A 43,954-nucleotide genomic window follows, 5' to 3' on the forward strand; every position below is an offset into this window, starting at 1 on the left:
CTGCGGATTCCGCGGCGGCCGGATCTTCCCCGCCCTTCCAGAAGGCCACCATCCATTGGCACCCGAACAAGGGCACCTGGATCACCGACAACTGACGCAAACCATCAGCACGGTCCTTCCCGACCAGGAGGTCATTTGCGAGACTGCCGAGCGTGCGAGGCGGGCGGGGCACCAAGCTGCGCCGCGCCGACGGCCTCGGCGGTCTCGTGATCGTGACCACCGCCCGGTACACCTTCGTCCCCGGTGGCGGCCCCGAAGTAGCCCACGTTCATGATGATTCAACCGGCCCCCGGCACTGCCGGGTTGTGCAGGTGCGGCCCTCGGCCTTAGTCCCTTCCCACCGTAGACATGACTCCGCCCGCCGGGGCCACAAGGCGCCGGCGGGCGGGCGAGGAAGGGTTTGCCCTGTTGCTTACCGGCGGCATCGCATCGGTAGGTAGGGGGTCTGGTGACACCAGATGGACGCAGTCGGGGCACGCGTACAGCGTTGTCCCCGGTCCGCTGGTGGCTGGGATGTACCGCACGGGGATAGGGGCGCCTGTCTGCTGGCCCGCCCCACGCTGAACGGAACGACCCGCCGGTGGGCACGTCACTCAACCCCTCGGACAGTCCCTGGTGCCCGGACTGACGGCTCGGCCTCCAGCGGGTGGCGGGGACGCCGACTGCTCGCTCGACCATGCACCAGGTGTAGTGCTGCTCCGTGCCGAGGTCCATGCCATCAACGAGGCTGGCGGCGAAGCGGTCGCCTTCTCGCCGGCGGCGTGGCGATGGGGCCACTGGGATTGGGGTCCACAGCGCGTACGAGCACGCCGGGCAAAAGGCCGGCCTGTCCGAACCCGGAGCTGCGGGCTTTGTGTCACGGCTGCGCGCTCTGGCGGTGCATGGTGGCCGATCGAGTACTTCGATGTACATGATCCAGCCATCTACGACGTCCAGGCACAGCATGCCTCTTGAAGGCAGAAGGGGTACGCACCGATGGCCCGCGCCACATGGCTGTCCCGGCGGATGATCTGCTGTCCGGATGCTCTGGCAAAAGTCATCGCTGCACCCACACGCTCAGCTCACATTCTCCCTCATCGTCCAGGAGGGTGATCAGCTCGGCGATGGTGGTGCCGATGAGGCTGGCGGCGACGATGCGGGGGAGGTTCGAAGGGGCTGGTGGAGCGCTTGCTGGCGACGGCATCGGCACCACTTCCTGGCGTGTGACGGGGACGTTCGTGTGTCGCCATATCGTAGGAACATGCAGGTCAGAGGCGTATGTGGTAGGACGCCATAGTTCTGGGCCTCGGATTGCGGGCGCCAACCGTAGAGGCGGTGCCGGGGGCACTGCGATCGCCTCAGCGAGGCCGCGAAGGAAACGGCATCGGCTGCCGAGTTGCACGGTGGGCAGGGGGCTGGTGAGTCACCGGGTTGGATCCTGTCGTCGAGCGGCACGCACCCCGATGACACCTGTGCGTCACCACGGCGCACCGGATGTTCGCAGGCCACGGGCGAACAGCGATAAAATTACCCAAATCGGTGGCCTGGCTCTCATATCTAGGCTGCTGCTCGACTTGTGCGATCTTGGGGAGCGGCACGGTGGTGAGGTCTCCTGAGGAACGCGGAGTCCCGCACAGCGCTGGTGCGCGGGGCAGGTTGCTTCCCCTGCTGCCTGCTCTGCTGCTGCTCATCGGTCTGTTCGTCGGCCTCTACACGCCCCGCGATGTCAGGCCGGATGCCATCCTTGCCGCGGCCATGGTTTCTGCCGCCGCACTACTGCCCCTGTGGGGGACCGTGCTCACCGGAGTGGGCGCGTGCGCGGTCTTCTTCGGCCTGATGGTGGACTTCGATGCTCTGCGGGATGCGACCGCCTATTCTGAGCTGGCCACCCTCGCGGCGATTGCGGCATTCGCCGTCTTCATCAATCGCCTGCTGAGCCGGCACGCCCAGCAGCTGGGTCAGGTCCGTTCGGTGGCTGAGACCGCCCAGTTGGCGGTGCTGCATCCGATACCGCGACACCTCGGACACGTCACGCTCGAAAGCCTGTACGTGGCCGCCGCGGCGGAAGCCCGGATGGGCGGCGACCTGTACGGGGCCATACGCACCCCGCACGCCGTACGGCTACTCATCGGCGACGTACGCGGCAAGGGGCTGATCGCGATGCAGACGGCTGCCACGCTGCTCAGTGCATTCCGCGAGGCCGCCCACGACGCGCCCGACCTGCCCCACCTCGCGCGCCGCCTGGAGACGAGCATGAGCCGCTACGCCTCCCAGTACCCGGGGGTCCCGGGCTCGGAGACCGCAGAACGTTTCATCACCGCACTCCTCGCCGAGATCCCGGACGACGAACCGGTCGTCCGGACTGTCACCTGCGGCCACCCACCCCCGCTGCTGCTTCACCGAGGCGAGGTCCGGGAGCTACAGCTCGCCGCTCCCTCGCCGCCGCTCAACCTGGGGAACCTGGTGAGCGACGGGTATCGGATCGACCTCGCCCCCTTCCATCCCGGAGACCAGCTCCTGCTGTACACCGACGGGGTCACGGAGACCCGTGACCGCTCCGGCGCCTTCTACCCCCTCGCCGAACGGGTCCGCTCATGGAGCGGCGAGGGGCCCCACCAGCTCCTCGATCATCTCCACCGCGACCTGATCGCCTACAGCGGAGGCGAGCTCGACGACGACGTCGCTGCCCTCGTCGCCCGGAGGCGCCCGAGCCTCTGATCCTGGGATGAGGCTTGACCTGCGCGGGTTTCAGGCGTCGGAACTCGTTCGAGGTGTCTGAGCCGGTGTCCTGGGCGACGGCCTTGCCCTCGGCCGCGATGTCGGTCGTACGGTGTCCTGGACGGGCAGGGACGCGTCTCCGGGCTGAGACTGGTCGCGGTCGCGGGCACGGCCGCGGGCACGGACGACGGCACCGGGCCGCGGTTGTGACGTGGGTGCGGAGGTTCGCTGATGCCCTTGGCCAAGGGGGCGGCGGTGCTCTGCTTGTCAGCCTGCCGCTCGCGACACCGGCGCCGACTGCGGCGGACACGGGCGCCGTCCGAGGCGGTCCGGGCCACCGGGAAGGCCGGTCGCCCGGAGACGCCCGACATGCTGGCCGCGTTGACGCTGGACCAGGTGTTCGACTCGCTGGCCATCCGGGTGGACGGTCGGCGCAGCTGGGACGCGGACATCACCGTGCGCTGGAATCTGAAGGACGGTGAGCCCGTCACGATGCGGTTGCGCAACGGGGTTCTCACCCACGTCACCGGGACGGGGCCCGCCGCGGGTGACCCCGACGTGTGGATCACCCTCGCCGAGACCGACCTACGGGCCGTGCTGCTCGCCACCCTCGGCCTGACCGACCTGACGGAGCGCACGGATGTCCCGGCGCTCTGGTGGCGAGTCGACGAGCCTGTCAGCTCGCCGCTTGCTGGAGGCCGTCGAGGATCAGGTCCAGCCCGAACTCGAACTCGTCGCCGTAGGCGTACCCGGGACGCATGACATGAGCGGTCGCGATCTCGGTCAGGTACGGGTACTCGCCGTCGCCGAATCCGCTCATGATGGACTTCGCCAGTTCGGCGGTCTGGTCCGGGGTGTCGAAGGGCAAGGTCTTCTCCTGCAGGGCGAACCCGTAGATGAAGCTGTCGAGGACCGAGACGGCGTGGGCGGTCAGGGTGAGGGAGAGCCCGCCCTGACGCAGGCAGCCGAGAACGGCGTCGTGGTGACGCAGGGTGGCGGGGCCCGGGTCGGAACGTGACTCCATCAGCCCGATCGCCCACCGGTGGCGGGACAGCACGTGGCGCATGGAGGTGGCCCGCTGCCGCATCGCCTGTCGCCAGTCGTCACCCGGTGTGGGCAGTTCGACCTCGCCGAAGACCAGGTCGACCATGCCGTCGAGCAGGTCCTCCTTGTTGGCCACGTGGTTGTACAGGGACATTGCCTCGACTCCGACGGCCTCGCCGAGCTTGCGCATGCTGAGCGTCTCCAGGCCGGCGTTGTCGGCGAGTTCGACGGCGGCGCGCAGCACCCGCTGCCGGGTGAGCGTCTCGCGGGGCGGCTGCGGGGCGGTACGTCGGTTCATGGTGGACGGTCGCTTCCTCTCGTAGTCTCCCAGCGTTGACGAGCTTACGCTGTAAGTGCTCTACTTACGCCGTAAGTGCATGCTTACGCCGTAAGTGCAGATGGAGACGGAACCGGGGAGCAGTGACGATGCGGAAGAGGAGCGAGCCGATCGAAACCGCCGGTGGGACCGAGACGATGACGGCCGTCGTGCAGGAGCGGTACGGCTCCGAGCCGGAAGCCGTGATGCGTACGGCGCGGCTCGTCCGGCCCGGCATCGGGACGGCCGAGATACTGGTGCGGGTGCGCGCCTCCAGCGTGGACAGGGGAACCTGGCACATGATGGCCGGTCTCCCGTATGCGGTCCGGCCCGTGAGCGGGCTGCGCAGGCCGAAGCTCCCCAACCCCGGCCGCACCATCGCAGGTGTCGTCGAGGCGGTCGGCTCCGCCGTGACCGGCTTCGCACTCGGCGACGAGGTGTACGGCACGGCAGCCGCCGCGTTCGCCGAATACGCCGCCGCCCGTCCGGACAGGATCGCTCCCAAACCGGCCGGACTCACCTTCGAGGAGGCGGCGACGGTACCCGTCAGCGCGCTCACCGCGCTGCAGGCGGTTCGCGACAAGGGCAAGATCCAAGAAGGCCAGCAGGTCCTGATCACGGGAGCCGCCGGCGGCGTGGGTACCTTCGCCGTCCAGGTCGCCCACACCTTCGGTGCCCGGGTCACGGCCGTTGCGAGCACTCGCAAGCTCGACGCCGTACGGGCGCTGGGCGCCGACCACGTGATCGACTACACCCGCGAGGACTTCCTCGCCGGCCCGCGACGCTACGACGCCATCATCGACATCGCGGGCAACCGCGGTCTGCAGGACCTGCGCCGCGTCCTCAAGCCCCGCGGCAGGCTGATCATCACCGGCGGCGAGACCAACGGCGCCTGGCTCGGCGGCACCGACCGGCAGCTCCGCGCACAGATGCTGTCGCCGTTCACCGGCCAACACCTGGGCACCTTCATTTCATCCGAGCATGCCGACGGGCTGCGCGACCTGACCGCACTCATCGATGCGGGTGCACTCAGACCTGTCGTGGACCGCGTCTACCCGCTCACCGACACCGCCGCAGCCGTCCGGCACCTCCTCGACGGCCGCGTCACCGGCAAGCTGGCGCTCACCCTGCCCGCCGAGTGACGACACAGGCCGAGGCCGACAACATGCCCAAGTCCGCCACTGCGTGCGGGAGCCGGGCCCAGGACATCGACCGAGACACGACGCCCGCCCGGGTCGAGAAGACGGAAGCCGGACCCGGCGGCGCACCGGGGGAGGGGCGGTGCGGGTTGAATCGTACGGGCAGGCAAGGCTGCAGGCACGGAAGGAGGTTGGAGGAAGGGCCCGCGCATTGACCGGTGTCGGTCGGCGCTCTCGGATTCTGTGAGACCGCAGGTGAATCGGACCGGATCACTTGAGACGGAGGCCGGATCGCTGGAGACGGGACAAGGACTCCGGTGCGGCCAGGCGCCTCGGCCGCTGTCCCGTCCCATCGACACTTGATCGATCGCCACTGAAGACTGACCGACGACGGTTTGCTGGGCAGGTGGAAGGGCCGCGGCCAGTCTGCCGCTATGACGTCCAGTGCGACGTCCTTTGGACGCCGTTTTGCCGGACCGGCAACGGGAGTGGCGTGACCGGGACGCAGTGGGCGACGGTGGGCCCGTGACCGACAACATCGCAGCAGGATCGCCCGCGTCCGACACCCCCTCTCCTGCCGACGGATACGTCGGGGACCCTGCGGTGCGGGCGGAGTGGGACAACCGGTACGCCGACCGGCAACGGCTGTGGAGCGGCCGGCCCAACGGAGCGCTCGTGGCCGAGGTCGCAGGGCTCACGCCCGGGCGGGTGCTCGACGTCGGCTGTGGCGAGGGCGCGGACGCCGTCTGGCTCGCGCGCGGCGGCTGGGACGTGACCGCGCTCGAGGTCTCGGGCGTGGCGCTGGAGCGGGCGGCCAGGCACGCGCGCGACGCCGGTCTCGCCGTTCGCTGGGTACACGCCGCACTCACAGAGGCGGTGCTCCCGCCGGCCTCCTTCGACCTGGTTTCCGTGCAGTACCCGGCCTTGCTGCGCACCCCCGACGCCGCTGCTGAGCGAGCGCTGCTCGCGGCCGTCGCGCCCGGCGGTGTGCTGCTGCTCGTGCACCACGCGGGGATGGACACCCCGCAGGCGCACGACAGCGGCTTCGACCCGGCTGACTACGTCTGGCCCTCGATGGTGGCCGATCTGCTCAACGACGACTGGGAGGTTGAGGTGGACGAGCAACGGCCACGCGTGGCACCCGACGGTGGCGCCGGCGCGCACCATACCGACGACCTGGTGCTGCGCGTGCTCCGACTGCGCTGAGATCCCTCGGCTCGCAGCAGGCCCGGCACCTGGGCAGCCTCGATGACCGATCCACTGACAACGGATACGGCCCCTCATGGACCAAGGGTGTTCTCGCTACTTCGAACCCGCACAGCCGCTCCGGCTCCGGGTGCCGAAGAGTTCACTTCGGTGTCCTGCCCTGCTCCAAAGCCGCCGACGACCGAGACGGCATCCCACAGGTCGAACGCGTCTTCCATGAAGGGGATGTCCTGGCAGGGACCGGCGCCGGCGGAGTGCTGACGGTGACAGGGCGTGGCTCGCCGTGGAAAACCTGGTGGGCCTGCCAGTCGCGGGGAGTGGCCGCAACCGGGCGTGCGCCGGGCTGGGGGCCGACGAGCGGACGGCCCGCGAGCGCTATGACGTGCTCGCGGTCGGTTTGGCTGTGGCCGACGAAGTCCGGGGCGGCCGGGCAGGTTTCCTCCAGGATCTCCGGCATGACCTTGGCGACCTGGCTGATCGCCTGCGGCCGTGCCAGGAGCGGATGGCGGCCTGAGCGCGCTGTCGGCCGAGCCGGCGCAGGCGGTGGACGAGACTCCGCTTGGCCTCGGGGACGGCGTACACCGAGTTCAGCGCACGACGTACCGGGGGTATCAGCGCCTTCGGAACTTCCCGGATGACGGCTCTCGCCCGTGGGAGAGCCGCCTGGTCAATGCCTCCTGCACCCGGCGCACACCCTTGCGGACGGGCCCCGGCGCGGCGTCGAGCGTGACGCTGGACGGCGCTGCGAGGCGCCGGCCAAGTCCCGATCGCTTTGTGCCAACCACTGCCGCGGGTCGAGATCGAACATGCGCGTGTGCGCAGCCTCGTCGGAAAAGACGGAGACCCGCGAGTCGGTCCCGTTCCTGATCTCGAACGCGCCCATGAGCAGTACTTCCTGGCCGCGGCCCAGGTAGTAGCCGACACTTGTGTAGGCCCGCACTTCGCGTGTCCCTTTCTCCTTGACGATGGCCTTTGTCCGGCCCAAGGGACAGCGCGGTGAGACGAAGTCCCATCTGATCGTTCACTCGTCCCAGTGCTGCTCCATGTCTCGATCTATGCAGCGAGGCCCCGGCGCGCCGCGGATGGCGGCGATGACTGTGTGGGCCCACTCGGCTGGGGGCGGGGTGTCGAGCAGGCCCTTCAGGCGTGTGATGTGTGCGGCGCGTTCGTGCACCGTCATGGCCAGTGCGGCGCGCAGGGTGTCGACCAGGTCCTGTGGAAGCAGTGGATCGGTGAGCAGTGCTGCGGTGCCCAGGTGCTGCGCGATTCCCGTGCGACGGGACAGGACCAGAACACCGGGGCGGTTGGTGGCGTGGTGCGCTGTGATGTATTCCTGGGCTGTGAGGTTCATCCCGTCGGCGAGTGAGGTCACCCAGAACACGTCGGCTGCCAGGTAGTGGTCGACGACCTCGGGGAAGTCCAGATTGCGGGGGATGTAGTCGACGGGCTCCCACTCCCGCGTGCCCCACCGGTGGTTAATTCGGTTGATCGCGTTCTCAAGTTCCAAGCGGGTGGAGTCGTAGGCGTGGATGCCGGCTTCCGGTGGTGGGCAGACCAGGCGGTAACGCACCTGTCCTCGTAGTCGGGGCGTGTGGGCCAGGAGGGCGTCCAGTGCGCGGATCTTTTGGACGGGCGCCTTGGCGTAGTCGAGTCGTTCCACGGACAGCACCAGCTGGGTGCTGTCGTTCCCGTGCCGCGGCTGGAGGCGTGTCCTGGCGAGGTCTGCGACGGCATGGCGGTCGATGCCCAGGGGGTGCACGCCGACGCGCGGCGTGGGCCCTGCGGTGGCGGCGAGGAGCCGGCGGAAGTGGTCGGCGCAGTCGGCGGTGTGGAAGCCGGCCCAGTCCAGGCATGCAAGCGAGTCGAGCAGCTGCCCGGCTGCCGGAATGCGGCGGAAGACGTCCGGGTGGGGGAACGGCGTGTGGTGGAACAGCCCGACGGCCAAGTCGGGTCGCTGGGCCCTGAGGATGGCCGGCGCGAGCCACAGATTGTAGTCGTGCAACCAGACCGTACCTCCCTGCGCGGCGAGGGAGCTGATATGGCGGGCGAATGCGGCGTTTACCTCCTCATAGTCGGCCCAGTGGGCGGGTCGGTCCTGGATGAGGTCGGGCTGGGACATCAGGGCCGGCCAGAGCGTCTCCTTGCAGACGCGGTGAAAGTAGCCCGCCACCGTTTGGGATGCAGCGGCAGCAGGGACAGTGGCAGGCCGTCGGCGGCCTTCACCGGCTGGGCAGGTGGCAGTGCTTCGCCGATGTGGGCGGCTGCCCACACCGCGTCCAGGTGCTCGTTGGCAAGAGCGGCCTGCAAGGTCGGCAGGATGCCGTTGGGGCTGGAGGGCGGCCGCCAGGCGCCGTCGAGCCAGCGCACGGGCGGCCGGTGATAGCCGACGACCACCGATCGGCGGTCCAGCCAGCCGAGTCGTTCCATCCCCTCCAGGACGGCGGCAGCTCCGTCGAGGGCGGAGTGGTGAACCTGCTCGCTCGCGGGGACGCCGGCAGCCAGAGCGGGCTCCGCGTTGGCGACCACGACCGCGTGCGTGCCCTGGGAGAACAACGAAACGTCGTTGAGGGAGTCCCCGGCCACGAGCATCGCCTGCCGAGGCCACCCCAGCCTGCGGCCGAGCAGCCGCAGTGCACGTCCCTTGCTCGCCCTGGCCGGCAGGACGTCGAAGTACCGGCCCGAGGCGTACGACCAGGAGCATCCCAGCGCCTTCACCGCGGCCTTGAGGTCGTCCGAGAGACCTTCGGGGTTCAGATAGAAGGAGCAGCGGCCGTGCTGGGGCACGCCTGCCTGGTACACGAGCTGCGGGAAATGCCGCAGTGCCGCTCGAACCCGGTCGGCGCCCGGCCATCCAGCGCGCAGCTGCCCCTCCAGCGCTTCGAGGCGGGCCATCCGGATGGCGTCGATGACGCTGGCCCCGACGTCGGCGATGATCCAGCGCGGGGACGGCACCAGGGGATCATCTCGCAGGAGCGCCTGTACGGAAGCAAGACCGCGTCCGGTCGCAAAGACCATCGTGATGTCCGGGTGCCGGTTCAGGGCGTCGCGCAGACGCCGCCGATCGTGTCCTTCGCCTCCCAGCAGCGTGCCGTCCAGGTCGGTCACGAGCACCCTGGCCGCAACGGCCTCTCTGCCCACAGGCGCTCCCTCCAGGTCCTGACCAGCTCCAGCAGCGCGGGCATCCGCGGTCGTGCCGGAGCGTGTGAGCGCTTCACCAAGCGGGGTCGTGGGTCACCGGGTCGATGACGTTCCCCGCATCAGCCGCGTCCGGGTGCGATTGGGCTCTCTGAACGTCCCGGATTGCCTGCCCAAGTCGCATCTCGCGAAGGTCGTCGCTTTCCACAAGTCGAGCAATCAGGCGTGTCGGCGCATGGCGCGCGGCCTCCACTAGTCGATCGATGGCTGGATCGGCTGGCGACACGGGACCTCCAGGATCACGGCATGACGACATCGGCACGGCGTGGAGGTTGCCGTCACCCGTGCGGCCGGTCCAGGCCGTTTCGGGCTGTGGCGACAACACGTGCAACGACGGTTGTCCAGAGCTCTAACCGCCTGCAGCCCCACCTCATGCGCGGGCCCGGATCTTTCACTCCTCTGCCCGACGTGGGTCAGCGATGGGCTTGCCGCAGCAGTGTGTGGGGGTGTGGCCCTGCGGCCCAGAAGCAGTCCCTGCTCGCCGAGGAGGATCGCACCGACACCGACGGCCGCGTGCGGCACAGGCGGCTTGGTGGTGCGGGGCGGCTGGAAACTCGTGCAGGCCGGTCGGGCAGGCGGCGGGCCCGGATGAGCTGCTGGATGACCGGGGCGCTCTCATCTGGGTGGTGCAGCAGCTCGATGGCCTCGACGCGAAAGCCGTATTCGGTGAGCAGGTCCTCCCACAACTGCGGTGCCAGGATCCACATCTGGGTGGGCAGGGGCGGATCGTCACGCAGCAAGAGCATCTGTTCGCGCGGTGCCACCTCCCTGGACGGGCCGCTGCCATGCAGGTCGGTGTGCAGGAGCGAGAGGATCAGCGGCGCGCCGGGGCGCAGGCCGTCACACAGCGCGGGCAGCGCGCGGTGCGGGGTCGGTGAATCCCAGGGTGCCGATGGCGTATGCGGCATCGAACGGCGCGGCCTCGGCGAGGTACTCGACCACATCTCCGTGCCCGAATTCCACCCCCGGAACCTCCGCGTGTGTGGAGGCGGCGTGTTCGTGCTGGGTCGGTGACAGCTCGATCCCGGTGACGCGAGCGCCGTGGGCCTGGGCGAGATGCACGGCGTGGTGGCCGGCCCCGGAGCCGATGTCCAGTACACGCCGGCCGGTGATGTCGCCGAGGACTTCAGCGCCCGGCCCGACCCCCTCCCAGGGCGTCCAGGCCAGGTGATCGGGGATGGGCGGCATGGAGGAGCGGGCCGGCTGGCGCCTCCCGTAGATGGTCCAGGCTTGGGTGTTGATGTCCTCGACGGGCACGTTGTCTCCTCGGTGGGCAGCGCGACGTGGATCAGGTGTGCGTGATGATGCAGGCGAGGCCCTCGCCGCGCCGGGCTCGTTCGATGGCGTCGAGACGGGCGAAGGCCCGGGGCGCCATCAACTCCTGCCGGCTGACGAGGTCGTGGACGGCCCACATGTCGTGCTCCACGGGATCGAGGCGGATCCGACGGAGCTGTTCGCCGGTGAGGCGCCCTCCGTCGAAAATGAAGCCGACTTTGTTCAGAGGCATCCGGGGACCGGTTTTCGGCCCGATTCCACCGGACCGTAGTAGCGCCCCAACTGCGAGCGCTGTGATGACCACGAGGGCGCCGCTGGGCCGCAGTCGGTGGCCAAGCGCGTCCAGGGTGCGATCGCGGGAGCTGAGGAACGGAGCGACGAATCGCAGGGTGATCAAGTTGTATCCGTCGGTGTGCAGTGGTGCCCAGTCGTCTTGCTCGACGTCGAGGCGCAGCCGGCGAACAGCGTCACCGTGCCGGGTGCCGGCTTCTGCGAGGGCTGTCCCGGACCAGTCGACGGCGTCTACGGCGTAGTCGGTCGACGACAGGTGGGCAGCGAGTGCGCCGGTCCCGCACCCGATGTCAAGGGCCTTTCCCCCGGCGGGAGGCGGCACGTACGTGGCGAGCAGCGACGGTTCGGCGTCGGTGAGTTGGCGGTAGCGGCGGCCGTCGGCGTAGCCGCGGTCCCATTCGTCCTGCGTGGTGAACATGTACGGAAGCACGCCCTTCTCGGTAGCGGGGCTGGAGACGGCAAGGCAGTGGGGACCTGCTCGTAGCCGTTGTGGCGGCGCCGGCTCTGCGCGGGCGGGTCAGGACCAGCCCATGGCGGTGTAGAGCGTGCCGCGGGAGATGGCCTCCAATGCGACGCGCGTGTACTCCACGGTGGGCTCGGGCAGTGCGTCCAGCGGCCACCAGCGCCATTCGGTGCAGCACTCCGGCTCGCGCACGGTGGGCTCTCCCTCCCAGCGGGAAGGAGAGAAGAAGAACTGGACGCGCGGGATCGTGCTGCTGGGGTCGAGCAGGTCGAGGACGTGGACGAGCGACAAGTCACCCTCGGCAATGCGGAGTCCGGTCTCTTCCTCAGCCTCGCGGACCATGCAGGAGATGGCGGCTTCCATGTCCTCTCGGTGGCCGGCGGGCAGGTGCCAGGTCGACGGCGCGAAAGCACTGCTCGGGTGGCGTTCACCCAACAGAACGGCCCCGTCCCGGACGAGGACCAGGTGGGCGCCGACGATGCTGCGGCTGCGGTGATCGCGCGGCTCGCGGACTTCCACCACAGGGAGCGTGGCGTCGCGGCTGCCACGGGGACGGGGAGCGCGGTGATGGGCGTGGAGGACCGCGGCGGTGCCGGGGTCCATGGTCATCTGCGCGGTCTCCTCGATGCGGGTCCAACGCAGCTGGATTCCCTCGCGCAGTTCGATCTCGTGCGCGGGCACGTTCAGTCTGCCGTGGTAGACACGCACGCGGTCCTTGAAGGAGCCGTTCGCATCGAGCGTGTCCAGCGTGGCAAAGGCGGCCAGGTCCGGGATGGCGAGTCCGGCCTCTTCGTCGAGTTCCCTGACGATCGCCGCGTCGCAGCTCTCGCCCTTCTCCGTGTTGCCACCGAGCAGGGCCCACTGCCCCGGGCGCCAGATCGGCTTGTTCGCCGAGCGCAGGTGGAGCAGATAGCGGCCCTCGTCGTCCGTGAGCAGGGCCGCCGTGCCAGGAACGATCGGCCAGTCGATCGCGATGCTGGTGTGCTTCTTGACGAACACGTGCGGATCGCCGGCCACGGGTACGGGACCGCAGTCGGCCACGGCGCGGATGGTGATCCGCGGGGAGAGGGCGGCGCGGTGGTTGCGCTGCCAGTGCTGAACCTGGTCGGCCATCTCTTGGGCGGTCAGGCGGCCGTGAGGACCGTATCCGTGGACGACCAGCTCGTACAACCCGCTGCCGTCGTCACCGTCGGCGATGCGCTCGGTGGCCAGCCGCGCGAGGGAGGCGCCGCGCACGATCGCGGCGCCGGGCCAGTGCCGGGGTGGCGGGTTCAGCACCCCGTTGTCGCCGTCGGGGTCGACCGACAGGCGGCAGAAGCCGGGCAGGGCGCCGGCGAGGTAGAGGGTGAGGGCGTCGAAGGGTTCCTGACCGCCTACGGTGACGTGGGTGTGGGCCACGAACGGCTCGCGGGTGAGGGCCGGTGCGAGCTGGTCGACGGGCAGCGGGGTGCCGTCCTCCCAGGAGAGGTGGACGCCGGTGCCCGGGACGGTGCGGAGGTGCGCGTCCCAGGCACCGGCGCCTTGCATGGCCACGAAGCCGCAGACGATGAGCGGCTCGTCGCTGTGGAGGGCCCCGTCGCGTTTGGTGAAGCCGATGGCCCACGTGTACTGGTGCAAGCGCAGGGGTGCGACGAGGCGTCCGCCGTCGGCGAGTGCGTGGATCCAGGGCAGGTCCCAGGTGTCGACGGTGACCATGACGGCGTCGAAGCCGCCGTCCGGGACGATGCCCGCAGGCAGGTGTTCGGCGTCGGCGGTGACCACGCGGACGCGGGCGTAGCCGGTCTCGGTCAGGTAGCGGGTGGCGCGGTCGGTGACGGCCGGATCGATGTCGAGGGTGGTGACGCTGCCCGTGGGGCCGACGAGTTCGGCGATCAGGGCGGCGTTGTAGCCGCCGGAGCCGATCTCCAGGACGCGGTGGCCGGGCTGGATGCGGGCGGCTTCGAGCATGTCGGCCTGCAGCCAGGGTGCGGAGATGGAGCTGGTGATGCGGCCGTCGTCGGTATGGCGGGTGGCAATGATGTCGTTGGCGTAAGCCTTCTGGGCCGGTACCTCGGGGGCGAAGGCGTGCCGGAGCACGGTGCGCATGGCGTTGTCGACCGCAGGGGTGCGGATGTGGCCGGCTTCGGTGAGCTCGTCGGCCAGCTGGTGGCGCAGGGCGCCCGTCTCGTCGAGTTCGGTGGTGGGAGGTGTCGTCACGGCGGGCCTTTCGGTGGATCGGGTCATGCGGGATCCGCGACGGTGGGGGCGGCGGGGTTGGGGATGTCGGCGTTGGGGGCGTACTGGGCGGCCTGCGCGTCGAACATGGCCGCGTAGCGGCCCTGGGCGGCGATGAGTTCGTCGTGGGTGCCGTGTTCGGTGAGGTGTCCGTGGTTGAGGACGTAGATGCGGTCGGCGTGGCGTACACCGGACATGCGGTGGGTGACCAGGACGACGGCCCGGTTCGGGGCGGCGAGGCGGCGGATGCGGTCGAAGGCTTCGATCTCGGCTTCGGGGTCGAGGGCGGAGGTCGGTTCGTCGACGATGAGGACGCTGTGCGCCTGCGATGTCGAGCTACGCCAGTGCGTGCGGGCGAGACCCACTTTCTGCCATTCGCCGCCGGAGAGTTCGATGGCGCCGCGGAACATGCGGGCCAGCAGGCTCCGCAGGCCGTCGGGGAGTTTGGCGATGACCGGGCCGGCGCCGGCGTAGTCGACCGACGGCTGCAGGTCCTGCGGTGTGGCGGCGTGGGCGGGGCGGCCGAGGCGGATGTTCATCGCGGCGGTCACGGGCCAGCGCTGGAAATCCTGGGTGAGCAGGGAGACGCGTTCGAAGACCTGGGAGCGGTCGAGGCCGCTGATGTCCGCCTCGCCCCAGCGCAGGGTGCCGGCCTGGGGCAGCAGCATGCCTGACAGGATCTTCATCAGCGTGCTCTTGCCGGATCCGTTCTCACCGACCACGGCGGTGACCGAGCCCATCGGCAGGGTAAGGGACACCTGGTTCAGGGCAGCCGTGTCACGGTCGGGGTAGCGGTAGGTGACGCGGTCGAGGACGATCTCCTTGATCTGCTCCGGGACCGGGGCGCCGCCCTCGGGGATGGTGCGCTGCGCCGCCTGGGCCAGGAACCGGCCGTGGTCGCGGACGTACAGGGACTCCTCGTGCAGCTGGTTGATGTTCATCACCAGCGCGCCCAGGCTCGCCGACCCCGTCCGCACCGCGATCACCGCGGTGCCGGCGATGGCGAGGCTCATGTGCCCGGCCATGATCAGCCAGAACATGGCCCCGTACGTCGCGGCCATGGCCAGGCCGGACAGCGCGGAGGCGATCCACTCCGTCAGGGCCTTGCTGGAGGCGAGGCGTTCCTGTTCGGCCTCGGCGCTCTCGGCCATGCGCTGGTAGCGGCTGAGGAGGAAGGCGCCGACGGCGTGGAGGCGGACCTCCTGGGCGGCGCTGCGCTCGGTGAGCAGGTTGCCGATGAGCCGGCTGGCCCGCACATGCTCGATCCAGCTCATCACCGACACGTACCGTTCCTGGGCCACGCGCATGGCGCCCCAGCCGCGCGGGGCGGCGATGAGAATCAGCATGGGAAGCAGGACGGGGTGGAGGACGGCGAGGACGCCGGCGGTGGTGATCAGGGAGATGAGGCCGTTCAGCGCGGCGACACAGGCACCGATCATGCGGCGGGCGGAGCCCGGACCGTACTGGGCAACGTCGACGAGCCGCCGGAAGTCGGGGTCGTCGATGGCTTCCAACTCGACACTTGTGGCAGCGGCCAGGTACTGGGTGGTGGCGATCCGCTCGACCATCGGCTCCAGGCGCCCGGCGCGAGACGTCGACCACGCGGAGAGGGCGGAGTTGACCACACTGATGGCAGCGGCTGCCAGCAGTCCGGGCAGCAGCGCATGCAGCCGCTGGGCGGCTTCGCCACTCCCGGCGAGCAGGGCATGCATGACGGCGTTGATGGCGAGCAGGCCGACGGCCGCGGCGATGCCCTGGCCGATCTCGCTGACCGCCACGGCGAGCAGCGCCCGCCGGTCGGCGCTCCATGCCATGCGCAGGGCGGCGCCGACGAGGGCCGGCATGGAGCGCAGCGCGGACATCATGGTCAGGTCCAGACCCGCGTGCTCGTGGTGGGACCAGCCCATGTCGTAGCGCAGCGGTCCGCCGAACAGCTCCTGTTCGGCGTCGGAGACCTGGGGCTCGGCCATCTTCACCGGTCCGAACAACCTCTTCACCGGGCGCCTCCCGAGGTGGGCCAGTTCAGGGCCCGGTACGACGGGCCGTGGGTGAGCATGTGGAAGATGGTGACGGTGTAGGGGTGGCAGTCCCGCGGGGGTTTCTCCATCGGTACCCAGAACAGCCCTTCGTGTTTGTCCGGCTCGGCGTTGTGTGGTTCGCCGGTCCAGGACTGGGTCACGAACACGGCGGTGATGCGGTCCATGCCCTCTGGCTCGTGGTGGTGGACGAGGCCGCCGAACTCCTGCTGGTCGGCGCTGACATGGACGCCGGCCTCTTCCTTGGCTTCGTACCGCGCCGCGTGGTCCAGCGGCTCGCCGGTCTTCAGATGGCCTCCCACGACGGTGAGCTGTCCCGGTGCGAGGTCCGCGTCAGGCTTGCGGCGCACGCACAGGGCGGCGCCGTTCGCCCGGAGCAGGATCTGGGCCACGTCGGCGATCAGCAGGTGAGGAGCTTGGCTCAACGCCGTCCCTCCTGCATCGGGCGCTCGACGGCGCGTCGGTCACGCGCGGTCACGAACGCGTCGCCGTGCCGGGGGCCGTACACGAGGGCGCCGGCGGGCTCGGCTGCGGCGAACGCCGCGAGCGCGGATTCCTCGGCATCGGCCGGAGACCGGCCGTACCTCTCGAACAGGGCGGTGCGCAGCTCAGGATGGTCCGGCCCTAGGGAGGTGGTGAGCTTGACGAAGTCGGAGACGAGCGGGCCCGGTTCGCTGCGCTGGAAGTCGATCACCGCGCAGCATCGGCCGTTCCACAGCAGGTTGCGCTCCCGGAAGTTCCCGTGGCGCCACCCGGCGGGAAGGGGGCCGAGGCCGGGCAGCGTGCTCACGAGGCGGCGCAGCGTGTCGGATTCGGCGGTGGACAGGTGGTCACCGGCCTGCGCAATGTGCTTGTCCAACCCGGACTGTGCGCTCTCGACATGGTGCGCGGCCTGGTCCTGCGCCTGGTGGCCGGGTGGAGCCTCGTGAAAGCGGCGCAGGACCGGGCCGGTTTGCCGGTGGGCGGCGCGGCGGCGCGCGGGTGGCTCCTCTCCCTTCAGCGGTTCGCCGTCCACCGCGGTGAGGAACAAGGCGAGCAGGTCGGCGGAGCTGTCCTTCAGAGCGGGGGCGTGACCGAGGTGAGGGACGGCTTCGCGGTAGGCGCGGGTCTCCCGGGTATACAGGGCAGGCTTGAGAGCCACCTTCACGTTGTAGTCGCCGGCGCGTCCGGTCACCTCCCGCATCTGGGAGTTCTCCCGGGCGCGGAAGGCGTCCTGCACGGCCTTCAGGGGGCCTGGGACCGTTTCCACCCAGGAGGCGAGGGGTGCCGGGAGGCGTGTGGAGTCCGTCATGCCAGGTACCTCGTATCCGGTCGTGCCCCGTCGGCGAGGAAGACGGCGCAGTCGGCGCCGGGGCGGGCGGTGGTGTCCGAGGAGGCAGCGGTGTTATCGAACGCAGGATGAACGAGCGCAGGGCGGCGTACGGGATGCATGGGTGCTCCTCGGGGCGAGATGCGGACAGGTGATCGGGTAACGGGGGACTTCCTGTCGCCGTCACGGGTGCGCGAGGGCGAAATCTAGAACCTGATTTCGAATACCCGGGCCCCTCCGTGCGCGGCCGAGGGCGGTGTGCTGTGACGCTGTGTTCGATCACTCATGTGGGTTTCGGTACCTCCTGTGGGGGATTGTCAGGCGTGGGCGTGGCCATCGCAGGGGTCAGTCCCGGTCGGAGATCGACGGCGTGGCCCAGGAAGCTGCCCTTCGCTTCGACGCTGCCACCGGCGAGCGCCGGTGGCAGCAGTCGGTCTCCAACAGCGCCATGGGGCTGGATGTGCACCGGCCCAGCGGCCTGCTGATCACCGGAGAGGACGGTCTGGTGATCGGAATCGATCCGCGCACCGGCCACCAGCGATGGGCGATCGACGTGTTCTCCCTCTACGACGCCACATGGATCCTGGCCGGCGACCTGATCCTCTGCAGCCGCGGAACTGCGGTACTCGGCAAGACGGGCAAGAAGCTGTGGACACGCTCCGACTTCCAGCCGCAGGGCGACCTGGCGCAGCCCCTGGGTGAGGGCCTGCTTGATGGCAACGCCAAAGGATTGCAACGCCGTACGAGCGGAGGCGGGTTTCGTTGCGCGTCGACGGCGACCTCCGCGCAGCGTGCACGACTGATCAGGCGTCCGGCGGGAGGCGAGGGTTCGAGGTGGCCGTGTGGGGGCTCGGTACGAGATCGGGACGTTGCTGTCATACCCCTGAGGTGGACCTCTCGGCCAAACGGTGGCTAATTATGAGCAGGCCCTTGACGTCATGGCTCACGACGGTGGTGACGGGGGCGATGTTCAGTGACGGCCATCGATGACCAGTGGGGGATTGCGCGTGATGAGCGACGGCAGACGGGAGCCGGGCGTGCCGCGTCCGGAGAGCGACGCAACGGCAGGCACGCATGCGGAGGCCGCGGATCCGTCCGCGACCGCCCGCGCCGGCGGTGAGCACACGACGGGCGGATCCCACGACGTGCCCGCCGGGCCGGACGGCGGTTTCACCGACCCGGCCCCGGACCCGACCGCCATCACCGTCCAGGGAAGCCGCCCGACCGGTCAGGACTCGTCGCGCGCGATCGGTCCGAAGCAGGATGACCCTCGGGCGATCGGTCCGAAGCAGGACGACCCCCGGGCGATCGGTCCGAAGCAGGATGACCCTCGGGCGATCGGTCCGAAGCAGGATGACCCTCGGGCGATCGGTCCGAAGCAGGATGACCCTCGGGCGATCGGCCCCAAGCAGGACGACCCCCGAGCCATCGGTGACCCAGCCGACGACGGCATCATCGTGCAGGGCGGCATCATCGTTCAGGGCGGCCGTGTCGCCGGAGGCGGCGGTGGGGACGATCCTCGGGCCATCGGGCCCAAGCAGGACGACCCCCGGACGGTGGGGCACGGGATCATCGTTCAGGGCGGTCGTACCGGCCACTCGAAGAAGCTGCGGCCGAAGAGGGCCGCGAAGCCGAAGACTCTCGCGCTGATCATCGGCGGCGTGATGGTGGTTGCCGTCGGCGGCGTGGTCGTCGGGCAACGGCTCGGCAACGACCCGGCCGCCACCACGCCACTGGGTGTGGCCACCCCTTCCAGTGGCGGCTCGACCAGCCCGTCCGGCGTCCCCGCCGCCCCGGCCGCCAGCTCGGTGTCCACGCCCAGCGCGAGCGACTCGCCCAGCACGGCGGACGCGCCCACGACCGACGTCTCCACCCCGCCCGCCCAAAGCGACAGCCCCGATCAGGGGACCATCGAGTCACCGAGCCAGGCGCGGCTGCCGAGGCAGTCGAACCCGCCTTCCCCGGCAGCCGCGGGGGTGCTGGCGCTTCGTTCGTCCGACGTCCAGGAGTACTGCGCCAACGGCGAGTGGCCGAACAAACTGGTCGTTCTCAACACCGGCAGCGGCGATCTGGACTGGACGGCCGGCGGGCTGCCCGGCGGGGTCACCCTCAGCCAGAGTGGAGGGTCCCTCGCCGGGAACGCCTCGCAGGAGATTGCGCTGGGCGGCCGGACCGAGCAGCAGCCCGGGAACGGCCAGTTCACGATCAGCTTCTCCAGCAACGGCGGCAGCGCCCAGGCGACCGTCCACTGTTCCTGATCGGCATACGGGGCTCGCGGTGCGGCTTCCTGCCACCGCGAGCCCCTCGCGTCGCCGCCGGCCGACAGCCGCCGGGCATCGGGCATCCGCCCCCGTTCACCGGCAGGCCGCGCGGCTCCCTGATGCGCTTCATGATGATCTGTCAGTTCACCTCGGTGACGCCGGACAGCGCGGTCAGCTTCTCGATCCACAGCCCCCGACTCATGGCGTTCTTGTCGCCGAGGCCGGCGGCATGGGTGAGGGACAGGGCGCTGCCCGGTGGCAGCTGTCCCGCAGCACGGCTGCGGGGATTCCGGCCGGTCAGACCAGGGACTGGACGCGGCGCATGACCTGGCGGCAGAAGTGGCCGATGCCGCCCGGGTCGTCGGTGAACTGGGAGGGCTTGATGCAGAAGGTGGTGAAGCCCTGTTCGAGCTGAGCGGGGATGTGCGCCAGTGCCTGGTCGAGGTCCGCGCAGGAGTTGTTGTCGGGGAAGACGGCGCGGGTGCCGCCGACGAGTTCCAGTTCGCTGATGTCGCGTCCGGCTTCCGCCATGGCGGCTCTCAGCTGTCCATGTCCTCGGATGTGGGACGGCCGAGCGGATTGAAGCCGTGACCGTGACGCACGAGCCGGCGGGTGAGGGCGTCGTGCATCCTGCTGCCGCCGAACCAGATCCGGGGGCCGTTCGGAGGTGGGCCTCGGGTTCGAAGTAGACGTTCTGGAAGCGGTAGTGCTTCCCCTCGTACGTCGCGGGGGATTTCGCGCCAGAGGAGTTCCCAGATCTCGAGGTGCTCGTCGAGGAGTTGCCCGCGCTTGTCGAAGGGCACGCCCAGTGCGGCGTACTCGTCCCGGCTCCAGCTCACTGTCGGCAGCACGATCAGGCGTCCTTCGGAGAGCAGGTCCAGGGTGCCCAACTTCCGTGCCAGTAGCAGCGGGTGGCGCAGTGGGGCGAGTGTTGCCGCGGCAGCCAGACGCAGCCGTGTGGTCACCGATGCGATGGAGGCGAGCAGCAGCAGGGAGTTGGGCCAAGGGGTGAAGGGGGCCTGATTGCCGGGGAGAGCGTACTCACGGGGGTTGGGCATCAGGCCCTTCGCGCCGGCGTCGGGGTCGAGGACGATGTGCTCGCTGATCATGACGGAGTCGAACCCGGCGTCCTCGGCCTCTCGGGCCCAGCGGACCAGAGTCGGCAGGTCGCGTCCGGAGGTGAGGGTCCAGTTCTCGCTGAGGACGAGTTGCATGCGAGGAATGGGGGAGGCCACCGGTGCTCCAGGCAGGCCGAGCGGGGGTGCACGTGGCGGGGGCCGCGTGTCAGAGCAGGTGGGCGTACTCGCGGAACTCCCAGTCGGTGACGTAACTCCGGAACCGGGTCAGCTCGTCGCGCTTGAAGGTGAGGAAGGCTTCGACGAAGGGTTTGCCGAGCACTTCGGTGAGCTGGTGGTCGGCTTCCAGTGCGTCGAGCGCCTCGCCGAGGTGGGTCGGCAACTTGGGGGCGCTGGTCGCGTCGTATCCGTATCCGCTCATCGGGGCCGGAGGCTCGGCCGCGTCACTGATGCCCAGATGGACGGCGGCGACCAGTCCGGCGATGGCGAGGTAGGGGTTCGCGGTGGCGTCGCCGAGGCGGATCTCCAGGCGCGAGGCGCTGCCGCGCTCCGGCGGGATGCGCACCATGGCGCCTCGGTTGTCCAGGCCCCAGTCGATGAGCCAGGGGGCGGTGGTGTCGGGGCCGAAGCGCTTGTAGGAGTTGATGGTGGGGTTGAACAGGGCGGCGAGCGCGGGAGCGTGGGCGAGGAGTCCGGCTGTCGCGTGGCGCGCGGCGGCGGAGAGCCCGTGGGGCTCGCTCGGGTCGTCGAAGACGTTGCGCTGCTCGCTGTCGACGACGGACAGGTGCAGGTGGAATCCGGAGCCGCCGCCGTCGTTCAGCGGCTTGGCCATGAAGGTGGCCAACCGGCCTTCGACCCGGGCGAGTTCCTTGACCGCGGCCTTGAAGCGGAAGGCGCGGTCGGCGGCGTCAAGGGCCTCGGAGTGGTCGAGGTTGATCTCGAACTGGCCGCCGTCGAACTCCCGGTTGCCGCTGGTGGCGCCGATCCCGAGGTCGTGCAGATGGCGCAAGGTGCGCAGGAGGTGTCCGTCGGGGTCGCCCTTACGCCCTACGGTGTAGACGTTGCCCGGTGCGTCGGCATAGCGGCGCCAGCCGGTGGGCGAGGCCGGATCGGGGTCCAGCAGGACGTACTCCAGCTCGGGGCCCACCACGGCTGTCAGCCCGCTCTCCCGCAGCCGGCCGGTGACCTGGCGCAGCAGATCCCGGGGTGATTCGGGTGCGGGTCGGCCGGATTCCGGATCCCGTGTGTCACCGATGCACCAGGCGACGCCGGGTTCCCACGGAAGGGGGACGAGGGTGTCCAGGTCGGGACGCACGGCGATGTCGGGCATGCCGGCGTCGAGGCCGCCGGGGATGTCGGAGTGATCGCCGAGGGCGGCGGTGTGGTAGATGGTCCGGCAGAAGGCGATCCCATGGCCGATCGCGTGGGGCAGATGGTGCAGCAGGACGTCCCTGCCGCGGTCGGAGCCGATCAGGTCGGGATACGTGACGCGTACGACGTCGATCCCCTGGGCGGCGAGCGCATCGATTCTCTGGCGGATCTGCGGGGGTGTTTCGGCGCTCACGGTTCGCTCCTCGGGGGCGCGGAGAAAGTCCTGATATAAGGAGAAATTTCCGCCTAGACCACCATTGTGCTCTTGTGATCAAGGCCTGAGGGCGGAAGTTTTCATTTGGTGCCAAACGATATGAGGCGTGTGGTCTCGCCGCAAGGGGCGGGTCGCAACTTCTCGCGGATCTCGCCCTCGTCCACCCTTGGGTGTGTCCCGGAATCAAGGCCCGACAGTTACATTTGGCAGCAAACGAACGTCCATGTGGCGTGCGTGTCGCCGGAAAGTAAGGGGAAGTCCGTGGCCGGCCATCGATCCATCGTCGAGACCGAGCGTGCAGTTCAGGCGAAGCTCAGCGGCTTCCGGTTGCAGCGCGAGCAGATGGCGGCTGTTGCGAACATTCATCGAGCTGCCGCGGCCGTCCGGTCGCACCTGGAGAACTCTGTTCTGCGCCCTTCCGAGCTGACCTGGACGGGGTTCGTCGTGCTCTGGGTGCTCTGGATCTGGGGCGAGTCGGAGACCTGGTCCGTGGCGGAGGAAGCGGGGATCTCCAAGGGGACGCTGACCGGGATCGCGCGCACCCTGGAGTCCCGGGGGCTGGTGACCCGCTCGACCCACCCCGAGGATGGCCGACGCGTCCTCCTCGCGCTGAGTCCTGGGGGAGAGAAGTTGATGGAGGATCTCTTCCCTGCCTTCAATGCAGAGGAAGCCTTCGTGGTCTCACGGCTCACGGCGGACGAGTGCCTGCAGCTCGCGGACGGGCTGCGTGCCGTCGTCGCACAGCTCGAGGAGCGCGGGGAGGAGCGGCGCCGCGAGCTGCTGGGCGGTGCCGAGCCTGCCCCGCGCCGCTCGGGTCGGCGGCCACGCTCGTAGTCCTGTGGCTCCTTCGAAAGTGGCGCCCCGGTCGCGATCTGCGGCCGGGGCGCGATTGCCTTCCCAGGTCTCTTGTGGGAGTGGAACCCTCTGGGTATCGTACGGGCCCAAACGAATAGTGGAGGCGGATCGTTCATCGCCCCCACTAGGGCCTTCGGCCGAGGTCCGACAGTGCAACCCTCACCCCTCCCCGCCGCTCGGGTGCGCAGCCGCATCCGATGCCGGCGCACTGTTCTCGGCTCCCTCACGCCGGTTCCGCCTCGACGGCCTGTCTCCCCGGACGGAGCACACAATGACCCAGCCACCCGGATCCCCCGCAGGGCGCAGACGCGACGGCTTGTCACTCATCGACGTCGTGGCACAGTCGGTCGGCTTCATGGGGCCCGTCTTCTCCGTGTCGATTCTGCTGCCGCTCCTCATCGGCGTGAATGCCGCAGGGCGGGGGGCAGGTGCCGCCGCCCCGCTGGCAGTACTGCTGGCCACCGTCGGCATGCTCGCGCTCGGCTGGATCGTCTCCGCCTACGCGCGCCGGGTGAAGGCGGCGGGGTCGCTCTACAACTACGTGACCCTCGGCCTCGGCAGACGTGCAGGTGCCGCCGCAGGCCTGATGTACTACGGCGGAGTGCTCCTCCTGGGTGCCGCCCTAGGTCCCCTCATCGGCGGCTACGTCCATGACACCCTGCAGGCCGAGTTCGGCATCGAGCCGCTTCCTGTGTGGGGCTGGCAACTACTGCTCCTGGCGGGCCTGATCGCAGCGGTGTATGCAGGTGTGGAGTTCTCGGTTCGCAGCCAACTCGTGCTCGCCCTCGTCTCGGTCGGAGTGCTGGTCGCCTTCTTCGTCTACCTGATCTTCAAAGTGGGTGACGGAAACAGCATCAAGGCCTTCAACCCCAGCACCTCCCATGACGGTTGGGCAGGGATCCTGTTCGCCGTGCTCTACGGAGTGCTGCTCTTCACCGGGTTCGAGGCGGCGGCCAACCTGGCCGAGGAGGCCAAGGACCCGCACCGCCACATCCCCAGGGCCGTGATGTTCTCCGTCCTCGCCGCGGCGGTCTTCTTCCTGCTCGGCACCTACGCCCAGGTCGCCGGCTTCCACTTCGACCTGGACGCCATGACCAAGGCGGCAGGGGCCCCCTTGAACACACTCGCCGGAGGCGGGCCCGGCGGCTACGGATCCACCACATGGGGACGCCTGGTCGAACTGGTGATCTTCCTCGACATGGCCGCCGTCTACATCGGAGTCTCGGTCTCCGCGACCCGTGGTGTGCTGACCATGGCCCGTGACGGCTGGCTGCCCGGGCCGCTCGCCTCCCTCAGCTCGGGGCGAGGGACCCCCAGCGGCGGCACGGTGCTCGTCGGCGCCGTATACCTCGCGGTCATCGCGATGTCCGGTCTCTTCCCGAAGCTGCTGGCGCTTCCAGGCGCTCCCTCGTACCTGGCCGTGTACTCCTGGTTCTCGACCTTCGGGGTGTTCTGCCTTGCCGCCATCTACCTGATGATGGCCATCGGTGCGCCGCGCGGTCTGCGCCGCCAGGCCTCGGGTCCGGTGGTGTGGGCGTGTTCCGTGGTGGGTGTTCTGCTCACCGCCGGGGCACTGTTCGGCTCGGTGTACAAGGTGCCCGCACCCACGGTGTACGCGACGTACTTCGCGCTCGGATGGTTCGTAGTGGCCGTGGTGATCGCGGTGGTCGTCGGCCGCAGGCAGGACCGACGATGACCCTTCATGCGTCATGCGCCGCAACGGCGGAGGGGCGATCGTCATGGTCGCCTCCGGCTCCGGCTTCGTCGCGGCGCCCGGCAATGGGAGGCCTACTGCGCGTCCAAGGGCGGTGTGGTCATGCTGGCCAAGGCGCTCGCGGTCGACCTCGACCAGGACCGGATCCGGGTGAACTGTGTCTGCCCGAGTGTGGTGGACACCTCGATGTCGCGCGCCGATCTGGGGCTGGTCGAGGAGGGCTTCGACGATCAGCCGTATCGGGTCCACCGCCCGGAAGACATTGCCCGCTCGATCCTCTTCCTCGCATCCCCCGTTTCGGCCGGCATCAACGGCACCACCGAGGTGCTCGACTTCGGGGGCCCGGCGCGCTCCACGTTTCCCGCCTGCCCAGGTGTGACGTCTCATCACACCTCTATCGTATGGGCTCAAATGAATTGCTCGTTTCTTTCGGAGACAAGGAGTCTCACATGACCGGCGTCCGCGGATTCTTCCCTCCCAAGACAGCCACCGGCCGTTCCTCGCTCGTTCCGCCGCCGCCCTGGTACTACTCCGGCGACCTGATCACCATCGAGTACCGCACCGATCCCGCACGGGTCGCCGAGCTGCTTCCCCAGCCGCTGGAGCTCGCTGACGAGGACCCGGGAGCCGTCGCTCTGATCTGGGCCGACTGGCAGTCGTGCAGCGGTTCAGGGGAAGAACTCCTGGATCCGGTGCGCTCGCAGTACAAGGAGTGCTTCGCGGTGGTGCGCTGCAAGTACCGTGGGACGACGTACTCCCGGTGCGTGTACATCTGGGTGGACAAGGACTTCGCCATCGCGCGCGGCTTCCACCAGGGGTATCCCAAGAAGCTCGGCTCGATCCACATGACACGTCCGCACCCGTACGGCCCTGCGCCGCGGATCGAGCGGGGTGCGGCGTTCGGGGCGACGCTGGCGGCGGCGGACCGGCGCCTGGCCGAGACCGTGGTGACACTGCGTGAACCGACAGAGCGCAACGGCTTTGTCAACGGTCACCCGATGGCCCACCATCGCTGGCTGCCCTCGATCGAGAAGGGAAAGGGCTTGGCGCTGGACGAACTCATCGAGACCGGCGCGGCGTCCTTCGAGGGCGGACAGCCCTGGGCGGCCGACGCCGAACTGCGGCTCTTCGACGCGCCGACGGAGGAACTGGCCCGGCTGGAGGTGCGGGAGCCGATCGGCGCCTACTACCGGCAGGTGGGCGTCTGCTGGGACGGCGGGACACTGCTGGAGGCGGGGACTTCCGGCGCCGAGTAGCTGCCTGGCAGGGCAAGCGTGATGGCGGTCCTGCGCGGATGGTGCGCAGGACCGCGGATGCGTGGCGTGCCGAGAAGATCACCCACGCGGCCGGCCGCACCGGGTGCGCCCGCGAGCCGGGCCGTCATGGCGTCACTGCCGTCGGAAGGCTCTGCTCGGCCCAGATGGTCTTGCCACGGGGGTGGTAGCGGGTTCCCCACAACTGGGCGAGCTGCGCGACCATGTAGAGACCTCGCCCTCCCTCGTCGGTCTCCAGTGCGCGCCGGATGTGCGGGGAGGTACTACTGGCGTCGGACACCTCGCAGATCAGGCTCCGGTCTCGGATCAGGCGCAGCTGGATCGGCGGGCTGCCGTAACGGATGGCGTTGGTGACCAGTTCGCTGACCATCAGCTCGGTGGTGAACTCCAGCTCCGCCAGGTCCCATTCGGCCAGCTTCCGGGTTGCGAGCGCACGTGCCTCGCCCACGACCTCGGGCTCGGTGGCCAGCTGCCAGGTGATGTGGCGGTCCGGAGGCAGCCCACGTGTGCGGGCAACGAGCAGTGCTACGTCGTCCTGCGGGCGGGTCGGTGGCAGTCGGCGGATCACCGCGTCGCACACGCCGTCGAGCCGGGGAGACGCGGCGAGTCGGGGCTCGGACAGCGCCTCGTGCAGCCACTGGAGATCCGCCGCGCCACCCGCGTCGTCCGCTGCACGATGCGAGGAGAGGACCAGCAGATCCCCGTCGTTCAGCGTCACCTCCCCACTTTCGAAGGGAGCTCCGCCACGGCCGAGGGGTGGACCGCCGGGCAGATCGAAGAACTCCACCCTTCCGTCCGCCGAGAGACGGGCGGTCGGCGGGCGCCCGGCCCGGGCCATGGCGCACCGTCGTGAGAGGGGATCGAAGACGGCGTACACACACGATGTGCCGGCCGCTCCGCCGGCGAGTCCCTCCCCGCGTTCGTCCTGGAACCGGTTGACCTGGTCGTCCAGGTGGGTGAGCAGTTCCTCGGGTGACAGATCGAGATCCGCGAGCGTCCGCACCGCAGTGCGCATCCTCCCCATGGTCACCGCCACCTGCAGGCCGTGCCCGGGAACATCACCCACCACCAACGCCACCCGCGCGCCCGACAGCGGAATCACATCGAACCACGCTCCCCCGAGCACCGCACGACCATCCGCCGGCACATAGCGCGACGCCGCCTCTACCGCACCGAGCACGGGCAACTGCTGCGGCAGCAGGCTGCGTTGGAGTGCCAATGCTGTTGTCCGCTCCCGGGTGTAGCGCCTCGCGTTGTCGATGCACACCGCTGCACGCGCCACGAACTCCCGGGCCAGCAGCACGTCGTCCGCCTCGAACGGATCTGCACGCTTGAACCGGAGGAAGACCACCGCACCCAGCGGGGCGCCGCGCGCGAACATCGGCACCATGAGCAACGCGTGGGCCCCGTATTCACGGATCACGGCGGCGCGTCGGGGATCGACCGGGGCGAGCTCGGCGATCACTTGCTCCGGCGTCAGAAGCAGGGGCTCGCCAGTGGTCAGTGCCGTGGCGAACAGGGAGCCCGACCCCGAGGTGAAGGAGTCGACGTCTCCCGTGGCGACCACCCCTTCCACCGGGCCTCCGGGGACGGAGGAAGTCGCCGCCCGGCGCAGCGGCACTGACTCGGTGATGGGGCCGACGACCGGTTCCTCGCCGCCGAAGACAGGGTCGAGCAGGTTGACGTAGGCGTGGTCGGCGAAGGGCGGGACGGCGACATCGGTCAGCTCCTGCGCGGTGCGCAGGACGTCGAGAGTGCTTCCGATCTTCGCGCTCGCGTCGTTGATCAGAGCCAACCGCTCCCGGGCCCTTACTCTGTCGGTCACCTCGAACACGGCGTGCGCCAGTCCGATGACCTCACCGAAGCTGCTGCGCAGCGGCACGATCGTTTCCGAAAACGCCTGGTCCCGATGCGGGACCTCGGAATCGCGGGCGCCCACCTCTGTGGCGACGAGTGCCTCCCCGGTGGCCAGGACCTGTCGTTGCCGGGCCTCGAAAGCCGCCATGTCCAACACCCCGGGGGGTGCCACCTCCCGCATGGTGCGCCCGATGATGTCCTGGTCCCTGAATCCCTTCAAGCGCCGCGCGTTCTGCGCGACGAAGCGCAGCTGGGCATCGAATACGTCGATGTGGAAAGGTGATTCGGTGAACAGGCCCCGCAACAGCGCGCGGCCCAGATTCTGCCGCCGTACGGCGTCCGCGCTCTGCGCCAGGATGAGCCATTGCGGTTCACCGGTGGTGGGCACCAGGGGCTGAGCCCGCAGTGCGGCCTCGACCCGGCTGCCGTCCCGATGCCTCAGGGATACCCGGCCGAGGGCGGCTGTCTCCCCGGCCTGGCAGCGCTGGGCGAGCCGGGCGGCGTCGCTCCGGGCGTACAGCAGGTCGGTTCCGTGCTGCCCGCGTATCTCGTCCGCCGTGTAGCCGAGCAGCTGCTGGGCGCCGGGGCTCCAGCTCGTCACCGCGCCGTTCGCGTCGACGGTGGCGTATGCCTCGACCTCCGCTTCGGGGAGATTGTCGAGGGCGTCATGGAACGGGGTGTCGCGCATGTGTCACCCCCCACTCCGCGACTCGCGGCACTCGGATGTGCCGTGCCCCGGTGGGTTCCGCGGCCGCATTGAGGGAAGCAGCCCTGTATCGCTGGTCGAACCATCAATTGGACTGCAATTCTATCGTCGGGTGAATTGCCCTGCCGGTCGGCAAGCTGCCGCGATCAGGGCGGCGAAGAGTTCCTGTTGGGCGGGGTCGTGCGACGCGGTGTCCTCGGGGTGCCACTGGACGCCGAGGAACCATCCTGCTCCACTCGGCCGCTCCACGGCCTCGACGGTGCCGTCGTCGGCGGTTGCAACGACGCTCAGTCCGGCGCCGACGCGGTCCAGGCACTGGTGGTGATAGCAGGAGATCCGGGCCTTCTCCGCCCCGAGGACTCCCGCCAGCAGCGAGCCGGCTTCGATCGCGATCGGGTGCATACGCGGGCGGTGATCCGCGTCGGGGCCGCCCATGGTCTGGCGGAGCGTGCCACCGAGGGCGGTGTTGACCACCTGCAGCCCGCGGCAGATGGCGAGCACCGGCAATGCGGTGTCCAGGGTGTGACGGGCGAGGGCGAGGTCGAAGGCGTCCTGCTCGTCGTCCACGTCGTAGACGGACGTGTGGGCCTCGGTGGCCCCGTAGCGGCGCGGGGCGAGATCGCCGCCCCCGGGCAGCACGAGCCCGTCGCAGCGCTCCAGACGTCGGGCGACCTCGGCGGGGTCGGCATGGCCTCCGGGCGCGTGCGGATGCATCGTGAACGGTTCGCCGCCCGCGCGGTAGACGGCCTCGGCCAAGGCGCGGGCATTGACTTCGGCGGCGTAGCGCAGCGCTGCTGCGGAGGCGGAGAAACGGGCCGGTACGGCGATCAGCGGGCGCCGCGTCACAGCCGGATCCAGGTGGTCTTGAGCTCGGTGAACTTCTCCAGGGCATGGGCGGACTTGTCACGGCCGTTGCCGGACTGCTTGTAGCCGCCGAAGGGGACGTTGAGGCCGCCCTCCTCATAACAGTTGACCCACACAGTGCCGGCTTTCAGCTGCCGCGAGACCCGGTGGGCGGTGCTCAGGTCGCTGGTCCACACCCCGGCTGCCAGCCCGTAGTCGCTGTCGTTGGCGAGTGCAACGGCTTGTTCCGTGGTGTCGAAGGTCAAAACGGCCAGGACGGGACCGAAGACCTCCTCGCGGGCGATCCTCATGTCCGGGGTGACCTGGTCGAAGACCGTGGGCTTCAGGTGCATGCCCCCTGGGTGGGGCAGCGGCGATCCGCCGGTCCGCAGACGGGCGCCGTCCTGCTGCGCGCTGTCGATGTGGGCGAGAACGGTGTCGCGCTGACGGGCGGTGGCGATCGGTCCCATCTCGGTGTCCGGGTCGAGAGGGTCGCCCACCAGCAGCGTGCCGGCACGTTCGACGATCACGTCGATGACCTGCTCGGCGACGGAGGAGTGGACGAGCAGGCGGGAGGGGGCGGTGCACATCTCGCCGGCGTTGAAGAAGATGCCCCAAGCGGCGGTGGCTGCGGTCTCGTCCAGGTCGGGTGCGTCGGGGAAGACGATGTCGGGGGACTTGCCACCGAGCTCCAGCCAGACCCGCTTGAGGTTGGAGTCGGCGGCGTAGCGCAGATAGTGGCGGCCGACGGCGGTGGAGCCGGTGAAGGCGAGCACGTCCACGTCGGCATGCAGGCCGAGGGCCTGTCCGACGGCCCGGCCCTGGCCCGTGACCACGTTGAGTACACCGGCGGGGACACCGGCCTCGAGGGCCAGACGCCCGAGCCGCAGTGCGGAGAGCGGCGTCTGCTCGGAGGGCTTGAGGACCACGGTGCAGCCCGCCGCGAGCGCGGGAGCGATCTTCCAGGTGCCGAGGGTGAGGGGGAAGTTCCACGGCACGATCGCGGCCACCACGCCGATCGGCTCCCGGGTGACCAGGGCCAACGCGTCGCTGTGCGTCTGAGGGGCTTCGTCGGACAGCTTGTCGGCGAGTTCCCCGTAGTAACGCAAGGTGTTGATCACGGCTCGCAGCTCGACGCCGTAAGCCTCGGTGACGGGCTTGCCCATCTCCAGACTTACCAGCAGGGCCAGTTCGGCGCGGTGTTCCTCGACCAGGTCGGCGAAGCGCTGCAGTATGCGACCCCGCTCCGTCGGCGACAGGCGAGGCCAGGGCCCGTGATCGAAGGCGCGACGTGCGCAGGCGACGGCGCGGTCCACGTCGGCAGCGCTCGCGTCGGCGACCTCGGCCAGGACGTGTCCGTCACGGGGCGAGACCACCGGAAAGCTCCCGGCTGCTCCTGGGGTGTCGGTTCCGTCGATCAGATGGTGAACGGGCGGCGTGAGACGTGCCGCCAGGGTCAGCCATTCTTCATGGGTGGCAGGTGGCATGGAGCCCTCCAGTGATGACGTTTGGGTTCAAACGATACATGCCGAGAAGGTATTGACCAGCCCCTTCGGGCGCCGTTAGCTTGTTTGGGGCCAAATGAAACCGGAGGCTTCGACATGTCCCCACGGCGTGACACAGGCGCGACGGAGGCGAGAGTCGCCGGCGTCGCCGTCGATACCCGCCACTGGATCGGCGGCGAGCGGGTGGCGTCCGCCGACACCTTCACCACCACCTCACCGATCGACGGCAGCGCACTCGCCGAGATCGCCCGCGGCGGCGCTGCCGAGGCAGCCCATGCTGTGGCGGCGGCGCGCTCGGCATTCCCGGCGTGGGCCGCGACCTCACGCGACGAGCGAGCTCGCATCCTGCACGCGATCGCCGACGGCGTCGACAAGCGCATCGAGGAGCTGGCCGTCGTCGAGACCGCCGACAACGGGGCGCTCCTGCGGTCCCACCGGCGCGGCGTGATGCCCCGGGTGGCGCACAACTTCCGCTTCTTCGCCGACTGGCTTCTCACCCTGGACCACGAGGACTTCGAGACACGGGGTCACGCCAACCACGTCTCCTGGGACCCGGCCGGTGTCTGCGCTCTCATCACGCCGTGGAACGCGCCGCTGATGATTGCCACGTGGAAGATCGCACCGGCGCTGGCGGCCGGGAACACCATCGTCCTCAAACCCGCCGAATGGTCGCCCCTCACCGCGTCGCTGCTCGCCGACATCGCGGCCGAGGCAGGGCTGCCCGCCGGAGTGCTCAACGTCGTCCAGGGTTACGGGGAAGAGGCCGGCGCCGCTCTTGTCTCCGACCCGGGAGTGGCCCGGATCAGCTTCACCGGCTCGGTACCGACGGCCCGCCACATAGCCGCCGCAGCCGCAGCCAATCTTGTCCCCACCAGCCTGGAGCTCGGCGGCAAGTCACCGCTGCTGGTCTTTGCCGACGCCGACCTGGACCTCGCGGTGGACCTCGCGATCGAGCAGTACGACAACGCCGGCCAGGTCTGCCTCGCGGGCACCAGGCTGCTCGTCGAGGAGAGCACCGCCGAGGAGTTCACCGCCCGCTTCCTCACGCGGGCCCGCAAGCTCAAGCAGGGCGACCCGCGCGACGAAGCCACGGACATCGGCCCGAACATCCACCGCGACCATGTCGAGCGCATCAACGGCTTCGTCCTGAACGCGATCGACGACGGAGCGACGGTCCTGCTCGGCGGCGCCCCCCATCACGAACTGGGAGGCCTCTACTACCAGCCCACCCTCCTGACCGATGTCGCCCCCGACGCCGAGATCGTCACCGAGGAGGTCTTCGGACCCGTCCTCACCCTCCAGACCTTCACCACCGAGGACGAGGCCGTCGAGCTGGCCAACAGCACCCGCTTCGGCCTCGCCGCCACTCTCGCCACCGGCGACCCCGAGCGTGCCACGCGCGTCAGCGGACAACTCGTCGCAGGAACAGTCTGGGTCAACTGCTTCTTCGTCCGTGACCTCCAGGCCCCCTTCGGCGGCTCCCGCCAGTCCGGTATCGGACGCGAGGGCGGCACCTGGAGCTTCGACTTCTACTGCGACGTCAAGAACACCGTGACCGCGCCGAAGGGATGGCACACCCATGGGTGAGATCGTCGGCGCCGGGCTGCTCGCACACGTCCCCACCATCATGCTTCCCGAGGCCACTCGCAGGGAGCTCAACCACGGCCAGGACACCACCCTCGTCGGCGGCTTGGAGCAACTGCGCCGCGAGGTCTTCGAAACGGCCGACTACGACACCGTGGTCCTGCTCGACTCCCACTGGGCCACCACCGTCGAGTTCGTCGTCACGGCGCACGACCGCCGCGCGGGGCTGTTCACCTCGGAGGAACTGCCGCGTGGGATGTGCCGCATCCCCTACGACTTCCCCGGCGACCCGGAACTCGCCCACGCGATCGCCGCCCACGCCGACAAACACGGCACCTGGATCACCCCGATCGACGACCAGTACCTCCCCATCTACTACGCCACCGTCAACCTCTGGAAATACCTGGGTGCCGAGGGCAAACGCTGGGTCTCCGTCGGCGTGTGCCAGACCGGAGACACCGAGGACCACCTGCGGCTGGGGCGCGCGCTCGGCGATGCCATCGCCGCCACCGACCGCAAGGTGCTGCTCATCGCCTCCGGTGCGCTGTCGCACACCTTCTGGCCGCTGCGCGAGATCCGCGACCACGAGGCCAGCGACCCCGAGCACGTCTTCACCCCCGAGGCCCGTGACGCCGACCTCGCACGCATCGAGTGGTTCCGACAGGGCCGCCACGACCGGGTGCTGAAGACCATGCCGGACTTCCTGAAGTACAAGCCCGAGGCCCGCTTCGGCCACTACCTGATGATGGCCGGCGCCCTGGGTGAGGAGCGCCTGACAGCTCCGGGCCGCCTGTTCAGCAAGTACGAGAACTCGGTCGGTACCGGACAGGTCCACCTGTGGTTCGCCCGGCCTGACGCCGGCTGGACCGCCCCGCGCTCAGCCGGCGCCCTGCGCCACGACATCCATCACCACGTCGACCCCCACCACGACGAGGAGGTACCCCTCCATGCCTGAGTACCGCCGCATACTCCTTGACGGCGCGGTCTTCGAGGTCATCCGTGAAGGCGACGAACTGGTCGCCGCCGACGGACGCCGCGTGAAGATCGCCGAGGCACACCACCTTCCGCCGGTCGTCCCTTCCAAGGTCGTCGCCGTCCACCTCAACCACCGCAGCAGGGTCGAGGAGTTCGCCACCTCACTGCCACCCGCGCCCACCTACTTCCACAAGCCGACCTCCGCCCTCAACGCACACGGCGGCGCGATCGTCCGGCCGGACGGCTGCAAGTACCTCAACTACGAGGGCGAAGTGGCCATCGTCATCGGCCGCACCTGCCGCAACGTCTCTCCAGCCGAAGCGGGGGACCACATCGCCGGATACACCATCGCCAACGACTACGGCCTGCACGACTTCCGGGACACCGACGCCGGATCCATGCTCCGCGTCAAGGGTTCGGACACGCTCTGCCCACTCGGCCCCGGGCTCGTCACCGACTGGGACTTCCGGGGCAAGCGACTGCGCACGTACGTCAACGGCGAGGTGGTCCAGGACGGCTCCACGGACGAGATGGAGTGGGACATGCACTACCTCGTCGCCGACATCGCCCGCACGATCACCCTGTACCCCGGTGACGTCCTGCTGTCCGGTACGCCCGCCAACTCCCGGCCGGTGCAGCCCGGCGACGTCGTCGAAGTGGAGGTCGAGGGGCTGGGACGCCTCACCAATCACATCGTCACCGGACCGGTGCCCGTACGCGACGACTGCGGCGCCCAGCCCACCGCCTCCGAAGAGGTCCTGTCCACCGCTCTGGGCGGCGACTGGGAGTTCCGCGGCGTCCGGGCGCCCCGGAGGACCTGACTCTCCGCACTCCGGGGCCGACCTGCCCGACAGGCCGCCCCGGTTCCGCAACCGCACATGCCGCCCGTCGCCGAACAGTCAGGAGTGAACCCCCGTGGACCTTGGATTCTGGCTCAACGAGGCTGTGGCCTCGAACGAGGACTGGACCGCCGGCTTCGGCCCCTACCGAACGCACCCGTCGCTGGAGGTCGACGGCGCCCGGTTCGCCACCGTGTTCCGGGAATTCACCGGGCGACTGAAGGACAACTATCCCTTCTTCCACCCGCGCTACGCCGGCCAGATGCTCAAGCCGCCGCACCCGGCCGCGATCGTCGGATACCTCACCACGGCACTCATCAACCCCAACAACCACGCCCTGGACGGCGGCCCGGCCACGGCCCGGATGGAACGCGAGGTGGTGCAGCAACTGGCAGGCATGTTCGGCTACGACTCCCCTCTCGGCCACCTCACCACCAGCGGGACGATCGCCAATCTGGAAGCCCTGTTCGTGGCCCGCGAGACCCATCCCGGGCGCGGCGTCGCCTACAGCGCCGAGGCGCACTACACGCACGGCCGGATGTGTGGGGTCCTGGGGATGGAAGGCCATCCGGTGGCGGTCGACGACCACGGCCGGATGGACCTCGACGCTCTGGAGGATCTCCTGCGCGCGGGGAACGTCGGCACCGTCGTGCTCACCGCGGGCACCACCGGCCTCGGGGCGGTCGAGCCGGTCCACGAGGCCCTCGCCCTGCGCGAGCGCTATGGCGTGCGCATCCACGTGGACGCCGCCTACGGAGGGTTCTTCACCCTGCTGGCCGGCGCGGAAGGTCCCGAGGGACTGCCCGAGGCTCCTTGGCGGGCCATCGCACAATGCGACTCGATCGTGGTCGACCCGCACAAGCACGGCCTCCAACCCTACGGTTGCGGGGCGGTCCTGTTCCGGGACCCGGAGGTGGGCCGCTTCTACCTTCACGACTCGCCCTACACCTACTTCACCTCCGAAGAGCTGCACCTCGGCGAGATCAGCCTCGAGTGCTCGCGAGCCGGCGCGGCAGCCGCCGCGCTCTGGCTCACCCTCCAGATCCTGCCGCCGACCCGCGACGGACTCGGTGAGGTGCTGGCTGCCGGCCGCCGGGCGGCATTGCGCTGGTCGGGACTCATCGAGGAATCGGAGCACCTGGAGCTCTACCAGACCCCGGAGCTCGACATCGTCAGCTACTTCCCCGTGACGGATCCGAAGGCTCTGACCCGGATCGACGAAGCCAGCGCCAGGATCCTGCACACGGGCATGAACGACACCGAGGACCCGGTGTTCCTCAGCACACTCCGCGTCTCAGCGGACGCCTTGACAGCCCGTCACCCGAAGGTCACCGCAGACGCGGACGGAGCGCGGATCCTCCGCAGCGTACTGATGAAGCCCGAGTCCGAAGGCTACGTGGACCACTTGCACGCCCGGCTGGAAGAACTCGCACGGTCCTGATCACCGGCAGAGCCGACAAACGACGCAAAGGAGGCCGCCTGTGCGGGCGCTGATCATCAAGCACGACCACCTGTCCACGCCGGGCCATGTGGGGGAGAGGCTCGCCCAACGAGGTCACGTGCTCGACGAGTTCCTCGTCGTCCCGGAAGAGCGCTTCACCGATCCTGGCATCGGATGCACCTTCCCTGAGGCGGAGGAGTTCGACCTGGTCGTCGCCCTGGGGGCGCCCTGGTCGGTGGATCACACAGACCTGATCGGACCATGGATCGCGCCCGAACTGACACTGCTGGAATCGGCGCACGCCCGGGGGATCCCGGTACTGGGCATCTGCTTCGGCGGCCAGGCGCTGTCGACGGCACTCGGCGGCCGAGTCGAACGATCACCGCGCTTCGAGCTCGGCTGGAACAGCATCCACCACCCCGAGCTCACCCCGGAGACGCTGGCGGCATGGCTCACCCATGGCGGCGGAACGGGACACCCATGCTGCGGCCGTGCACGAACGCCTGGGAACATCTGTGAGCGGATGCTGCCGCTGCGAAGCGGCGTCCTTGTGGTCACGCCGCCGCGCGTCCGTGCTCTTGGTGAACGTGCTCAGGTCCAGGCACTTGCCCGTGGTGGTGCTCTTCAATGGCGAGGAAGCACGGACGTCACCCGCCCACGACTGTCCTGGAGGGGCAACGACACCCCCGGTGGTGGCGAGGAGGGCGGGTCCTGCTGCTACCCGTACAGGAGTCAGAAGTCGCGCGGGGCGTCGACGATCTGGGAGAGCGCCACGGTGAGGGCGTTCTCGCGGGTGAAGACGTCGACCGCGCCGAGGCGGCCCAGCCACTTGCGGTAGATGACCGGCTCCACCTTGTCGGCGACAGCCTGCAGGTAGAGGTCGAAGCCGGCCCAGTTGTTGCCCGGTTCGACCTTGCCGAAGTAGGGGGCCATGTCGGTGGCGGCGATGGCCTTACCGGTGGCGTTCCACAGGTCTCGCACGAACTCGCGGGAGACCTTGATGTCCTCCTTGGTGCCGATCCGGTGGACGTGGCCGCCGATGTACGTGTCCAGGTCCATACGCGCGAGCTCGTCATGGGCCCGCAGTACACCGGGGACGCTGTCGGCGGTGCCCCAGGCGCGGAAGGGGGCCCAGCCGGGCATCACGAGGTCCACCATCATGGCCGCGCGCTGGCGCGGGGCATGGATGAGGATGTTGCCGGCCTCGTGATTGGCGCCCGGGTAGCTGAGCAACAGCCGCTGGTCGCCGAGGTCGAGGCGGTAGCGGTCGTTGAAGGTCACGGTGGGCATCGGCCGGCCCGGGTCCTGGTTGGCCTTGATCCGTTCCGCGGTCGCGGTGTGCGCGATGCGGACCACATCCCCGAACGCCGACGCGTTCGCCGTGTGGTCGGCATGGTCGTGGCTGTAGACGAGGTGGGTGACCTTGCGGCTGGTGACGCGGCGGATCGCGGCCGGAAGCGCTTCCGCGAGCGAGGGCGGGGCGTCGATGACGACGACGCCGGCGCTGGTGACGAGGAAGGCCGCCTGTGTACCGCCGGCGGTCACGGCGTAGAACGTGTCGCCGATGCGGTCGAGCCGGTAGCCCTCAGGGGGGACGGGCAGGGGCTTGGCGGTGGTGGGAAGCGGTGCGAAGGTCCGGGTCGCGGCGCCGTCCGGGGATTCGGGGAGCTCCAGGCGCTGGCCGGGGCGTGGCTCACCGCTCTTGTCCAGGACCTGCCGGTTCACACGGTAGAGCTCCGTCCAGCGCTGTTCGGAGCCGAGGAAGCGGGTGGCGATGCCGCGCAGGGTGTCTCCGCGCGCGGCCTCGTAGTACGCACCGCTGCCCGCCGCGGCAGGCGTTGTGGCGGTGGCCTGTGTCGGCCAGGCCAGGGCCGAGAGGCCTGCGGCTGCGGGCGCGGCGGCCGCGCCCCAGCGCAGGATGCCGCGGCGGGACGGCGACTGATGGTCGTGCTGCTCTGCTTCGCACATGACGTACTCCCTGGATGCCGGGTGCCGTTGTCGGTACCTCGGTCACGCTAGGGATGCGCGACAAGTACTTGAAGATTGCACTTTTTCGATAGTGGCTATATCCGAGTGAAGCGTGCAGCTCAGGCGTCGGAGTCATAGGCGCGTTGTGCCGCGGAACACACCTCGATGTTGGCGTCGGTCCAGCCGAGCAGCGCTTCGACGGGCTCCCGGAGGGTGTGTCCAAGAGGGGTCAGCTCGTACTCGACGCGTGGCGGAATCACGGGGTGCACTGTGCGCAGGACCAGGCCGTTGCGTTCGAGCTGCCGCAGCGTCTGTGTGAGCGCCTTCGGCGTGACTCCTTCGAGTTCGGCGGCCAATTCGCTGAACCTCTGCGCACCCCGGGTCAGGCAACCGACGACAAGGATCGTCCACTTGGCCCCGATCAGATCGATCAGCGGCCGGCCGGGGCATGCGGCCGAGTACGGGTTCGTCTTGCTCAGATGCATTCAGCCAGTGTCGTTCATCGGTCGGGGGCACTGCGGGCGGTCCGTCGGCGGGACGCCAGGCCGTCGGGCTGAGATCGAGACGTTCCGCAACCGGAGCGCCCGCTGCCTCGGCACTGCAAGGGGCGTGCTCCTGCTCGCCTTTGGTGCCGGAGCATCAGTGCATGGCCACGGGAGCATGAGGGAACGCGACCGCGAGGTCGGCCTCGACGCGGGCGGCGCACGCACGGAGGGCGGGCAGCATGGAGTCCCGGCTGTGCTCGGGCGGCTCCGGCCCGGCGTGCAGTGCGATGTTCAGGGCTGCCACGGCGCGCCCGCTCCGGTCTCTGACCGGTACGGCCAGTGAACGCAGCCCAGCCTCCAGCTCCTGCTCCACCAGGGCGAATCCATCACGGGCGGCCCGATCGAGGGCGGAGGCGAGCGCGGCGTGCGACGTGAGCGTGTAGGGGGTCAGGGCCTGCGGGTGCATGGTCCGGATCCGCTCCTGCCGCTCCGTATCGGGCAAGTCCGCGAGCAGGACCCGGCCCATGGACGTGGCGTAGGCGGGCAGCCGGGTACCAGGCGTGATGCGGGCGCTGGTGATCTGCTCGGTGGCCACTCGGGCGACGTAACGGACCTCGCCACCGTCGAGGACGGCGAGCGAGGCGGACTCCCGCACCTGTCCGACCAGATCAGCGAGATGCGGCTGGGTGATGTCGGCGAGGGTGAGGGTGGACAGCCGCGCGTATCCCAGCTCCAGGACGCGCGGGGCGGGAAGGAAACGGCGCCCGTGCTGTTCCACGTAGGAGAGCTGGCGCAGCGTCAGCAGATTGCGTCGGGTGCTGGGGTACGAGAGTCCGGCGGCCTCTGCGGCCTCGGAGAGGGTGAGTCCGCCGGGCTGCCGGCCGAGTGCGGTCAGTACGGCCAGGCCCCTGGCCAGACCCTGCAGGAAGGAGGGCCCCAGTTCGGGCTTGGCGTCGGTGTAGGCGGGGGCGGCGGGCGGCGGTGCCGCGGACGGGGTGAGAGAGGTGTCGTACAACGCGTCGGCGATGTCCTGGGCGGCTTCGGCCATCGCGGTCAGGGCGTGCTCGCGCAGCTGCTCGGCACTGTGACGGCTGGCGTGTGCGAGCACGCTGATCGCGCACACGGGCCGGCCGTCGGGTGCGCGCACCGGGACCGACAGTGCGACCAGGCCAGGGGCAACCAGCTGGTCGTCCAGCGCCCAGCCGTTCGCGGCCGTCTCCGCGGTCCAGGCGGTGAAATCGGCCTCCGTCTGCTCAGGGCGGGGGGCGATGCGGCGCCTGGGAACGGCCGGGAATCCGGCGTCGAAGGGGTCAGCGGCGTGCCGGGCTCGCCAGGCCGCGTACGTGTCCGGGTTCCAGGCGGTGGCGAGTACGGCGCCGGCTGCGCAGCGCTCGGCGGGCAGCAGGTCGCCGACGCGGAAGCCCAGGGGGATCATTCGTCCGGGCGGGACGGCCTTACCGACGATGCGCGCGTCGCATCCGTCGAGGACGATCGCCGAGACCGACTCGTCCAGGGTCCGGGTCAGCCGCTCCAGGCTTGGCCGCAGCGCACAGGAGAAGCCGCTCGCGTCGAGGTAGGCATTGCCGAGTTCCATCAGGCGCGGGGCGAGCACCAACTCACGTCCCTCGGCGCGCAGATGGCCGAGGTGGACCAGCGTGGCGGCGACCCTGTCGACGGCCGAACGGGCCAGACCCGTGGCGCGGGCCAAGTCGCCCGGACGCATCGGCTCCGAAGCCGCGGCCATGATCCGGAGCATCGCCAGGCCACGCTCCAGCGGGCCGACGGCCTCCAGTCCAGGGGCCCTCGCCTCGTCGCTCTCTGCTGTGGTGTCCGCCGGTGCTCGGTCCGTCGGCTCCGTCGACGCCGCCTGGGATGTCACCGATGCGGCGTTGGATGCCGCCTCCGGCGCCATGGCATCTCCTCCCGTGCTTCCCACTGTCCGGCACTCAGGCCGTGCTCGTATCCGTCGTCAGGAGAACGCTACCGGCCATTGACAGCCGTCACACGGTCCCACAGACTCGGCTCACTCGCTGAATGAATGATAGTTCACTCAGCGAAAAATCAGAAATCGAGTGCGCTGCGGGATGCGCGCACCTGGCCCCCCTCCCTCCCCGCCCCTCCCCGAGGACTCTCATGAGCACTTCCGCCCAGAGCCGCGCGGACCTCGTGCGGCACACCGTTTACGAGTTCGCCCTCACCACGGTGCTTCTCTTCGCCGTGGTCAGCCTGGTCCGCTGGCTTGCCTTCCCCGGCTCCCCGCTGGCGATCACCGACCCGCACACCCTGTTCGCCGTCGCGGGAATCGCGGTCGCGGCACTGATCGCGGCGCTGATGTACTCGCCTCCCGGCCGCGCGTCCGGAGGTCACCTCCACCCTGGCGTCACCGTCTTTCTGTGGGCTTGCGGCCTCTTCCCCCGCCGTGCGGTCCTCCCCTACATCGCCGCACAGCTCGCCGGGTCTGTGGCCGGAACCGCGCTGGCCGGGGTCATCTGGGGCGAGCCCGTGCGCCAGGTCGGCTACGCCGCCGTGCGCCCCGCGGCCGGGACCGGCGCGGTCGAGCTGTTCCTCATCGAGGGCGGCGCACTCACCGCGGTGTTCGTGGCGGTCACCCTGGTCATGACGAAACCCGCGCTGCGAGGAATGATCCCGGCGGTCATCGGACTCGGTGTGGGCGTGGTCATCGCCACCCTGGGCACTGTGACCGGCGCGAGCATCAACCCCGCGCGTTCCTTCGGCCCTGCTCTGATCTCCGGCCATTACGAGCACTTCTGGAACTACATGATCGCGCCTCTGGTCGGGCCGGCACTGGTTGGCCTCGCCCACCGGGCGCTGAGCACTCGCAGAGCCCCCGAGGCGTCGCCGGCCGAGGCGTGAGCCGTACCGATCCGTGCTTCGGGGCAGCGGAACACCACGTGCCTGCTGCCGGCGAGCCGTACGTCAATCGGGACGGCACGCCCTCGAATCGTTTCCCCGGGGGCGACGAGCCGAAGGGCAGGCAGGCCGTCCGCTGATCGCCTTGCCAGGACCGGCCGGCCCCGGGCAGTCGCTTCGGGGCATCGCCCGAGGCCGGGTGGCCGGTGCGCCGAGCTCGCCGCCCGAGCAGGCCTCTCATGAGATCTGCCGCCCCTACCCCTTTCTCTCCTTCCGTACTTCAGGAGTACCCCCATGTCCGTCACACGAGGACTGATCATCAACGGCCAGGAGGTCGCCTCCTCCTCCGGCCGCACCGCGTCCGACATCAGCCCCTGGAGCGGTGCCGTCTGCGCCGAGGTCGCCGCCGGCACACCGGACGACGTACGCCGTGCCGTGGACGCCGCCGACGCCGCGTTCGAGACGTGGGCCGCGACCAGGCCGGCGGAGCGCCGCCGGATATTCCTCCGCGCCGCGCAGCTGATGGGCGAGCGCGCCGAAGAGGTCGTGCGGTTGATGGCCGAGGAGGTCGGCGGCGTCGCGCCCTGGGCCGGCTTCAACGCCCGCCTGGCCGCCGACATCCTGCTGGAGGCGGCGGCGGAGGTCACCCGGCCGACCGGCCAAACCCTCGCGACCAATGCCGACGGCGTTCACTCCGCTCAGGTGCGGGTGCCCAAGGGAGTGATCGCCGCGATCTCCCCCTGGAACGCGCCGGTCATCCTCGGCGTCCGCGCGGTCGCGATGCCGATCGCGATGGGCAACACCGTCGTGATGAAGCCCAGCGAAGACGCACCCATCGCCTGCGGTCTGCTGATCTCGGATGTCCTGCACGAGGCCGGCCTGCCCGCAGGCGTGCTCAACGTCGTCACCAACGACCGCGTCGACGCCGCCGAGGTGGTCTCCGCGCTGATCGCCGACCCCCGGGTGCGGATGGTCAACTTCACCGGCTCCACGGAGGTCGGCCGCACCATCGGCGTCCAGGCCGCTCAGCACCTCAAGCCCGCCGTGCTCGAACTCGGTGGCAAGAACGCCCTGTTGGTGCTGGAGGACGCGGATGTCGACTACGCGGTGGACGCCGCGGTCTTCGCCTCCTTCATGAACGCGGGGCAGATCTGCATGTGCGTGGACCGGGTCATCGTCCATCGCGCGGTCGCTGACGCGTTCACGGCGAAGTTCGCCGACCGCGTCCAGGCGCTGCCGTGCGGCGATCCGAACGACCCGGGCACGGCGGTCGGCCCGGTGGTGAGCGCGGCCGCCGCTCGCCGGATCGCTGCTCTGATCGCGGACGCGGTTGCCCAGGGCGCCGAACTGGCCGCGGGCACCGGCGAGATCGAGGAGCCGGGCACCCTGATCCGTCCCGTCGTCCTGACCCATGTCACCCAGGAGATGAAGGTCTACTACGACGAGATCTTCGGCCCGGCGACCGTGGTCCACGTGGTCGACAGCATCGACGAGGCCGTGGCCCTGGCCAACGACACTCCGTACGGGCTGACCGCCGGCGTCATCACCGAGAATCTGGCGACAGGTCTGGAGGTCGCGAGCCGCCTCCGTACCGGCATCGTCCACGTCAACGATCAGTCCATCGCGGACGAACCGCAGGCGCCGTTCGGCGGAGTGAAGAGCTCCGGCTATGGCCGCTTCGGTGGGCAGGCAGGCGCTGAAGCATTCACCGACACCCGCTGGGTCACCGCGCAGGCCGTCGGCCACGCCCACTACCCGATCTGAGTCAAGGAGCCTGGCACTTGAGCCCGGCCGCGCTGGGTGTGCCGGCCCAGGCCGGGCAACTGGCGAACGCCGCCGAAGCCCGAGCCACCGTGAAGGCCGCACACCGCAGGCTCACGACCATCGTGCCCCTCACCGCGAGCGACACCACCGTTCCGGTGATGTGGTCATGGTCCACTGAGCAGGGCATCGGCGTCGCCGACTACTCCAATCGCCGATGGCCCTCCGGCCGGGACGCGACTTCACGGCTTTGGGAGGCGCCCGAATCCACGGGCGGGCGATGGTCCTGGGTTTGAAGGCATTGGGGTACTTGCCACGGCCGCGTCAGGATGCTTCTGGTGAAAAGCCCTGGTCATGCCTTGGATGTCGAAGATCGAGGCCCGGTGTGACCACTGCGGCAGCAAGACCGCGCACCCCGACTGCACCAATATGGGGACCAGGACCGGCTCCTGTGCCCGCCGACGGATGCGCCCCGTCACCCGTGTGAAAGAACCTGCGGGTCTCTTCGTATAGGACGCGTCCTGTCCTATACGGAAGTCATGCTTCCGCTAGGACTTCTCGCAGCAGGGACTGCGCGCGTGAGGAGCTCCGCCCCCTTCTGCTCGCTCGCGTTCCCCCTCAAGGAGTGATCCCCATGCAGCCCCCTGCCATCGCCCCGTGCCTGGGCGTGTCCGACACCCAGGCGACTGTCGGCTTCTACGAGAAGCTCGGCTTCACCGCCCTGCCCGCCGGTCACGACCCGGACGACGACCTGCGCATTCTGCTCTTCGACGGCGAGTTCGCGCTGATGGTCTACCGCGACGAGCACCTGCGCGGCTGGCTGCCCGTGCTGAAGGACACCCCGGTCGGAGCGTTCGGCATGTTCTACCTGGCCGTTGCCGACTTCGACTCCTACGTCCAGCGCATCCGGCCGCTGGTGATGATCCAGAAGGATGTGATGGAGCACCACGGCGACAAGCTCTTCTACTTCACCGACCCCGACGGTTACGTCATCGGCGTCACCCAGAAGCGGACCCGGTGACCGTCATGACGAAGAACACCGGCAAAGCTGCGGCGGGCCGTCCTCGCCATGACACTTCACGGGCCCCACCCACCGCCTGCGGCGGGACCCACCCCGGCCACATGCTCCGCCTGCCAGATCGTCAGAAGACGAAGGACTTCTGACAGAA

The 43,954-nt window shown here is 69.6% G+C and carries 38 protein-coding genes and 2 pseudogenes; 20 read left to right on the forward strand and 20 right to left on the reverse strand.

Translation table 11 applies throughout. The features are described from left to right. Nucleotides 1-1,578: 1,578 nt before the first annotated feature. A complete protein-coding gene (locus tag ABZ471_RS34660; RefSeq protein ID WP_359072137.1) occupies nucleotides 1,579-2,697 on the forward strand; it encodes a PP2C family protein-serine/threonine phosphatase in 1,119 nt (372 codons plus the stop codon). A 231-nt stretch (nucleotides 2,698-2,928) separates the two neighbouring features. Continuing rightward, nucleotides 2,929-3,459: an alkyl sulfatase C-terminal domain-containing protein gene (locus ABZ471_RS34665; RefSeq protein ID WP_359072138.1), complete on the forward strand. Its 531-nt coding sequence runs from the start codon at nucleotides 2,929-2,931 to the stop codon at nucleotides 3,457-3,459. On the opposite strand, the gene ABZ471_RS34670 is transcribed toward ABZ471_RS34665, so the two are convergent. Next, nucleotides 3,374-4,039, reverse strand: coding sequence for a TetR/AcrR family transcriptional regulator (locus ABZ471_RS34670; RefSeq protein WP_359072141.1), 666 nt, complete (start codon nucleotides 4,037-4,039; stop codon nucleotides 3,374-3,376). The two genes, ABZ471_RS34665 and ABZ471_RS34670, sit on opposite strands and share 86 nt — an antisense overlap. A gap of 128 nt (nucleotides 4,040-4,167) precedes the next feature. Here ABZ471_RS34670 and ABZ471_RS34675 point away from each other — a divergent pair, with 128 nt between their 5' ends. Together ABZ471_RS34675 and ABZ471_RS34680 are read left to right on the forward strand one after the other, a co-directional pair. Then, the gene (locus ABZ471_RS34675; protein WP_359072142.1) at nucleotides 4,168-5,199 is read left to right on the forward strand and encodes an NAD(P)-dependent alcohol dehydrogenase; all 1,032 of its coding nucleotides are present in this window, start codon (nucleotides 4,168-4,170) and stop codon (nucleotides 5,197-5,199) included. 522 nt (nucleotides 5,200-5,721) lie between these two features. Then, nucleotides 5,722-6,402, forward strand: coding sequence for a methyltransferase domain-containing protein (locus ABZ471_RS34680; RefSeq protein WP_359072144.1), 681 nt, complete (start codon nucleotides 5,722-5,724; stop codon nucleotides 6,400-6,402). Nucleotides 6,403-6,544: 142 nt separating this feature from the next. Here ABZ471_RS34680 and ABZ471_RS34685 read toward each other — a convergent pair. After that, a pseudogene (locus ABZ471_RS34685) lies at nucleotides 6,545-6,817 on the reverse strand (hypothetical protein); the annotation flags it as partial. A 113-nt stretch (nucleotides 6,818-6,930) separates the two neighbouring features. Here ABZ471_RS34685 and ABZ471_RS34690 point away from each other — a divergent pair. Then, a pseudogene (locus ABZ471_RS34690) lies at nucleotides 6,931-7,032 on the forward strand (transporter); the annotation flags it as partial. Between the two features lie 391 nt (nucleotides 7,033-7,423). Here the strand turns inward: ABZ471_RS34690 and ABZ471_RS34695 are convergent. From ABZ471_RS34695 to ABZ471_RS34735, 9 genes are all read right to left on the reverse strand, one after another. Further along, nucleotides 7,424-8,572 (reverse strand): trehalose-6-phosphate synthase, encoded by a 1,149-nt coding sequence (locus ABZ471_RS34695; protein ID WP_359072145.1) that lies wholly within the window; start codon nucleotides 8,570-8,572, stop codon nucleotides 7,424-7,426. Further along, complete coding sequence (locus ABZ471_RS34700; protein ID WP_359072147.1) at nucleotides 8,521-9,540, reverse strand: HAD family hydrolase; 1,020 nt, start codon at nucleotides 9,538-9,540, stop codon at nucleotides 8,521-8,523. The genes ABZ471_RS34695 and ABZ471_RS34700 overlap by 52 nt, the downstream gene beginning before the upstream one ends. A 470-nt stretch (nucleotides 9,541-10,010) precedes the next feature. Beyond that, the gene (locus ABZ471_RS34705) at nucleotides 10,011-10,361 is read right to left on the reverse strand and encodes a hypothetical protein (RefSeq protein ID WP_359072149.1); all 351 of its coding nucleotides are present in this window, start codon (nucleotides 10,359-10,361) and stop codon (nucleotides 10,011-10,013) included. Between the two features lie 76 nt (nucleotides 10,362-10,437). Next, the gene (locus tag ABZ471_RS34710; protein WP_359072151.1) at nucleotides 10,438-10,854 is read right to left on the reverse strand and encodes a class I SAM-dependent methyltransferase; all 417 of its coding nucleotides are present in this window, start codon (nucleotides 10,852-10,854) and stop codon (nucleotides 10,438-10,440) included. Between the two features lie 31 nt (nucleotides 10,855-10,885). Then, nucleotides 10,886-11,581, reverse strand: coding sequence for a class I SAM-dependent methyltransferase (locus ABZ471_RS34715; RefSeq protein WP_359072152.1), 696 nt, complete (start codon nucleotides 11,579-11,581; stop codon nucleotides 10,886-10,888). A 99-nt stretch (nucleotides 11,582-11,680) separates the two neighbouring features. Then, nucleotides 11,681-13,849, reverse strand: a complete 2,169-nt coding sequence (gene fxlM, locus ABZ471_RS34720; protein WP_359072153.1) for a methyltransferase, FxLD system — start codon at nucleotides 13,847-13,849, stop codon at nucleotides 11,681-11,683. Then, entirely contained in the window at nucleotides 13,846-15,837 is a 1,992-nt protein-coding gene (locus ABZ471_RS34725) for an ABC transporter ATP-binding protein (RefSeq protein ID WP_359072155.1), read from the reverse strand. Before ABZ471_RS34725 ends, fxlM begins: the two co-directional genes overlap by 4 nt. Further along, nucleotides 15,834-16,301 carry an NUDIX domain-containing protein gene (locus ABZ471_RS34730; protein WP_359072157.1) on the reverse strand — a complete coding sequence of 156 codons (468 nt, stop codon included), beginning with the start codon at nucleotides 16,299-16,301 and terminating at the stop codon, nucleotides 15,834-15,836. Before ABZ471_RS34730 ends, ABZ471_RS34725 begins: the two co-directional genes overlap by 4 nt. Further along, nucleotides 16,298-17,167, reverse strand: a complete 870-nt coding sequence (locus ABZ471_RS34735) for an aminoglycoside phosphotransferase family protein (protein WP_359072158.1) — start codon at nucleotides 17,165-17,167, stop codon at nucleotides 16,298-16,300. Before ABZ471_RS34735 ends, ABZ471_RS34730 begins: the two co-directional genes overlap by 4 nt. 388 nt (nucleotides 17,168-17,555) lie before the next feature. Between ABZ471_RS34735 and ABZ471_RS34740 the strand changes: the two genes are divergently transcribed. Then, on the forward strand, nucleotides 17,556-18,101 hold the full coding sequence (locus ABZ471_RS34740) for a PQQ-binding-like beta-propeller repeat protein (protein WP_359072159.1): 546 nt from the start codon (nucleotides 17,556-17,558) through the stop codon (nucleotides 18,099-18,101). A 94-nt stretch (nucleotides 18,102-18,195) separates the two neighbouring features. Next, nucleotides 18,196-19,443: a hypothetical protein gene (locus tag ABZ471_RS34745; protein ID WP_359072160.1), complete on the forward strand. Its 1,248-nt coding sequence runs from the start codon at nucleotides 18,196-18,198 to the stop codon at nucleotides 19,441-19,443. Between the two features lie 300 nt (nucleotides 19,444-19,743). Here the strand turns inward: ABZ471_RS34745 and ABZ471_RS34750 are convergent, their stop codons facing one another. The 3 genes from ABZ471_RS34750 to ABZ471_RS34760 form a co-directional block, all read right to left on the reverse strand. Beyond that, nucleotides 19,744-19,977, reverse strand: coding sequence for a hypothetical protein (locus tag ABZ471_RS34750; protein WP_359072162.1), 234 nt, complete (start codon nucleotides 19,975-19,977; stop codon nucleotides 19,744-19,746). An 8-nt stretch (nucleotides 19,978-19,985) separates the two neighbouring features. Further along, nucleotides 19,986-20,660 (reverse strand): LLM class flavin-dependent oxidoreductase, encoded by a 675-nt coding sequence (locus tag ABZ471_RS34755; protein WP_359072163.1) that lies wholly within the window; start codon nucleotides 20,658-20,660, stop codon nucleotides 19,986-19,988. Between the two features lie 70 nt (nucleotides 20,661-20,730). Continuing rightward, the gene (locus ABZ471_RS34760; RefSeq protein WP_359072165.1) at nucleotides 20,731-22,086 is read right to left on the reverse strand and encodes a glutamine synthetase family protein; all 1,356 of its coding nucleotides are present in this window, start codon (nucleotides 22,084-22,086) and stop codon (nucleotides 20,731-20,733) included. A 282-nt stretch (nucleotides 22,087-22,368) separates the two neighbouring features. Here ABZ471_RS34760 and ABZ471_RS34765 point away from each other — a divergent pair, with 282 nt between their 5' ends. From ABZ471_RS34765 to ABZ471_RS34780, 4 genes are all read left to right on the forward strand, one after another. Then, the gene (locus tag ABZ471_RS34765; RefSeq protein WP_359072168.1) at nucleotides 22,369-22,941 is read left to right on the forward strand and encodes a MarR family transcriptional regulator; all 573 of its coding nucleotides are present in this window, start codon (nucleotides 22,369-22,371) and stop codon (nucleotides 22,939-22,941) included. Between the two features lie 292 nt (nucleotides 22,942-23,233). Continuing rightward, entirely contained in the window at nucleotides 23,234-24,658 is a 1,425-nt protein-coding gene (locus ABZ471_RS34770; protein ID WP_359072170.1) for an APC family permease, read from the forward strand. Between the two features lie 6 nt (nucleotides 24,659-24,664). Further along, nucleotides 24,665-25,129 (forward strand): SDR family oxidoreductase, encoded by a 465-nt coding sequence (locus tag ABZ471_RS34775; RefSeq protein WP_359072171.1) that lies wholly within the window; start codon nucleotides 24,665-24,667, stop codon nucleotides 25,127-25,129. After that, nucleotides 25,126-25,932, forward strand: a complete 807-nt coding sequence (locus ABZ471_RS34780; protein ID WP_359072173.1) for an acetoacetate decarboxylase family protein — start codon at nucleotides 25,126-25,128, stop codon at nucleotides 25,930-25,932. Before ABZ471_RS34775 ends, ABZ471_RS34780 begins: the two co-directional genes overlap by 4 nt. Nucleotides 25,933-26,056: 124 nt before the next feature. On the opposite strand, the gene ABZ471_RS34785 is transcribed toward ABZ471_RS34780, so the two are convergent. The 3 genes from ABZ471_RS34785 to ABZ471_RS34795 all read right to left on the reverse strand — a co-directional run bounded on the left by ABZ471_RS34785 (nucleotide 26,057) and on the right by ABZ471_RS34795 (nucleotide 30,843). Further along, nucleotides 26,057-28,495 carry a SpoIIE family protein phosphatase gene (locus ABZ471_RS34785; protein ID WP_359072175.1) on the reverse strand — a complete coding sequence of 813 codons (2,439 nt, stop codon included), beginning with the start codon at nucleotides 28,493-28,495 and terminating at the stop codon, nucleotides 26,057-26,059. Nucleotides 28,496-28,615: 120 nt separating this feature from the next. Next, nucleotides 28,616-29,359: a gamma-glutamyl-gamma-aminobutyrate hydrolase family protein gene (locus tag ABZ471_RS34790; protein ID WP_359072176.1), complete on the reverse strand. Its 744-nt coding sequence runs from the start codon at nucleotides 29,357-29,359 to the stop codon at nucleotides 28,616-28,618. Continuing rightward, nucleotides 29,356-30,843 (reverse strand): aldehyde dehydrogenase, encoded by a 1,488-nt coding sequence (locus ABZ471_RS34795; RefSeq protein WP_359072178.1) that lies wholly within the window; start codon nucleotides 30,841-30,843, stop codon nucleotides 29,356-29,358. Before ABZ471_RS34795 ends, ABZ471_RS34790 begins: the two co-directional genes overlap by 4 nt. 114 nt (nucleotides 30,844-30,957) lie before the next feature. Between ABZ471_RS34795 and ABZ471_RS34800 the strand changes: the two genes are divergently transcribed. The 5 genes from ABZ471_RS34800 (at nucleotide 30,958) to ABZ471_RS34820 (ending at nucleotide 36,538) form a co-directional block, all read left to right on the forward strand. Then, nucleotides 30,958-32,448: an aldehyde dehydrogenase gene (locus ABZ471_RS34800; protein WP_359072180.1), complete on the forward strand. Its 1,491-nt coding sequence runs from the start codon at nucleotides 30,958-30,960 to the stop codon at nucleotides 32,446-32,448. Further along, nucleotides 32,441-33,400: a 3,4-dihydroxyphenylacetate 2,3-dioxygenase gene (locus ABZ471_RS34805; RefSeq protein WP_359072182.1), complete on the forward strand. Its 960-nt coding sequence runs from the start codon at nucleotides 32,441-32,443 to the stop codon at nucleotides 33,398-33,400. The genes ABZ471_RS34800 and ABZ471_RS34805 overlap by 8 nt, the downstream gene beginning before the upstream one ends. Next, nucleotides 33,393-34,241: a fumarylacetoacetate hydrolase family protein gene (locus ABZ471_RS34810; protein ID WP_359072184.1), complete on the forward strand. Its 849-nt coding sequence runs from the start codon at nucleotides 33,393-33,395 to the stop codon at nucleotides 34,239-34,241. The genes ABZ471_RS34805 and ABZ471_RS34810 overlap by 8 nt, the downstream gene beginning before the upstream one ends. 94 nt (nucleotides 34,242-34,335) lie before the next feature. Further along, entirely contained in the window at nucleotides 34,336-35,700 is a 1,365-nt protein-coding gene (locus ABZ471_RS34815) for an aminotransferase class I/II-fold pyridoxal phosphate-dependent enzyme (protein ID WP_359072186.1), read from the forward strand. A 40-nt stretch (nucleotides 35,701-35,740) separates the two neighbouring features. Then, nucleotides 35,741-36,538 carry a type 1 glutamine amidotransferase gene (locus tag ABZ471_RS34820; RefSeq protein WP_359072188.1) on the forward strand — a complete coding sequence of 266 codons (798 nt, stop codon included), beginning with the start codon at nucleotides 35,741-35,743 and terminating at the stop codon, nucleotides 36,536-36,538. Here ABZ471_RS34820 and ABZ471_RS34825 read toward each other — a convergent pair. The 3 genes from ABZ471_RS34825 to ABZ471_RS34835 all read right to left on the reverse strand — a co-directional run bounded on the left by ABZ471_RS34825 (nucleotide 36,433) and on the right by ABZ471_RS34835 (nucleotide 40,065). After that, entirely contained in the window at nucleotides 36,433-37,668 is a 1,236-nt protein-coding gene (locus ABZ471_RS34825) for an MBL fold metallo-hydrolase (RefSeq protein WP_359072190.1), read from the reverse strand. The two genes, ABZ471_RS34820 and ABZ471_RS34825, sit on opposite strands and share 106 nt — an antisense overlap. Nucleotides 37,669-37,787: 119 nt before the next feature. After that, nucleotides 37,788-38,153, reverse strand: a complete 366-nt coding sequence (locus tag ABZ471_RS34830) for a helix-turn-helix domain-containing protein (protein ID WP_359072191.1) — start codon at nucleotides 38,151-38,153, stop codon at nucleotides 37,788-37,790. Nucleotides 38,154-38,307: 154 nt separating this feature from the next. Further along, the gene (locus ABZ471_RS34835; RefSeq protein ID WP_359072193.1) at nucleotides 38,308-40,065 is read right to left on the reverse strand and encodes an IclR family transcriptional regulator C-terminal domain-containing protein; all 1,758 of its coding nucleotides are present in this window, start codon (nucleotides 40,063-40,065) and stop codon (nucleotides 38,308-38,310) included. A gap of 221 nt (nucleotides 40,066-40,286) precedes the next feature. Between ABZ471_RS34835 and ABZ471_RS34840 the strand changes: the two genes are divergently transcribed. The 4 genes from ABZ471_RS34840 (at nucleotide 40,287) to ABZ471_RS34855 (ending at nucleotide 43,806) form a co-directional block, all read left to right on the forward strand. After that, entirely contained in the window at nucleotides 40,287-41,027 is a 741-nt protein-coding gene (locus ABZ471_RS34840) for an aquaporin (RefSeq protein WP_359072195.1), read from the forward strand. 291 nt (nucleotides 41,028-41,318) lie between these two features. Further along, the gene (locus tag ABZ471_RS34845) at nucleotides 41,319-42,788 is read left to right on the forward strand and encodes an aldehyde dehydrogenase family protein (protein WP_359072197.1); all 1,470 of its coding nucleotides are present in this window, start codon (nucleotides 41,319-41,321) and stop codon (nucleotides 42,786-42,788) included. Between the two features lie 17 nt (nucleotides 42,789-42,805). After that, nucleotides 42,806-43,081, forward strand: a complete 276-nt coding sequence (locus tag ABZ471_RS34850) for a hypothetical protein (RefSeq protein WP_359072199.1) — start codon at nucleotides 42,806-42,808, stop codon at nucleotides 43,079-43,081. 338 nt (nucleotides 43,082-43,419) lie between these two features. Then, nucleotides 43,420-43,806, forward strand: a complete 387-nt coding sequence (locus tag ABZ471_RS34855; RefSeq protein ID WP_359072200.1) for a VOC family protein — start codon at nucleotides 43,420-43,422, stop codon at nucleotides 43,804-43,806. Nucleotides 43,807-43,954 lie beyond the last annotated feature (148 nt).

This window comes from Streptomyces sp. NPDC005728, from assembly GCF_040630895.1.
In the GTDB taxonomy this organism is placed as follows: Bacteria; Actinomycetota; Actinomycetes; order Streptomycetales; family Streptomycetaceae; genus Streptomyces.

Coding starts and splice junctions, on each gene's coding strand:
- ABZ471_RS34785 (WP_359072175.1), bottom strand. CDS start 28,495: ATGCGCGACACCCCGTTCCATGACGCCCTCGACAATCTCCCCGAAGCG.
- ABZ471_RS34800 (WP_359072180.1), top strand. CDS start 30,958: ATGTCCCCACGGCGTGACACAGGCGCGACGGAGGCGAGAGTCGCCGGC.
- ABZ471_RS34810 (WP_359072184.1), top strand. CDS start 33,393: ATGCCTGAGTACCGCCGCATACTCCTTGACGGCGCGGTCTTCGAGGTC.
- ABZ471_RS34835 (WP_359072193.1), bottom strand. CDS start 40,065: ATGGCGCCGGAGGCGGCATCCAACGCCGCATCGGTGACATCCCAGGCG.
- ABZ471_RS34770 (WP_359072170.1), top strand. CDS start 23,234: ATGACCCAGCCACCCGGATCCCCCGCAGGGCGCAGACGCGACGGCTTG.
- ABZ471_RS34840 (WP_359072195.1), top strand. CDS start 40,287: ATGAGCACTTCCGCCCAGAGCCGCGCGGACCTCGTGCGGCACACCGTT.
- ABZ471_RS34675 (WP_359072142.1), top strand. CDS start 4,168: ATGCGGAAGAGGAGCGAGCCGATCGAAACCGCCGGTGGGACCGAGACG.
- ABZ471_RS34775 (WP_359072171.1), top strand. CDS start 24,665: ATGCGTCATGCGCCGCAACGGCGGAGGGGCGATCGTCATGGTCGCCTC.
- ABZ471_RS34825 (WP_359072190.1), bottom strand. CDS start 37,668: ATGTGCGAAGCAGAGCAGCACGACCATCAGTCGCCGTCCCGCCGCGGC.
- ABZ471_RS34670 (WP_359072141.1), bottom strand. CDS start 4,039: ATGAACCGACGTACCGCCCCGCAGCCGCCCCGCGAGACGCTCACCCGG.
- ABZ471_RS34830 (WP_359072191.1), bottom strand. CDS start 38,153: ATGCATCTGAGCAAGACGAACCCGTACTCGGCCGCATGCCCCGGCCGG.
- ABZ471_RS34665 (WP_359072138.1), top strand. CDS start 2,929: ATGCCCTTGGCCAAGGGGGCGGCGGTGCTCTGCTTGTCAGCCTGCCGC.
- ABZ471_RS34780 (WP_359072173.1), top strand. CDS start 25,126: ATGACCGGCGTCCGCGGATTCTTCCCTCCCAAGACAGCCACCGGCCGT.
- ABZ471_RS34805 (WP_359072182.1), top strand. CDS start 32,441: ATGGGTGAGATCGTCGGCGCCGGGCTGCTCGCACACGTCCCCACCATC.
- fxlM (WP_359072153.1), bottom strand. CDS start 13,849: ATGACCCGATCCACCGAAAGGCCCGCCGTGACGACACCTCCCACCACC.
- ABZ471_RS34855 (WP_359072200.1), top strand. CDS start 43,420: ATGCAGCCCCCTGCCATCGCCCCGTGCCTGGGCGTGTCCGACACCCAG.
- ABZ471_RS34755 (WP_359072163.1), bottom strand. CDS start 20,660: ATGCAACTCGTCCTCAGCGAGAACTGGACCCTCACCTCCGGACGCGAC.
- ABZ471_RS34715 (WP_359072152.1), bottom strand. CDS start 11,581: ATGTTCACCACGCAGGACGAATGGGACCGCGGCTACGCCGACGGCCGC.
- ABZ471_RS34745 (WP_359072160.1), top strand. CDS start 18,196: ATGAGCGACGGCAGACGGGAGCCGGGCGTGCCGCGTCCGGAGAGCGAC.
- ABZ471_RS34795 (WP_359072178.1), bottom strand. CDS start 30,843: ATGCCACCTGCCACCCATGAAGAATGGCTGACCCTGGCGGCACGTCTC.
- ABZ471_RS34735 (WP_359072158.1), bottom strand. CDS start 17,167: ATGACGGACTCCACACGCCTCCCGGCACCCCTCGCCTCCTGGGTGGAA.
- ABZ471_RS34845 (WP_359072197.1), top strand. CDS start 41,319: ATGTCCGTCACACGAGGACTGATCATCAACGGCCAGGAGGTCGCCTCC.
- ABZ471_RS34750 (WP_359072162.1), bottom strand. CDS start 19,977: ATGGCGGAAGCCGGACGCGACATCAGCGAACTGGAACTCGTCGGCGGC.